Source organism: Pseudomonas sp. UTLPPB19802 (assembly GCF_059730225.1).
Genome location: NZ_AP048545.1, coordinates 6428137 through 6483540, shown reverse-complemented (window position 1 = coordinate 6483540; position 55404 = coordinate 6428137). Strand labels below are relative to the sequence as shown.

At 59.9% G+C, this 55404-nt stretch carries 57 protein-coding genes and 2 pseudogenes (1 of these 59 only partly in view); 27 read left to right on the top strand and 32 right to left on the bottom strand.

Annotation, left to right across the window (positions count from 1 at the left end; all coding sequences use genetic code 11):
- Positions 1–44: 44 nt before the first annotated feature.
- From AC6I6U_RS28405 to AC6I6U_RS28395, 3 genes are all read right to left on the bottom strand, one after another.
- Complete coding sequence (locus tag AC6I6U_RS28405; RefSeq protein ID WP_497879294.1) at positions 45–368, bottom strand: DUF7693 family protein; 324 nt, start codon at positions 366–368, stop codon at positions 45–47.
- 75 nt (positions 369–443) lie between these two features.
- Complete coding sequence (locus tag AC6I6U_RS28400) at positions 444–611, bottom strand: hypothetical protein (protein WP_497879293.1); 168 nt, start codon at positions 609–611, stop codon at positions 444–446.
- Positions 612–995, bottom strand: coding sequence for a hypothetical protein (locus tag AC6I6U_RS28395; protein WP_497879292.1), 384 nt, complete (start codon positions 993–995; stop codon positions 612–614). It lies immediately after the preceding gene.
- Between the two features lie 427 nt (positions 996–1422).
- On the opposite strand from AC6I6U_RS28395, the gene AC6I6U_RS28390 reads away from it, so the two are divergent.
- A complete protein-coding gene (locus AC6I6U_RS28390; RefSeq protein ID WP_497879291.1) occupies positions 1423–1641 on the top strand; it encodes a hypothetical protein in 219 nt (72 codons plus the stop codon).
- 585 nt (positions 1642–2226) lie between these two features.
- On the opposite strand, the gene AC6I6U_RS28385 is transcribed toward AC6I6U_RS28390, so the two are convergent.
- Both AC6I6U_RS28385 and AC6I6U_RS28380 read right to left on the bottom strand, forming a co-directional pair.
- Entirely contained in the window at positions 2227–3147 is a 921-nt protein-coding gene (locus AC6I6U_RS28385) for a hypothetical protein (protein ID WP_497879290.1), read from the bottom strand.
- A 159-nt stretch (positions 3148–3306) separates the two neighbouring features.
- Positions 3307–4017, bottom strand: coding sequence for a hypothetical protein (locus AC6I6U_RS28380; RefSeq protein ID WP_497879289.1), 711 nt, complete (start codon positions 4015–4017; stop codon positions 3307–3309).
- A 179-nt stretch (positions 4018–4196) separates the two neighbouring features.
- Between AC6I6U_RS28380 and AC6I6U_RS28375 the strand changes: the two genes are divergently transcribed.
- Positions 4197–4535, top strand: coding sequence for a hypothetical protein (locus AC6I6U_RS28375; protein WP_304546625.1), 339 nt, complete (start codon positions 4197–4199; stop codon positions 4533–4535).
- A gap of 290 nt (positions 4536–4825) precedes the next feature.
- Here the strand turns inward: AC6I6U_RS28375 and AC6I6U_RS28370 are convergent, their stop codons facing one another.
- The 7 genes and pseudogenes from AC6I6U_RS28370 to AC6I6U_RS28340 all read right to left on the bottom strand — a co-directional run.
- Complete coding sequence (locus AC6I6U_RS28370) at positions 4826–5338, bottom strand: hypothetical protein (protein ID WP_497879288.1); 513 nt, start codon at positions 5336–5338, stop codon at positions 4826–4828.
- 59 nt (positions 5339–5397) lie between these two features.
- Positions 5398–5598 carry a hypothetical protein gene (locus AC6I6U_RS28365; RefSeq protein WP_497879287.1) on the bottom strand — a complete coding sequence of 67 codons (201 nt, stop codon included), beginning with the start codon at positions 5596–5598 and terminating at the stop codon, positions 5398–5400.
- Between the two features lie 27 nt (positions 5599–5625).
- Positions 5626–6054, bottom strand: a complete 429-nt coding sequence (locus tag AC6I6U_RS28360) for a hypothetical protein (RefSeq protein ID WP_497879286.1) — start codon at positions 6052–6054, stop codon at positions 5626–5628.
- A 9-nt stretch (positions 6055–6063) separates the two neighbouring features.
- A complete protein-coding gene (locus AC6I6U_RS28355; RefSeq protein WP_497879285.1) occupies positions 6064–8112 on the bottom strand; it encodes a hypothetical protein in 2049 nt (682 codons plus the stop codon).
- Positions 8109–10001 carry a hypothetical protein gene (locus tag AC6I6U_RS28350; protein ID WP_497879284.1) on the bottom strand — a complete coding sequence of 631 codons (1893 nt, stop codon included), beginning with the start codon at positions 9999–10001 and terminating at the stop codon, positions 8109–8111. Before AC6I6U_RS28350 ends, AC6I6U_RS28355 begins: the two co-directional genes overlap by 4 nt.
- Before the next feature lies 1 nt (position 10002).
- The gene (locus AC6I6U_RS28345) at positions 10003–11349 is read right to left on the bottom strand and encodes a site-specific integrase (protein ID WP_497879283.1); all 1347 of its coding nucleotides are present in this window, start codon (positions 11347–11349) and stop codon (positions 10003–10005) included.
- Between the two features lie 1751 nt (positions 11350–13100).
- Positions 13101–13805 (bottom strand): annotated as a pseudogene (locus AC6I6U_RS28340) (mechanosensitive ion channel domain-containing protein); the annotation flags it as partial.
- A gap of 196 nt (positions 13806–14001) precedes the next feature.
- Between AC6I6U_RS28340 and AC6I6U_RS28335 the strand changes: the two are divergent.
- The 5 genes from AC6I6U_RS28335 to AC6I6U_RS28315 all read left to right on the top strand — a co-directional run bounded on the left by AC6I6U_RS28335 (position 14002) and on the right by AC6I6U_RS28315 (position 18838).
- Positions 14002–15342: a DEAD/DEAH box helicase gene (locus tag AC6I6U_RS28335; RefSeq protein ID WP_497879282.1), complete on the top strand. Its 1341-nt coding sequence runs from the start codon at positions 14002–14004 to the stop codon at positions 15340–15342.
- A gap of 212 nt (positions 15343–15554) precedes the next feature.
- The gene (locus AC6I6U_RS28330) at positions 15555–16679 is read left to right on the top strand and encodes a merozoite surface protein 3b (RefSeq protein WP_497879281.1); all 1125 of its coding nucleotides are present in this window, start codon (positions 15555–15557) and stop codon (positions 16677–16679) included.
- Between the two features lies 1 nt (position 16680).
- Positions 16681–17001 (top strand): DUF6384 family protein, encoded by a 321-nt coding sequence (locus AC6I6U_RS28325; protein WP_497879280.1) that lies wholly within the window; start codon positions 16681–16683, stop codon positions 16999–17001.
- Positions 17001–18284, top strand: a complete 1284-nt coding sequence (locus AC6I6U_RS28320) for a hypothetical protein (protein ID WP_497879279.1) — start codon at positions 17001–17003, stop codon at positions 18282–18284. Before AC6I6U_RS28325 ends, AC6I6U_RS28320 begins: the two co-directional genes overlap by 1 nt.
- A gap of 161 nt (positions 18285–18445) precedes the next feature.
- Entirely contained in the window at positions 18446–18838 is a 393-nt protein-coding gene (locus AC6I6U_RS28315; RefSeq protein ID WP_497879278.1) for a transcriptional regulator, read from the top strand.
- 63 nt (positions 18839–18901) lie between these two features.
- Here AC6I6U_RS28315 and AC6I6U_RS28310 read toward each other — a convergent pair whose 3' ends face one another.
- Positions 18902–19762 (bottom strand): DUF6279 family lipoprotein, encoded by an 861-nt coding sequence (locus tag AC6I6U_RS28310; protein ID WP_497879277.1) that lies wholly within the window; start codon positions 19760–19762, stop codon positions 18902–18904.
- Positions 19763–19911: 149 nt separating this feature from the next.
- Here AC6I6U_RS28310 and AC6I6U_RS28305 point away from each other — a divergent pair, with 149 nt between their 5' ends.
- The 4 genes and pseudogenes from AC6I6U_RS28305 to AC6I6U_RS28290 all read left to right on the top strand — a co-directional run bounded on the left by AC6I6U_RS28305 (position 19912) and on the right by AC6I6U_RS28290 (position 22654).
- Entirely contained in the window at positions 19912–20748 is an 837-nt protein-coding gene (locus tag AC6I6U_RS28305; RefSeq protein WP_497879276.1) for a CvfB family protein, read from the top strand.
- 284 nt (positions 20749–21032) lie between these two features.
- A pseudogene (locus tag AC6I6U_RS28300) lies at positions 21033–21797 on the top strand (PAS domain-containing protein); the annotation flags it as partial.
- Complete coding sequence (locus tag AC6I6U_RS28295; RefSeq protein WP_497883121.1) at positions 21771–22346, top strand: methyl-accepting chemotaxis protein; 576 nt, start codon at positions 21771–21773, stop codon at positions 22344–22346. The pseudogene AC6I6U_RS28300 and the gene AC6I6U_RS28295, both read left to right, overlap by 27 nt.
- A gap of 176 nt (positions 22347–22522) precedes the next feature.
- A complete protein-coding gene (locus tag AC6I6U_RS28290; RefSeq protein WP_497879275.1) occupies positions 22523–22654 on the top strand; it encodes a PA1414 family protein in 132 nt (43 codons plus the stop codon).
- A gap of 105 nt (positions 22655–22759) precedes the next feature.
- Here the strand turns inward: AC6I6U_RS28290 and AC6I6U_RS28285 are convergent, their stop codons facing one another.
- The 5 genes from AC6I6U_RS28285 to speB form a co-directional block, all read right to left on the bottom strand.
- Positions 22760–22999, bottom strand: a complete 240-nt coding sequence (locus AC6I6U_RS28285; protein ID WP_497879274.1) for a hypothetical protein — start codon at positions 22997–22999, stop codon at positions 22760–22762.
- Between the two features lie 248 nt (positions 23000–23247).
- On the bottom strand, positions 23248–24627 hold the full coding sequence (locus AC6I6U_RS28280; protein ID WP_497879273.1) for a sodium:solute symporter family protein: 1380 nt from the start codon (positions 24625–24627) through the stop codon (positions 23248–23250).
- 147 nt (positions 24628–24774) lie between these two features.
- Entirely contained in the window at positions 24775–26286 is a 1512-nt protein-coding gene (locus tag AC6I6U_RS28275; RefSeq protein WP_497879272.1) for a purine-cytosine permease family protein, read from the bottom strand.
- 54 nt (positions 26287–26340) lie between these two features.
- Complete coding sequence (locus AC6I6U_RS28270; protein WP_497879271.1) at positions 26341–26751, bottom strand: YybH family protein; 411 nt, start codon at positions 26749–26751, stop codon at positions 26341–26343.
- A 9-nt stretch (positions 26752–26760) separates the two neighbouring features.
- Positions 26761–27711, bottom strand: a complete 951-nt coding sequence (speB, locus tag AC6I6U_RS28265) for an agmatinase (RefSeq protein WP_497879270.1) — start codon at positions 27709–27711, stop codon at positions 26761–26763.
- Between the two features lie 361 nt (positions 27712–28072).
- Here speB and AC6I6U_RS28260 point away from each other — a divergent pair, with 361 nt between their 5' ends.
- Positions 28073–28966 carry a LysR family transcriptional regulator gene (locus tag AC6I6U_RS28260; RefSeq protein ID WP_497879269.1) on the top strand — a complete coding sequence of 298 codons (894 nt, stop codon included), beginning with the start codon at positions 28073–28075 and terminating at the stop codon, positions 28964–28966.
- A 14-nt stretch (positions 28967–28980) separates the two neighbouring features.
- Positions 28981–29580, top strand: coding sequence for a tRNA-uridine aminocarboxypropyltransferase (locus AC6I6U_RS28255; protein ID WP_497879268.1), 600 nt, complete (start codon positions 28981–28983; stop codon positions 29578–29580).
- Between the two features lie 12 nt (positions 29581–29592).
- Here AC6I6U_RS28255 and AC6I6U_RS28250 read toward each other — a convergent pair whose 3' ends face one another.
- Entirely contained in the window at positions 29593–29988 is a 396-nt protein-coding gene (locus AC6I6U_RS28250) for a YbaN family protein (RefSeq protein ID WP_497883120.1), read from the bottom strand.
- Between the two features lie 16 nt (positions 29989–30004).
- A complete protein-coding gene (locus AC6I6U_RS28245) occupies positions 30005–30592 on the bottom strand; it encodes a UPF0149 family protein (protein WP_497879267.1) in 588 nt (195 codons plus the stop codon).
- A gap of 347 nt (positions 30593–30939) precedes the next feature.
- Here AC6I6U_RS28245 and recQ point away from each other — a divergent pair, with 347 nt between their 5' ends.
- The 4 genes from recQ to AC6I6U_RS28225 all read left to right on the top strand — a co-directional run bounded on the left by recQ (position 30940) and on the right by AC6I6U_RS28225 (position 36278).
- Complete coding sequence (gene recQ, locus AC6I6U_RS28240; protein WP_497879266.1) at positions 30940–33069, top strand: DNA helicase RecQ; 2130 nt, start codon at positions 30940–30942, stop codon at positions 33067–33069.
- A gap of 152 nt (positions 33070–33221) precedes the next feature.
- The gene (locus tag AC6I6U_RS28235; protein WP_497879265.1) at positions 33222–33656 is read left to right on the top strand and encodes a MarR family transcriptional regulator; all 435 of its coding nucleotides are present in this window, start codon (positions 33222–33224) and stop codon (positions 33654–33656) included.
- A gap of 180 nt (positions 33657–33836) precedes the next feature.
- Complete coding sequence (locus AC6I6U_RS28230) at positions 33837–35978, top strand: motility hub landmark protein FimV (protein WP_497879264.1); 2142 nt, start codon at positions 33837–33839, stop codon at positions 35976–35978.
- A gap of 15 nt (positions 35979–35993) precedes the next feature.
- The gene (locus AC6I6U_RS28225) at positions 35994–36278 is read left to right on the top strand and encodes an Rdx family protein (RefSeq protein ID WP_497879263.1); all 285 of its coding nucleotides are present in this window, start codon (positions 35994–35996) and stop codon (positions 36276–36278) included.
- Between the two features lie 53 nt (positions 36279–36331).
- Here AC6I6U_RS28225 and AC6I6U_RS28220 read toward each other — a convergent pair whose 3' ends face one another.
- From AC6I6U_RS28220 to AC6I6U_RS28210, 3 genes are all read right to left on the bottom strand, one after another.
- Positions 36332–36628, bottom strand: coding sequence for a hypothetical protein (locus AC6I6U_RS28220; RefSeq protein ID WP_497879262.1), 297 nt, complete (start codon positions 36626–36628; stop codon positions 36332–36334).
- 146 nt (positions 36629–36774) lie between these two features.
- A complete protein-coding gene (locus tag AC6I6U_RS28215) occupies positions 36775–37665 on the bottom strand; it encodes a DMT family transporter (protein ID WP_497879261.1) in 891 nt (296 codons plus the stop codon).
- Between the two features lie 78 nt (positions 37666–37743).
- A complete protein-coding gene (locus AC6I6U_RS28210) occupies positions 37744–38502 on the bottom strand; it encodes an AraC family transcriptional regulator (protein ID WP_497879260.1) in 759 nt (252 codons plus the stop codon).
- A 131-nt stretch (positions 38503–38633) separates the two neighbouring features.
- Between AC6I6U_RS28210 and AC6I6U_RS28205 the strand changes: the two genes are divergently transcribed.
- Positions 38634–39455: a UDP-2,3-diacylglucosamine diphosphatase gene (locus AC6I6U_RS28205; protein ID WP_497879259.1), complete on the top strand. Its 822-nt coding sequence runs from the start codon at positions 38634–38636 to the stop codon at positions 39453–39455.
- Between the two features lie 36 nt (positions 39456–39491).
- On the opposite strand, the gene AC6I6U_RS28200 is transcribed toward AC6I6U_RS28205, so the two are convergent.
- Positions 39492–39803 carry an Mpo1-like protein gene (locus tag AC6I6U_RS28200; RefSeq protein WP_497879258.1) on the bottom strand — a complete coding sequence of 104 codons (312 nt, stop codon included), beginning with the start codon at positions 39801–39803 and terminating at the stop codon, positions 39492–39494.
- Between the two features lie 161 nt (positions 39804–39964).
- Between AC6I6U_RS28200 and AC6I6U_RS28195 the strand changes: the two genes are divergently transcribed.
- On the top strand, positions 39965–41026 hold the full coding sequence (locus tag AC6I6U_RS28195) for an AraC family transcriptional regulator (protein WP_497879257.1): 1062 nt from the start codon (positions 39965–39967) through the stop codon (positions 41024–41026).
- On the opposite strand, the gene AC6I6U_RS28190 is transcribed toward AC6I6U_RS28195, so the two are convergent.
- A complete protein-coding gene (locus tag AC6I6U_RS28190; protein ID WP_497879256.1) occupies positions 40983–42437 on the bottom strand; it encodes a TrkH family potassium uptake protein in 1455 nt (484 codons plus the stop codon). The two genes, AC6I6U_RS28195 and AC6I6U_RS28190, sit on opposite strands and share 44 nt — an antisense overlap.
- Positions 42438–42556: 119 nt before the next feature.
- Here AC6I6U_RS28190 and AC6I6U_RS28185 point away from each other — a divergent pair, with 119 nt between their 5' ends.
- Positions 42557–43117 carry a nitroreductase family protein gene (locus AC6I6U_RS28185; RefSeq protein ID WP_497879255.1) on the top strand — a complete coding sequence of 187 codons (561 nt, stop codon included), beginning with the start codon at positions 42557–42559 and terminating at the stop codon, positions 43115–43117.
- A 10-nt stretch (positions 43118–43127) separates the two neighbouring features.
- Here AC6I6U_RS28185 and AC6I6U_RS28180 read toward each other — a convergent pair whose 3' ends face one another.
- The 6 genes from AC6I6U_RS28180 to AC6I6U_RS28155 form a co-directional block, all read right to left on the bottom strand.
- Positions 43128–44462 carry a sensor histidine kinase gene (locus AC6I6U_RS28180; RefSeq protein ID WP_497879254.1) on the bottom strand — a complete coding sequence of 445 codons (1335 nt, stop codon included), beginning with the start codon at positions 44460–44462 and terminating at the stop codon, positions 43128–43130.
- A 77-nt stretch (positions 44463–44539) separates the two neighbouring features.
- Positions 44540–44974, bottom strand: coding sequence for an LTXXQ domain protein (locus tag AC6I6U_RS28175; protein WP_497879253.1), 435 nt, complete (start codon positions 44972–44974; stop codon positions 44540–44542).
- Positions 44975–45235: 261 nt separating this feature from the next.
- Positions 45236–45913 carry a response regulator transcription factor gene (locus AC6I6U_RS28170; protein WP_497879252.1) on the bottom strand — a complete coding sequence of 226 codons (678 nt, stop codon included), beginning with the start codon at positions 45911–45913 and terminating at the stop codon, positions 45236–45238.
- 34 nt (positions 45914–45947) lie between these two features.
- Positions 45948–46355, bottom strand: coding sequence for an SH3 domain-containing protein (locus AC6I6U_RS28165; RefSeq protein ID WP_497879251.1), 408 nt, complete (start codon positions 46353–46355; stop codon positions 45948–45950).
- Positions 46356–46464: 109 nt separating this feature from the next.
- Positions 46465–46764: a YciI family protein gene (locus AC6I6U_RS28160; protein WP_497879250.1), complete on the bottom strand. Its 300-nt coding sequence runs from the start codon at positions 46762–46764 to the stop codon at positions 46465–46467.
- A gap of 1 nt (position 46765) precedes the next feature.
- Positions 46766–47362, bottom strand: a complete 597-nt coding sequence (locus AC6I6U_RS28155; RefSeq protein WP_497879249.1) for a septation protein A — start codon at positions 47360–47362, stop codon at positions 46766–46768.
- A gap of 84 nt (positions 47363–47446) precedes the next feature.
- On the opposite strand from AC6I6U_RS28155, the gene AC6I6U_RS28150 reads away from it, so the two are divergent.
- From AC6I6U_RS28150 to arfB, 7 genes are all read left to right on the top strand, one after another.
- Positions 47447–48313, top strand: a complete 867-nt coding sequence (locus AC6I6U_RS28150; RefSeq protein ID WP_497879248.1) for a PHP domain-containing protein — start codon at positions 47447–47449, stop codon at positions 48311–48313.
- Positions 48314–48326: 13 nt separating this feature from the next.
- Complete coding sequence (locus AC6I6U_RS28145; RefSeq protein ID WP_497879247.1) at positions 48327–48956, top strand: L-threonylcarbamoyladenylate synthase; 630 nt, start codon at positions 48327–48329, stop codon at positions 48954–48956.
- Positions 48957–49775 (top strand): segregation and condensation protein A, encoded by an 819-nt coding sequence (locus AC6I6U_RS28140; protein ID WP_497879246.1) that lies wholly within the window; start codon positions 48957–48959, stop codon positions 49773–49775. It abuts the gene before it with no gap.
- A 12-nt stretch (positions 49776–49787) separates the two neighbouring features.
- A complete protein-coding gene (gene scpB, locus AC6I6U_RS28135; protein WP_497879245.1) occupies positions 49788–50843 on the top strand; it encodes an SMC-Scp complex subunit ScpB in 1056 nt (351 codons plus the stop codon).
- 166 nt (positions 50844–51009) lie between these two features.
- Positions 51010–52230, top strand: coding sequence for a 23S rRNA pseudouridine(2605) synthase RluB (gene rluB, locus AC6I6U_RS28130; RefSeq protein ID WP_497879244.1), 1221 nt, complete (start codon positions 51010–51012; stop codon positions 52228–52230).
- 608 nt (positions 52231–52838) lie between these two features.
- On the top strand, positions 52839–54260 hold the full coding sequence (locus AC6I6U_RS28125; protein ID WP_497879243.1) for an amino acid permease: 1422 nt from the start codon (positions 52839–52841) through the stop codon (positions 54258–54260).
- Between the two features lie 87 nt (positions 54261–54347).
- The gene (arfB, locus tag AC6I6U_RS28120) at positions 54348–54761 is read left to right on the top strand and encodes an alternative ribosome rescue aminoacyl-tRNA hydrolase ArfB (RefSeq protein WP_497879242.1); all 414 of its coding nucleotides are present in this window, start codon (positions 54348–54350) and stop codon (positions 54759–54761) included.
- A 195-nt stretch (positions 54762–54956) separates the two neighbouring features.
- Here arfB and AC6I6U_RS28115 read toward each other — a convergent pair whose 3' ends face one another.
- Positions 54957–55404: the 3' end of an MFS transporter gene (locus AC6I6U_RS28115; protein WP_497879241.1), read on the bottom strand. The gene runs 758 nt beyond the window's last position; only the last 448 of its 1206 coding nucleotides appear in the window; the start codon falls outside the window, past its right edge — the gene reads right to left on this strand; its stop codon occupies positions 54957–54959.

Sequence of the window (55404 nt, the reverse complement as noted above, 5' to 3'; positions counted from 1 at the left end):
ATCCTTCCGTGGAAAGCGGCTGCTCGCGCACGGCATGGCCACTCTCAAAGCGATCTCAGCAGGCCCTGAAGCGTTCCGTGCTCCCAGGTGCTGAGCAGGGCAATCGGATCTGTCCCGTATCGATCACCAGGGTCGAAACACCAAACCCGCCCATCCGGGCTTTCGCAGCGCTCGCAGTAGTCCAGCTCATCACAGTCATTGAAAACGGTGATGCGCCAACCTTCGATGTCGATCACGAAAAGGCCGACGAACATCTCGTCCCATCTCTGGAGCCCGGTCTTTCGCATCTGGCTTCGACCGAACACCGCCTCTCGCAGAACCTGAGAAACCTCACGTGCCGTGAGTGAGTTCACACTGCCCTCGCTCATGTCTCTCGTCCTCGATCACAGCTCTGGGCCGTGGTGCGCTTGGTAAAGTTGTTTTACAGAGGAGTACAAATGTTCTCATGCCCTGTGATTTTCAGGGTTAGGGTTGTTCCATTGCTCAGGTGCGTCCATCAGCAGGTAGGGTTTTCCATGCCTGGTGATGATGAATGAGTTCCCTTTGATTGCGAGCGCGGCGAGACGTCGAAAGCGTCTCCGCGCTTGGCTGAGACTGATGATGGTGGGCACTTAGCTTTCTCCTGCCTGGGTGCTGCCATCGTGCATAGGGCAGAGCGTACTCACCCACACGCCGCCGATTTGTTTGCCAGGCGCGCCACACCGCTCGCAGGTCTTCAGCGATATCTGTTCGGCAAGGGCAACAGCACCCATGCAGTAGCTATCGCCACCGTCATAGAAGAAATGCAGCTCGCCAAACTTCGACTTCACCTGTGCCACCACTACCTGCGAAACGTCGGGGTGCCGATCCAGGTGGGCTTGAAGCGTGTCGCATAGCGTAAACAGAAGGTCACGCCATCCACGGCTGCAGTAGATGTCATCCACAGATGGGTCAGAGAACAGCAGCGGATAGCGTTCTCTGAACTCTGCGAGGGTGATCTCGGGCGGTGTGTCCATATTCTTGGTGTGCTGAGTGGGAACTTTGAGGGGCCGAAAGATTGCAACTGGTGAGTAACCTTAATGAAGGCTATCAAGCGTTTATGTCGCTGTCGAGGGAACTTCAGGGTATGCAGTTAGCATACCCTTAGTTGCGCTAGACAATATTGGTGGGGGTGTTGATAATTGTGAGGTTTAACATTTTTTCGATATCCCTAGGCATAGAAAATGCCGTACTGAAGATTGTGTAGAGACCAGATCTCGATGGCATTGGCTGGAGAGTGAGAGAGTCAGTGACTTGGCGTGAGGGCTTCGTCGGCAAGCGGAGCGCGCAGGCGCGAGGATGGAAGCCCGCAGGGCCGAGACGCCGCCACCAAGGCGAGCGGCTCGGTTTACGACAGCCGACCCGCCAGGGCGCGCCCGACCTCGACTAATTCTTGGAGAACCCATGAGCAGAGACGCCAATGACACCGTGTACTGCAGCATTCAAATGCCGATGAGCCAGGGCCGAGAACTCCTGGAGCTGATTGCAAAGCTCCGTGCTTCGGGTGAGCACCCATCGCTCGAACCGGTCTTCCAAGAAGCCCAGGGTGAACTGGAGATGTCAATTGAGTTTGTCGAGCGGATGCTTGCCGGCGAGGGTGGGCTCGGTGGCAAGCCCGAGTAGGGATCCACGGGATGGCCAGTCATGACGACCTGCACCTTCGCGAAACCGCACGGCGGAAAGCCCTATGGGCGCTCGCAGACCTCGCACCTGGTGATCCTCGAGCCACTGACGCCCTAGTCATACTCGATGACATCGAACTACACGAACAACGCAGCCCCATCCCAACGGTACCGTCCACCGAAAGGCCAGACGGAACCTTGATGGTGCGTGATATGGACATCCCTCAGCCGTGGAGAGAGCGATTCCACTGTGCTAGTCGTGGCTCAACAAGGTTCATCGACGGCGCCTACTACCGAGACTGGGAGAAATTTGTGCGCGAGTGGGAAAAGGAAATGGCCCATGTAGAGCGGCACAGACGCATATGACGCAATTAGTCTTTGAGGGGGATAGGCTGCGTAATGTCAGACATATCCCTAACCAAAAAAGAGGCAATCAAGCAAGGATCCGGAGGCGCCGGTATGAATGGCTATCAAGCAGGGACGCATCAGGTGGCGGCTTTTTCGCGACGTTCGGCTTTTAAGGCCAGCTGGGGTTACCTGCTGCGAAACAAAGGATTACCCCCGAGATCATGAAAATCTATACAGCTCATTCAGGGGGGCGCTGTCCTCTTTTGCTACCAAATGTGAGATCCAATAGAGTTTGAGCATTCCTATGAGTGTAGCTCGTGGGGGGAAGATCCTTGATGTTAACTTCGAAAAGGCGACCATCCATGAGCCAGTCCATGAAGCCCAGTAGGTCAGGAGTGTAGTCAAGTAAGTGTAGTTGCTTCGAGTTGGAAGCTTTAGTTGAGGTTATTGTGAATTCGGCTCCGGCGAAGTAGTTGTCTGGGAAAATAAAGAAGTAGTAGCAACCAAGTTTAAAGTGGATAGTGGGGACTCGTTGTATTGATAATCTTATATTGTATCTTTCATCTTTGAGTGGGTGGGCTTTTAATCCCTGTTTGATTGAGTATCTTAGAGCATCCTCGTTTATTTGGTCTTCAGGAATGCTTTTGGTTAGGTGTTCAATAGGGAGCGCGTAAACCGAGTGTTCGCAGCTTTTTATTTTTCCATTTAAGTAGTCTCGCATCAACTTTTCTGAAAGAGAGTAGGTTGACTCGAAAGCCTGTTGTTGAGGTTGAGTGCTTTTAAGGCGCTCAGAGAACACGATCAAGCGCCATGCGATAGAGATTGCGAAATTGTAAACGTCGTCTTGAATAGGGTTAGGCGATTTTTTTCGATAGTATTTCTTGAAAATGTTGTCCGTGAAGTATTTTTCTAGCGTAGAGAATTTAGCCTCACAGGTGTTACACATCATCCTAAAGGCGGGGGTGTCGAATACCGTTTGGTCATTGTTGAAGTAAAAGCTTTTGAATTTGCTTGCTTCTTTCAGCCAGCGCATTACGAATTTGGGGATAACATGTCCAAGTTTTTCTAGTTCGCCTGTCTGGCAAAGCAGGCACGAAGTAGGCATTCTTTCAATTTGAAAAAGGTCTTCATATGCCCGTTGATTGGTGAGGTCGTTCAAGCAAATTTTCCTTATGGCTTGTGTGATCTGAAGCTGAAGTTGGGTCAGGGAAGTTCGGGTGTCCATTCTTCTGAGGTTTAAGATATCACCTGGCAGTCACTGCCGAAATGTGCTCTGATTCTTTGGAGTTGATCGGGCAATTGCTTTGGCTGAGTTGGCTCACTGAGCTGCCAGGTGATGCATCGGAATAAACTCCAGAATTTCATCACTCGCCGACACGCCTAGGGCGATATCTACATGCCTACCTTCAACCAGTGCAATGTCGCACGCGCTTGAGACAGATGTGCTGATGTCTGCAGCCTCACTCATCAGCGTGAGCATGCACGAAACCACCGACTGCCTGACTTGGTTGATTGGAACTGACTCAAGGGTTAGCGTAACCACAGCCTGGAGCTTGGCCTGTAATGCCTCTGCTTGCTCCGGAGCTAAACCTCCAGGGAAACACATCACTCTCCCCTCGGTTAGGTCGCATAGGGATTCGGAGCTGTGATGCTGGTGGAAGTAGACGAAACGAGTAACTGGTTGATCATTCACCAGAGTTGGGTAGGTGAACATCCATGACGTCTCGGCGAGGTCGGCTGCTAAGCGAGGGCTATCCGCATGAGCCCGTGTAAACGCGGCGCGGATTTGAAGGATCAGACCTAATACCTCATCAGGACTGCCGAAGCCGTGTTCTCCAACAAGTGATTTCACAGGATCAAGCATCGCCAACGTGCCGGCGCCCGTGATGATGCCAATCTCTGTTCTGACGATCTTCTCTTCATTGTCACCACAAGGGATTCTTAGGCCCTGCTCGGTGATCTGAGTGACACGTTTGTCAGCCGCGATGATGACCTCATCGCCTAGATGCGCGACCAGAATGCAGGTCATGAATTCCCTCTCCTTGGCATGGTGGCACCAGTCGCAACTGGGCACTGGATAGCCGCAGAACACGAACGTGCGCAGGCATGATAGCTCGAAGCCATTGAAAAGCCACCACCTGGCCCCCAGTAAAGGAACGCACTCTACCTCAGGGTTAGCCAAATCAAGCAATGAAAGGAAGCTGGAAAATGATCAGAGTATTGCTGTCCCTGGATCTTAACGATGCTTCACACAAGCAACGTGATGACCTTTATGAGATTTTGAAAGGGAAAAATTGGCAGAAGACAAAGCATGTCGACACCGTATGGACGCTCACCTATTCAGATTATGATCATGGCTCGGCAGCGAATTTCAAAACGATCAGAGACTACTTGGCAAATACTTTCCATAGTGCAGCGCAAAAGCTGAAGCTAAACGAAATCTATTACGTGGCGCAACTTGGGAATGATAGCGTTATAGCTCGGCAAGTTAAAAAGGTTGATGGGGCGTACAAGGTTCTGCACGTCGAAACGTATGATGCGAAGTAACCAGTGATGTCCGGTGACGTAAGTCACCGGCTTTCCCATATCCAAAGTTCAGATCTGCACGCTAAAGCATAACGTAGGTTTTTGGAGATTAGGTAGGCGCGAGAACTTGGTACTTCAAGATTTAACGATAATTTCCTCGACACCTCGTAAAGCGCTCAACGAGCAAGCGGAGCGCGCAGACCATGGATGGTCGGAGGCGCGAGGATGGCAGCCCGTAGGGACGAGACCGGGCTTCAGCCTGGGCTCGGTTCACGCCAGCCGGCCCAGCGGGCGCGCCCGAGTCTTTCGCCTCAAATCGCTCGTTCGTGAGATTCAATCGCCGCCTCAAGGCTAGGATGCCACTCCAGAGGCAGTTCGCTGGCCACACCCATCAACCTGCGAGCAACCCGGCGCTGTTCGTCCTGTTGTGGCGAATCCTCAGCAGAGAAGTAGCGAGCTGATGCCACGCAATACCCACGACCATCAAGCGCCTGCAGGCAGACATACCGCATAGCAGCTTGATCGCTCAGACGTCGCCATGAGATGACCTTTAAAAATGACCCGGCTTTGAGGCCCGAGGTATTCATACAAGGCTCATCACGATGCTTTGGATCATCCAAGTGACTGAGCTCCTGGCGACGAGCAATGACGTAATCGATGACCGCCTCAGGATCCATCGAAAGGCCACCCCGGTCAGTCACATAGTAGTTTTCCAGTTTGTTGACGGCCTCGATGAATGCTCGCTCTCGTTTTCGCTCCCACTCGGATCGCTTATCTGGAAATAGCCAGCTGTAAATTCGATCAAATAGCGCTGTTAGTCTCACGGCCAGGACTCTGTTAGTCAGGGGCCAAAGACCCCTGGTTAGGAAAGTGGTGATAGCAGTTACTTTTTCAAGAGGGCGTTCTTGCAGGGCAGGCACTCAGGCAGCTCCGGAAAGAACTCTTTGCGTATCCTAGAGTCGCGGCCACATCCACCTATCGTGGCTTTTAAATAATATTCAGTCATTTTCTGCGTGTCGTGGGAAAAGTGTCGTTTCTTCAAGATATCTACAGGCGTGATAATGAGTGTCTTGAGGTCTTTCATGTTGTTTCTCCATTAATAGGGCAGGGTTTAGTGGCTCACAGGCGAGCCGTTCGGCACGAAATCAACAACGTTCGTGTACTTCTTCCAGCGTTGCTCATAATCATCAACCTGTTCCAGAAGGAACAGTTCGCGGGCCAGGGCCGCTTTCCACAGGCCCTCAACACGTTCGACTTCACTACGGAGATGAGCGATACGCGCTTTGAGTTCGCCGACCTGACCGTTCTTTTTGGCACTCTTCTCCTTCTGAACGGCGGCGTATTGTTCGATGTCAGCGATCAGACGCTTATAGATATCTCGATCCTTCCTGATAAGGCTCTGATCCTTACCTGCTTCGAGAGCGACGGTTCGGAGAGAAATCTTGGTGTCCTTTTTCACTCGCACCGGATTGTTGTTAGCCAGACGGAGTAGGGCGTCGAAGAGTTCTTGCAGGCCTACGCCTTTGATATTGCTATTCATAGGTATAAGTTAGTTCAGGTGGCTAAGGATGGTTTCGTAGTCCTGGATGTTGCGTTGCTCCATCCGGTATTCGAACGATTTCGGATCCAGATCCATGAGATCGATCTGGGCAAGCTCAATGACCGATTTCACATTGCTCACCTTGAGCACTGAGCTTGCGCACCCGAAACAGTTCGTGAAATTGCCATGGGCTCGTTCGTTGCAAGGTTTACTACTGGCGCATCCGCCCAGGGGAGTACGCTGGTAGGAAATCAGGCCATTCTTAGCCTTTTTCATTGTCTCCTCGGCGGTCTGCCGGTAGATAATCCTGTCAGGATCATTCGCTTTGCTCATGGTTGATACACGCTCGCCATGGCCACCATGCAGCTTTTCGGTCGAATACAGAACATCGTTGAGGTACGAGATCCACTGAGCGTCATTCGCGGCGTTTTGGAGTTCTTTATCAAGCTCAGGGCTTCGTAGCTTCATGTTGTACCCACCCGCAGAGCAGCCACGTTGATAATAAATACTCATGGACTCGGTCAGGTGGGTAAGAAGCCTTTTGAGTTCAGGAATATCCAGTACCTGGCTTTGAGCACCAAAGACGGCCATAGTCCTACGGAATTGGTGGGATGCAATTTTCCATGGTTTACCTACTTTGTATTTCGGATCCGAGCGCCAATCTGCGAGCGGGTCAATAGCTTCCAGTTCAAGGATGTCAGATTCTTCAATAATAATCGGAGTCAGGTATTTCTCTTGCCGGGTAAAATCTCTGATGATGACTGTATCGCCAGGATCGTTCTTACTGAACGGCAAGAAGCTTGGAGTCAGAAGCAGGCAGTCACCGCCATTCGTACCTGCAGGTACATAAGGCGCAATGATCGACTTAATGGCCTGAAGGCACTTAATAGGCTCGTGGATTAGCTCATTGGCAATCCAAGCCGTATCTTTTGCCGTTCCTGTAAGTTTGGTTGAAATGCCCATCAGGTACACACCTTTTGAGTTCCAGCCCTCAGCTTCCTGAATGCACTCGTCCTCAAGAAGCTTTGCTTCGTGATCTCTTACGAGCGTATAGATATGCACCAAGCATTTCGCGCTGTGTTGAGCCAGTGCGAGTTGCCGTGCCAGGCTAGGAGCTTGCCGGATGTTGTATTTTTCACAGAAATCATCAAGATTGTGATCGCTAACGGCTTGTGAAAAATCCGGTCGCTTGATTTCGTCTGCAGGCCGATGGCCGGGCTCCATCTCAAGCCTGTAAACCTTACTAGAGCCTCGGCCATATAGAGGATCCTCCGCCAATTTATGCGAAAGCGCTTTGATCATGTCGCCATGGTTGATGAAATCAAGAACGACATTGTTATAGTGATGGTAGCGGGCATGAAGAATTCGGCTTGGAATAACAGGGGTTTGTTTTTCACTGTTATACCTCTCGCTTTGTCGCTTGCGCAGAACTTGGAAAAAAAGCTTGTGCGGATTCAACTTGAGCGCATTGCAGGTCAGCTTAAGGTAGTCGGCAATCATTGTTCCGAGGCTAGACGCATTGTTGCCTGTGATACCATCTGCGAAATCCATATGTTTAGGCGAAGAAATCAGCTCTTGGATTGTGATGTTCTTTTCGTCAGCACGTTTAGTAAGGAAGTTAAGCGCGTTAAAGGCCATGTTAATCGTTGAGACCCTTAACGCCGTTCCTCGACGACTAGGCGAGAAGATATTCGTCGCCAGAATAATTTGTGAGGTTAGGATGTTGGCAGCGTTAAATTTGCCGCCTGTCCTGTAACGTTCAAAATTGAATGAAGTCGAATCTGTTGGCACAAGTCCAAGCTGCGGGAAATCCCAATACATGTCTTCCAGCAGGATTGCCAGTCCGGTACGACTGTGGCTGATAATGCAGATGCTACTCAAGTTGTCCAAATTCATTCCGACATAAGCCACACTGACAGTTGGCTTGCGCTGCTCATCATGCTGGAGAATTCCGGAACCAGGACGAATACCAACACGTTCTGCAAGGCTGTCGGTGTCGTCGACAAGGCTGTCAATGTCGTGAGAGTAGGTCTTGGTGCTGCTTGAGGTCTTGTTCATGGAATTACCTTTAATCGGACGAGTCGTTCTAGGTGTCGCTGCCAGTAGTCGGTCAAAGTGTTCTTTTCATAGACTTCGGCCCGCAGTTCCTTGAGGGTTTCGCTGAGCGATGGATTGACGGTCAGCATTTCATTTAAAAGCCCTTGGATCTGGTCTAAAGTCGGCCCATGGATCAAATTAAAGTGATCAAGGCTAGCGCTTGAGTGAATCATTTCTTTGGTTACAAATTCTAAGCTGAGCAGTTTCCAGGCGTCCTCGCGGTTCGCGTGAACCTTGTGGTGAACGCAATTCAAACAACCGACTTCGCTCTTGCAGTCCGGTGCGGCAGTGATACTCGAGCTCTCACTTTTCAGTGGCGAACCTTCACTCATGCAACCACCAACTGGCGTAGCACATGGGTGTGGGTTTCCAAAGAACTCGTTGACTACCGCATGGAATTTTCCAATCTGATCGACGGCACTTTGCTCGTTGGCCTTTAAGTAACTGGCCCTTTGCGTCTGCTCACTGTGCCCAAGCAGAATTCGAGAAGCTTCGTGGCCATGGTTTTTTGCCACATAATTGTCCTTGTAGTTTCTGAAGCTTTGATAGCTTAGGCACGGGACATCTGGGTCGATCAATCTACTAATGCGGTTGTGGAGTCGCCTAAGAATATTTGTGTCGAGAATTCTGTAGTTCGACAGGGTGTTGCCATCAAACCCTATAAAAAGATATGAGTGGTTAGACCCTTGGCACAGGTGATCCCTAAGGGTTATGTATTTACGAAAGTGCTTAATAAAGCTAGCCTTAACTCGAACAATGACTTCCTTGTTGTTGGCTCGAAACTTGATAGATCTGACCCCAATCTCTTCCGTGTTGGCGATTTCGAAGTCTGGATCCCAAGGGATTTCGCGCAGGGGTGATTCATTGATGGCTGTTGCTGCGACGAACATGGAAACAAAGCTATCGTGAGCAATCCTCGCAAGTGATGCTCGGTACTTGGCGTCCCTGGAGGAATTGGCGAGTTTGAGTCTGGATTCATATTGTTCTTTCGCACGGTAGTAGTATGTAAAATGTTTTGAGTTGGAGCGGCTTCGAAAATCTTGAAATGTTCTCAGACGGGCCTGGCTGTAGTCAAAGTAAACAGACCCAGCAGTCTTCTCGCCACCTTTAGCAAGTATTTTGTCGGTTATGAGCGGATACTGATCGTCCGGTAATATCCATGCGTAGCCATCTTTTACCTTCAGTTTGCATGGCATAACTTCATCTTTGATCAAGAAGTCCGTCAGTCCAGTGAAGAGTGGTTCACATGTCTGCAGGTGGTATTTGACCGCGTCTCGACTAGGCGGCTCTATTACCTTCTTGGCTTTGCCCTCAGGGCGTACAATCAAAGGTAGCCGTGAGAAGAGGAAACTTTCATCCGGAAACATTTTCTCACCGCATGTCCTGCATACAGTTTGCATTCGCCTGCGCGTGACGTATGCCCTGTTGTCGGTGTTTAGATGCTCACTGAACGCAAGCAATGCTTTATGGTATGATTCTGAATCATCGAGAAAATCCTCGAATCCGTTTGCTTCGCACCATTTGACCATGAGCACCCAGTCCGCAACTGCGGAGTAACCTGAGCTAAGAGCTGCCGTGGTGAGGCTCATAGTCATGATGTGACTCGCCAGGTTTTTCACTCTCGCTAGCCGTTTCGGGAGGTGAGTCCTTACATTGACCTCCCTCCTTGCTCTTGCGCCAGAACGCTCGCCAAAGCAGATAGCCCCAAAGTCAAAGGCGTGACGATGGTTGAATCGCACGAGAATCGATTCGATTGGGTTTCTTGCCAGTTCATCATGAACCTCAGTAAGAAGCTGGGCATGGTTGACCTGGACGTCCAGGCGAATTTCGCAATAAGGCCTGTAGTCCATTTTAGTTCTCCACTAGGCTCATGATGTGCTTCTGATAATCACTGTCTGCCTCATGCACCATTTCATTAACCCGCCGGTAGTCCAAATAACTCATGGTGGTTTTGCGGTTTGAGTGGTTCAGGCGCTTAGCAACGTAGTCGATCAGTTCGAGATAGCCGATTTTGCCTTGGGCGAGGAGGTGCCTGCGTTCATCTACCAAATTCATGCCGAATGAAGCCCTTAGATCGTGAAAGCTGAATGTAAAGTTGTGACCCTCTGCCGTTAGCAGAGGTGTAATTGTGTCTTTGATAAATTTTCGTACTGCTGAACCTTTCTCACGGCTCTTGTACTTGTCTTTATCGAGGTGGCTCACATAAAGTGGCTTTCCAGTTTTGCTCAGAAAAACATACTGCTCAGATTCATCTCTTTCCAATGCTTGGGCTTTGCGGCTCTGGTAGCGGTCAGATTGAAGGTAGGTGAAAAGCCGATGATGCACCCAGCCTGGAACTTGGATGCTCTGGTTCTTTCCATACTTTGTGTCTACCAGATAATCCTCACCAGCGCTGATCGGATACGTGCCAGTATCATCTGCAGAGGCCTCAATCACATCGCCGACTCGGAGTGTCAGTGCCGTTTGTATCCTCATGCCGGAAAAGAGCGCCAGGATAAACAGGAGTAGCATTTCAATGTTACTCACGAGGAGAAGTGCTTTGATCACCGCGTCTTGCTCAAATTTATGGAGGGGGCGAAGCTTTCCGCCGTCATAAATGAAATCGCTTGACTCATCATTGTTTTTGGGAAAGGTTAAGTCGGTGGTGACGACCTCTCGTGTTCTTGTGAATCCGTGTCTGTCAAGCCGTGATACATGAATTATTTTCTCTTTCCACGGCGGCTTCGCAGGTATGAAGTTTCGATACTTCATTCGCCATCGGTAGTATCGAACTACGGCACGTATCTTATTGTTGACACCGCCTGTGCGTTTCTCGCTTCGTGCAACAGCTAACTTGTAATGTGCCTTGAATCGATAGGTCGGCCTTTCGAATTCTCTGCCCCTAAAATCTAGGTGGTCAAGATCGTGGTCGAGCATTACATTCATGAACTCGGTTAGATGGGCAGCCTCAGCACCTAAGGTTTCCGTCGAGAGCTTGGGGTACTGCTTAGCCCGCGAGAAGAGATAGAGGTTGCCATCTACCCAGGGCGTTCCATCAGGTTGAAGAATGATCTTCATGCCTGGAATGTAGTCTTCGTCTTGGTACGCCACCGGGTAAACCACTGGAGGTTCTGTAGGAACAGATACCATCGCTTCTATGGGGAGTTTGTCGCTTTTGGTGAAAGGGGTGAGTCCTCTCAATTCTACAGTTGTGTACATGTTGCTCTTGCAAGTCGGACTTCAGGGTAAGAGTCAGAATCAGTGTTTCGACCCCGTTTCAGTGGGCGGGCAGAATATCGAGTGTCAAAAGTTTTGCAAGCGGTGGTTTTGTCGAATGCTCGAGGGTGAATTTTTAATTAGTTATATATTGTCATGGGTGTTTTTTTGTGTTTGGTTATATGTTTAAGTGGTTTATAGGGCGCGGCTTGGCTGGAAGGCGCGTACTTGATGGGTTTGGTTTTTTTATTTGTCGTGAATTGACGTTTCAGCGTGTTGATTGTTTATATGGCTCGAGTTTTGTGCGACTTGGCGCTCCTTTTATATATGTCAATTAACCCTGTATTGAGCCTGCAAAGAAATCCTGGTCGTTCAAGTGCTCTTTCGAAGCAGCGTGCTAGACGGGGTTTTGCATTTTTGGGTTGCTTGAAAATAATTTCCGTGAATTGACCAGGCGGCCTTTTCTGGATTTGTTTGTGATGAATTGACATGGCTTTTTATGTTGGAGAAACGAAAAAGACGGACGGTCGTGAATAGTCGGCTACTGGACAATATTTGATCAGTGTTTTAGGCCGCTCGGTGGGTTTGGCACCGCCCAAGAGTGCTCAGGGGCTACCTGGTCGAGGGTGTCGACACCTGCTGGAACTGCTCTTTAGGTAGAAGCTGTGGCCTAGGGGCTGGGAGAAGGGTTGAGGCCTCTCGTGATGGACGGGCATGTAGCTATCCCTATAAACGGTTGGACTGTTGGGCTACTTGAACCCTCAGGCTCTGGGTGTATCGATGTGTGGAGCTCAGACCCCCTGGCTCTGCACATGGATAAAACCCACTGCACGGCGCGCTGAGCGCTCACTGGTAAAAGCGAAGGCCGCAGAGGGGGGGAAATGCCATAGGAGGCTTGCGATGCGCTTCCAGAAAAGGGGAGCCCGACCTGGCCATTGTCGACGTGCATGATGACCCAGAGGTGACGGCGGAAGAGTGTTTGGGACTAGGGTTGATTGAGGCTACGTGGGCGCCTTCTGGTGTTGCGGCGCGCTGGGCTTCATGTAGCGCTCTGCACCTTGAGTACGGCATCTGCCTTGGCAGGGCCAGGTGTTAGTAAAGAGATCTTGGCGCGAGGTGTGCGGTCGCAGACATTCATTGGTCTGGCTGAGCGGCTGCCCACCTCGCGCTCGTGTCGATCAATAAGTGGACGTACATGGCACCCGTGAAGATGGAGCCGGCGATCAAATGACCGTGAGCTGGACGCACTTGGCGGAACTCAATAACTAGGTGGATGGATAAGCGAAGCGAGCGCCGAGAATCACCTGACCTTGGCCGCTGGAAGTGACCAGCCGATACGTCACTGCAGATGATGAGGTTGAATGTGTGCAGGCACCGGGCATACGTCACCCACTCGCTCTCACCAGTCCCCGTCAGTCATCACCAAGGTGTGTTGAGCGGAGGGTTGGATAGATGTGTTCGTGGGGTCTCGCGTGCTCAGGAATGGACGACCTGCGATGGGATCACCACGCCCGCTGCAATGTCCCCACCCACGGTTGTTGCTGTCCAGAGAATCACTTTGGTTTCTCTCTCATCTTGCTTAGGAAGAGAGCTGGAGCGAGGCCGGTTCTGAAGGAAGGGGGAGTGCCGCGCTGCAAGGCTTGAGGAAGGAGGGGAGGGCTCAGGCCGCCTCGCCTGCATTCCTTATGAGGAGGCTTTTTGCTGTCGGTATTGCCAGGAGCTCACGATACGTCGAAGTAGCCTTCACCTCACGCGTAGTTCTGCACCTTGACCGTGTGCAGGGTGATGTCCACCACGTCGCCATCGGCGCCGACCTGGGGCATCTCGATCCAGTCGCCGACCCGCAGCATGTCGTTGCTGGTCAGTTGCACGCTGGCGACGAACGACAGCAGGGTGTCCTTGTAGACCAGCAGGATCACCGCCGACATGGCACCCAGGCCGGACAGCAGCAACAGCGGCGAACGGTCGATCAGGGTGGCGACGATGACGATCGCGCCGAGTACGAACAGCACCATCTTCGCCAGTTGCACATAGCCCTTGATCGAGCGGGTGCGGGCGTGTTCGGTGCGCGCGTAGATGTCCAGCAGGGCGTTGAGCAGGGCGCTCAGCACCAGCATCTGGAACAGGATGGTCACCGCCAGCGCCAGGTTGCCGAGGAACAGCAGGCCGGTCTTGCCCAGGTTCGGCACCAGGTAGAGGCCGAACTGGATCACCAGCGATGGGGTCATCTGCGCCAGGCGGTGGAACACCTTGTTCTGGCGCAGGTCGTTGAGCCAGTGCATCGCCGGTTGCCGCCCGAGTAGCCGGGTGGCGTGCAGGATCAGGTAGCGCGCGACTCGTCCGAGCAGCAAGGCGACGATCAGCAGCAGCGCCAGGGCCAGCCCGGTGTGCAGCAGCGGATGTTGGTCGAGGGCGCCCCAGAGGTCCTGGGCGCCGATCCAGAGCTTTTTGATATCCATGGGGGATGAAGATTCTTCTGCAGGAAATGGCCGAGAGGGATTAGAGCATTTAAGCGGGTGAAGATGACCGTTGAAGACACGCCTGTTCACAAAAACGTCACTGTTTATCGGCGTTTTTGCAAAGAAACTCGGCCTCGGCGCCGGAAACCGTTAACCTATGCAGCTGATATTTTGCATTTCTTCGAGGTCAGCCCCCGTGTTTTCCCAATTCGCCCTGCACGAACGCCTGCTCAAAGCCGTGGCCGAGCTTAAATTTGTCGAGCCCACCCCGGTGCAGGCAGCGGCCATTCCGCTCGCGCTCGAAGGGCGTGACCTGCGGGTGACGGCGCAGACCGGCAGCGGCAAGACCGCGGCGTTCGTCCTGCCGATCCTCAATCGCCTGATCGGCCCGGCGAAGATCCGCGTCAGCATCAAGACCCTGATCCTGCTGCCAACCCGCGAGCTGGCCCAGCAGACCCTGAAGGAAGTCGAGCGTTTCTCGCAGTTCACCTTCATCAAGTCCGGCCTGATCACCGGCGGTGAAGACTTCAAGGTGCAGGCGGCGATGCTGCGCAAGGTGCCGGATATCCTGATCGGTACGCCGGGACGGATGATCGAGCAATTGAACGCCGGCAACCTGGATCTGAAGGATGTCGAGGTGCTGGTGCTCGATGAGGCCGACCGCATGCTCGACATGGGCTTTGCCGAAGACGTGCAGCGCCTGGTCGACGAGTGCCCGAATCGCCAGCAGACCATGCTGTTCTCCGCCACCACCGGCGGCTCCGGCCTGCGCGAGATGATCGCCAAGGTGCTGAACAACCCCGAGCATCTGCAGCTCAACGCCGTCAGCCAGATGAACGAGACCACTCGTCAGCAGATCATCACCGCCGACCACGACCAGCACAAGGAGCAGATCGTCAACTGGCTGCTGGCCAACGAGACCTACCAGAAGGCCATCGTGTTCACCAACACCCGGGCCATGGCCGACCGTATCTACGGGCGCCTGGTTGCCCAGGAATACAAGGCCTTCGTGCTGCACGGCGAGAAGGACCAGAAGGACCGCAAACTGGCCATCGACCGCCTCAAGCAGGGCGCGGTGAAGATCCTCGTCGCCACCGACGTTGCCGCCCGTGGCCTGGACGTGGATGGCCTGGACCTGGTGATCAACTTCGACATGCCGCGCAGCGGCGACGAGTACGTGCACCGCATCGGTCGTACCGGCCGGGCCGGCAACGACGGCCTGGCTATCTCGCTGATCTGCCATGGCGACTGGAACCTGATGTCGAGCATCGAGCGCTACCTCAAGCAGCGTTTCGAGCGTCGCGTCATCAAGGAGGTCAAGGGTACCTACGGTGGGCCGAAGAAGGTCAAGGCTTCGGGCAAGGCCGTTGGCGCGAAGAAGAAAAAGACCGATGGCAAGAGTGACAAGAAAAAGTCGCTGGCCAAGACGCCGACCAAGCGCAAGAGCGCCAACCGGCCGAAGAGCGATGCTCCGACGCTGGTCAGCCAGGACGGCCTGGCGCCGCTCAAGCGGCGCAAGCCCTCGACCGACGAGTAACTGCCGGCCGGCTGGCTGAAACTGTTGTACTCCCACCAATGCCCCGACCTGTCGGGGCATTGGCGTTTCCAGGGGTTGCCTGCGAGGGTAGTAGCATTTTGCTAAAAGATCGGCACGGGGAGTGGCGCAGGGGTTATCACGCTCTGTAGTATTTCCCGCCTACGTCAGCAGGATGATGGAGCCCTGGAAGGCTCCATATAGGGAATAGGCTCATGAATTACCTCGAACGCTCCATGTCCGCCTTGCGCTCCGTCGGCATCACTTTCCCTGACCAGAATGCCCCGGTGCTGGCGCTGCTGGACCAGGTGGCGGTGTATGACAGCACGCGTGTCACCAACATCGCCGCCACCCTGCAACAGTCCACGGTGTTCAACGCCGCGGTACGCGACAAGTTGCAAGGCATGGACATCAGCACCCGCTACGCCGACATCGCCAGCAGTTTCGACTCGATCCAGAACGATGCACGGCAGATGCTCGAGTGGATGGCCGACGGCAAGCTGCAGTTCTCCGAACGCATCCAGCTGGCCTGGCTGAACATGCGCCGTGGCTCGATCCCGGATCGTTTCGAGAAAATCCGCACCACCTATCTCGATGTGGCGAAGTCGGCCAATGAGCAGATCCAGCTGGAAACCCTGATCCTCGATTCCTACCAGGACTACCGCCTGGCAATGAAGACCGCCGAGGTCGATGCCAGTGAAGTGCAAAAGATCGCCCAGGGCAAGCTGGACGCCCGGCGCCAGGCACTGACCGAGGCCACTGCGGCCCTGGAAGGTGAGCTGGAAGCACCGGAGCGTTCCAAGCGCGAGTTGGCGCGGGACGTTGCCCTGCGTGACCTGCAGGACGAGGACAAGCGCTTCCAGATCATCACCGACATCGCCGACCAACTGAAGGCCGGCTACAACGCCGCCGAGCTGGTGTTTGCCCGCCTGAGCCAGTACCACTCGGTCAAGGAGCGGCTGTACCAGCGTGCGGTGAGTTTCTTTGCCACCAACGAGATCGTCTTCACCGGCCTGGCGGCGGGCTTTACCGCGTCCGGCGGGCTGGCCGAGGTGACCAATACCCTCAATGCGATGAATGACGGCATCAACACCAGCCTCGAAGTCCAGGCCAAGATCGGTGGCGACCAGCTCAACGCCGCGCTCAAGGCCGGCTACGGCACCACGCTGAAGGTCAGCTCGGTCAGGGCCCTGGCCGATGCCGTGGTGGAGTTCCAGGCCAGCAGCCTGGTTTTGATCCAGGAGCTGCGCAAGGAATCTTTGGCGGCGTCCGCCGAGATCGAGTCGATCACCGAAGAGAGCAAGCGCCGCTTCACCGCCCTGCTGCAGAAAGGAGTCTGAGGTGAGCAACGTTCCTCTCTCCGAAATGATGGGCGCCATGGCCGTGGTCGATGAGTTGCGCTACAGCAAGGCCGAGATCCGCAAGTATCTCGACCTGCCGTTGCAGCGCCAGCAGATTGCCGAGCGGATTCGCGAGTACTACCGGGCCCGCAATGTGGAAGTCGACGACGCCGTGGTCGACGAGGGTGTGCACAACTTTTTCATCAATCGCCTGACCTATCAGCAGCCATCGATCGGGCGGTTGTCCCGGCGCCTGGCACAGGCCTATATCGACCTGGGGCGCCGGCTGCGGCTGGTGCCCGTGGCACACCAGGAGGGCTGATGAACGCGAGCAGCATACTGGCATCGCTGAACGAGAACTCCCGGCGATACGAATACGAACTGCGCAAGTTCCAGCTTGAGCTGTCCAATGCCCACGAGCAGGAGCTGCGTCTGCAGCAGGAGATCGGCAGGATCTTCCCGCAGTTGGCCGGCCATCAGTTGTCTGGTGGCGCGACGCTATCCGTCGAGGTGCAGAGCCTGCTCGACCAGCGAACCCAGGACGAGGCCGCGTTGCGTCAGCGACTTTTGCAGACCGAGCAGGGCATTGCCGCACAGGCCCAGGCCCTCGCCAGGGTGGTCGAGGAGCTTGATGATGCGGCCGCCGCGCTTGAGCGCAAGCTGGAGCAGGACCCGCGTTACCAGCAGCAGGTTCTGCTGCACGAGCAGGCGGTGGCGCAGTGCGCCGACGCGGCGCGTTCCTACAAGGAACTGCGCGCCGAGTGCAGTCGCAAGCTGCCGGCCTTCCAGGTCGATCCGTTCTATCTCTACCTCAAGGCTCGGGGTTTCGGTACCGAAGGCTATTCCACCTGGGCCCTGTGGCGTACCCTCGACCGCTGGTTGGCCAAGCTGTGCAATTTCACCGAGAACCATGCTTCGGAGCGCACGCTGCTGGCCATGCAGGAGGCCAACGAGGCCGCCAGCTGGCAGCGTGATACCCACCGTGGCGTGCAGGAGGCCGAACTGGCCCGCCTGCAGCAGGAGATTCTGGCGACGGGCGACCTGTCGATCTTGCAGAAGAACCGCCAGCAGGCACAGCAGGACCTCGATGCGGGCAAGGCCGGGGCCAATGTCCTGCATGAACGCCTCGACCAGTTCGTCAACCGCCAGGACCAATATTTCGCCAAGGCCTCGAGCTTGCTGGCCACGCAACTGGCGGAAATGAGCAACGTCACATTGGAGCGTCTGGCCGGGCAGACAACTGGTGTCGAGGATGATCGACTGGTGCTGCATCTGCGTGATTTGCGCACCGAGCTGGACGAATTGCGCGTGCGCATACCGTTGCTGGAAATGCGCTGCCGGGATGCCACCAGCGACTACGAACGGGCCAAGCAACTGGAGCGCGACATGCAGGCGGACGATCATGTCAGCGGCCGGTACAACTATTCCGAGGACATCGACCTGCAGAAGTTGATGGCTGGTTTCATGCAGGGTGGCATCTCGATGGATCAGGTGCAGCAGCAGGTGGAGCGGCATCGCAAGGCCGCCAAGGTGGTGTCCAGCGAGACGACCACTCGCAGTTTCAGCTTCAGTTTCAGCAGTTCATCCAGTCCCAAGCGCAAGTAGGGTCTGGTCGAGGTGATCGGCAGGGGGCAGCATGGGCTGCCCCCTGCCGTTTCCGCCCGACGGTCATCGCGCTGGGGCAATTGGGCTGAACGGCCACGCTGGGCGCCTGTCACTACAGATGAGGGAGACTTTTCCTATCCAGAGTGGGAGGTTGCATCAGGATGACGACTTATAACTGGGAACTGATTGAGCGTCTGCTCCATGAGGTGCAGAACAGCGCCGGACATAATTTCGCCCCGCGGGCGTATGCCGAGCAACATGCCACGGCCCAGGCTGCGGCGGGAGAGCTACCGGATAATCTCGATGCGCTCAAGGCGCTGGCGGCCGATTACGAACGGTTGCTGCTAAAGAACGGCTTCATCGCCCCTCGGCCGGAAGAGGAAGGCGGCAATGGCGAGAACTTCGTCCTCACGCCGCGAGGCTCCAGCCTGTTGAGCCTGATCGACAGCAGCATTCCTGGCAATGACCATCCGCGGCTGGTGCTGGATGACCAGCAGGATGCGCTGGACCCGCAGGTGTTCGATGAGGTGGCGTCGAAGGCGCAGATTGCCTGAGGCTTCAACGGATTGGTTGTCCGCGAACGTGGCCTTCGGGCCACGCACTCACCACTCATGGACTCAATTGTCCTTCAGGCACTTCAACTCGCTGAAATCTCGTCGCAGATCGGCAATCCGCTTCAGCAACAACTCTCGCTGGGTCGGGCTGCTTTCGGCCACCAGGTCGACGATCAGGCTGCGCGTTTCCCGTTCGGTCCGCTGGTAGGCCTGGCGATACTCGGCTGTCCACAGGCTGTCCTGATGCTGCAGTAGCTGGGCGATTCGCTGCTCGAACCCGGTGCTGTGACGCGCCGCTACCGCCTCGCTCAGTTGCGTCTGCCAATAGGCCCGGTTGGCGATCCACAGGCGGTTCTGCTCGCCGAGGGCGGTCGACCAGGCGATGACCCGTTGCTGTTGGCCAAGGCTCAACGGGCCGATCCAGGCCTTCAGGCGCTTGCTCATGCGTTCGCCGCGGTCGCGGATCTGTTCAGTCAGCGGTGGCGCGACATACTCGGTCTGGCGTTCGCGCTGCTCCTTGGCGAAGGCCTCGTCCATCTCCGCGACTTGCCGATCATCCAGCCCCTTGAGCAATTCGCTGACCGACGGGGTGATTTCCCGGGCAACCTGGGCGACTGCCGCCCTGGCTTCGGCAGTGCGCGCCTGCAGTTGGCTGTCGTTGACCTGGCCGTTCTCGACCATGCCCTGCACGCGGTCCAGCCACTGCAGGTAGTCGGGCAACTGCGTGGTGCAGTGCCATTGCAGGTGTTCCTTGAGACGTTCGTTGAGCCAGCCCTTTTGCTCGCGATGCATGTCGATGTAGTCGCCGAGAGTCCAGGGGATGATCACATCAAGATTGCGATAGGCCAGGCCGATGCGGGTGCAGGCGGCCAGTGCCAGGCTCAGGATCAGGCAACAGAACAATACGGCGCGGCGGCACGGCATGAGCGAATCCTTGCTGGAGGGGCGTTATCCCCATAGAACACCGGATGGCCTGGCGGTTCAATGCAAAGATGCCGGCCGTGGCCGGCATGGCTGAAACAAGCGCGGGCAGATTCGGGTAGAATGGCCGCCACGCAATGAGGGTATCGGAAATGGCTTTAGTCGGGCGCTACAACAGCTTGCAAGTGGTCAAGCACACTCACTTCGGTTTGTACCTGGATGGTGCGCAGGATGGCGAGATTCTTCTGCCCAATCGCTACATTCCCAAGGATGTCCCGAGCGAGGATGAGGACTGGCTGAACGTCTTCATCTATCTGGACAGCGACGACAAGCTGATCGCCACCACCGAGACCCCGAAAGTCCAGGTTGGCGAGTTCGCCAGTCTCAAGGTCAAGGAGGTCAACAGCATCGGCGTGTTCCTCGATTGGGGCCTGTCCAAGGACCTGCTGCTGCCGTATTCCGAGGAAAAGCGCCAGTTGAACGCCGGCGACTACTGCGTGGTGCATGTCTATCTCGACAAGCACACCCGTCGCATCACCGCCACCGCGCGCCTGGATCGTTACCTGGACAAGACCCCGGTCAATTACAAGGTCGGCCAGGAAGTCGACCTGCTGGTGGTCGAAACCACCGACATGGGCTACAAGGCGATCATCAACAACAAGCACTGGGGCCTGATCCACAAGAACGAGGTGTTCAAGTTCCTGCGGTCCGGCAAGCGCGAAAAGGGCTACATCAAGCAGATCCGTGCCGACGGCAAGATCAGCCTGAGCCTGCAGCCGGTCGGTGAGGAAGCTGCCGGTAGCCTGAACTCGAAGATTCTCGCCAAGCTGCGCGACAACAATGGGGTGCTGCCGGTCAGCGACAAGAGCGACCCGGCGCTGATCAGCGACCTGTTCGGGGTCAGCAAGGGCAACTTCAAGAAGGCCATCGGTGCGCTCTACAAGCAGGGCCAGATCGTCATTCACGCCGATCGCATCGAACTGAGCTGAACGCCCATCGTCAAGGTTCCGTCATCTTCGTCGGGGCCTTGACGTTACTGCGTAATACCACGGGCTCCACGCCGATAGACCCGCGTTCATTCTATTTCGGCAAGTTTTCCTGAACTCAGCTATGTTTTCGTTACTACGCCTGAACGCTTCGGAGGCGGTGACGGGGGACTGTCGGTTTTTCAAGCAATCTGCGGCGCCGGCGTCCAGGCGACGGATGGTCTCAGTGATTGCCTGGAAATACCGATAGCCTTGGAATAGCGAGGCAAAAAGGGATTCTTGCAGTCATGTTCAATTCTCATCTGAAGAAGATACTTGAGAGCAAAGAAGAAGAGCTTTTCGAGCTGAAGCAGTTGTTCCATGGCATGACGGCGGAAATGGTCTCGCTGGTGCTCGATCCGCAGTTTCGCATCATGGGCTTCAACCAGCGTTTTCTCGACCTGCTGGGCTACAAGGCCGAGCAGATGAAGGATCGCCCGTTGGATAACTTCGTTCCGGCCTACGTCAAGAACCTGCCTTGCTTCCACAATCTGCAGGCCGCGGTGGCCAAGGGCGTATCGGTCAGCGACAACTATCGGTTCCTGCGGGCCGATGGCACCCTGGCCTGGCTGCACGGCAGTTGGCAGCCGGTGAAAAACGAGAAGGGTGATCTGCTGCATATCCAGTGTTTCGCCCGCGATGTCACTCATACGGTCGAAACCATGAAGGAGAACGAGGCCTTCATCCAGGCGTTGCTGCGTTCGACGGCAGTGATCGAGTTCAGCCTCGGTGGTGAGGTCATTACCGCCAACGACCAGTTCCTGCGGGCCATGGGCTATTCGCTGGCACAGATCGTCGGCAAGCATCACCGCATGTTCTGTTCGAGCGAAGAAGCGAATTCCAGCGGGTACCAGGCCTTCTGGGCGCGGCTCAACCGCGGTGAGTATGTCGCCGACCGCTTCATGCGTCTCGACAGCCAGGGGCATGAGGTCTGGCTGGAAGCCACCTATAACCCGGTGCATGACGCCCAGGGCCAGTTGTACAAGGTGGTCAAGTTCGCCAACGTGGTGACCGACCAGGTGGTCCGGGAGAAGGAGGTCGGTGAGGCGGCGGTCATCGCCTATGGCATTTCGCAGCAGACCGACACGTCGGCGCAGCGCGGTGCCACGGTGGTCAAGGACACGGTGGCGACCATGCAGGAAATTTCCGAGGAGATGCAGTCGGCCTCGGAGGGCATCGAGGCGTTGGGCAAGCAGTCGATGTTGATCACCTCGATGGTCCAGACCATCGGCAGCATCGCGGCGCAGACCAACCTGCTGGCGCTCAACGCCGCGATCGAGGCGGCCCGGGCCGGTGAACAGGGGCGCGGATTCGCGGTGGTGGCCGACGAGGTCAGGCAACTGGCCGGCCGCACCAGCGCCGCCACCGAGGAAATTGTCACGGTAGTCCAGCAGAACCAGAAGCTGGTGGATGAGGCGGTACGGGATATGTCCACCAGTCGCGTCAAGGCGGAGCAGGGCCTGTCCCTGGCCAATCAGGCCGGGGAGGTGATTGTCGAGATCCAGGACGGTGCCAAACAGGTGGTGGGCGCGGTAGGTCGGTTTGCCAACCAGCTGAAATGAGCATCGAGCCCAGGCAAATAGCGGCCTGATCGACGTCCACGCGTCGGTTTGTAGCTTTTTGCCATGATTTAGCGCAACGAACGCCATGCAAAGGAAGCATTACCCAGCACTTGGAGCTATGATCTGTTCGAGGCGACCAAGAACCATGTCGCTCGCATTACCCTGAAGGGGGCTTTATGAAAGACAAACTGCAAACTTGGCTCCACGACCTCGGTGTCGCCCTCGGCCTGATCGAGCCTCCGCTGCAACCGGTGCCCATCCGCACCGACGACGACCGCCGTCGCCGGCAACAGCAGTCACGCCGCTAAGCGCTTTTTGGTGGTGTCGTCACCCGGACTGGGTGCGGTAATTTTCCGACGCGTTCAATTCGAGCTCTTCTCCATGAGAAGAGCTCTATTGTGTCGTGTGTCATCTCAGGCTACACGGGTTCTTGCGTAGATAAAGCGGCTCAGGTCGTCGAGGGTGTTGATTCCACGCAGGTCCCGCTTGACGTCCAGTTGCAGGTGGAACCGGGATGCCAAGTCCTTGAACAGGACGGCAATATCGAGGGAGTAGCTGTTTTCTTCAGCCAGGGCGGGGTCTTGCAGCCATTTCAGCGACAGTTGCTGTTCAATGGAATGGCAGATCTGTTGATGGATTTCGAGCCTGTTCATGATTGCCTCACAGGAAAGGATAGTGGTCGTGGATCCCCTTCCCAGGGCATTGCGATAGCTGTCATGAGCATGACACCAGCGATCCTTGTACCTTGGGACTAATCCCAAAGGCAGTCGCTAAGTGCCAGTACAGCATAGGTTGGCCCGAATGCATTCCACCATTGGTCGGAGACTTGCAAGGGGGGCGGCGAGAGGCAAAAAAAACGGGTGCGACAACCGACGTCGCACCCGCTGAAGTAAACGCAGTATCAGATGGCGCTGGCCACGGTCGCCGGGCGACGGGACATCAGGCTGATGACGATGAAGCTGACCAGGCCGACGGCGAGGCTGTAGTAGATCGGCGTGTTGGCATCCAGACCGTCCTTGAACATGAACACCAGCGCGGTGATGAAGCCCAGGGCCATGCTGCCGATGGCGCCGGCCGTGGTGGCGCGTTTCCAGTAGATGGCGCCGATCAGCGGGATCAGCATGCCGCCCACCAGCAGGTTGTAGGCCAGGGTCAGGGCGCTGATCACGTCGCTCACCACCAGGGCGATACCCAGTACCACGATACCGGTCAGGCAGGTGAACAGGCGGTTGAGCGCCAGGCTCGACTGCTTGCCGCCACGCAGCTTGGGCAGCAGATCTTCGGTCAGCACCGTGGAGGCGGCCAGCAGGCCGGCGCTGGCGGTGGACATCATGGCGGCCAGGGCCGCGGCAATCACCAGGCCGCGAATGCCGTCTGGCAGCGACAGTTTGACGATGGCGGCGAAGGCGTTATTGACGTTGTCCAGGTCCGGGATCAGCACGTGGGCAGCCATGCCGATCAGGGCGCAGGCCAGGCCGTAGGCGATGCAATAGATCCCGGCGACGCTGCCGGCGTACTTCGCGACCTTCTCGTCCTTGGCGGTGAACACCCGTTGCCAGATGTCCTGGCCGATCAGGATGCCGAAGAAGTAGATCATGAAGTAGGTGATGATGGTGTCCCAGCCGATGGTGGTGAAGTTGAAGCTTGCCGCCGGCAGCTTGCTCACCAGCTCATCCCAGCCGCCGACGCGGTACAGGCAGATCGGCAGCAGGATGAACATCAGGCCGACGGTCTTGATGATGAACTGGACGATGTCGGTCAGGGTCAGCGACCACATGCCGCCGATGGTCGAGTAGACCACCACTACGCCACCGCCGAGCAGTACCGAGACCCAGAACGGCAGGCCGAACAGCACTTGCAGCACGGTGCCGATGGCGAGGATCGAGGTCACTCCGATCATCAGCGCGTAGGCGAGCATGATCACCGCGCTGGCCTGACGGGCCATCGGGTTGTAGCGCTTTTCCAGCACCTGGGTGACGGTGAAAATCTTCAGCTTGAGCAGCGGTTTGGCGAGGAACAGGTTCAGCGCAATGATGCCCAGGCCCAGTGCCGCGCAGAGCCAGAAACCGGAAATGCCGTGGACATAGCCCAGGCGCACGGTACCGACGGTGGAGGCGCCGCCCAGCACCGTGGCAGCCATGGTACCCATGTACAGGGTCGGGCCGAGGTTGCGGCCGGCCACCAGGTAGTCTTCGTGGGTTTTGGCCTTGCGCATGCCGTAGTAGCCGAGCAGGAGCATGCCAGCGCAATAGATGAGTACAACCAATAAATCCAGGGCCATGACGGCGTGTCTCCGATTGTAGTTTTTATGATGGAACAGTGATGGGCCAACTGTTGTGCAACTGGCGTGCTGGCGATCGCTAACGGTCAGAGGATCTCTTCGTCGACTGACACACCGCTATCGCCAGCAAGCCGACTCCTACACAGGTCAGGCCGTCTGCTGTGCGGTCGGCTTTTTCGCCGGGCTCGCCCCTTTGCTGCGTGGATCATTCGGCCCATAGACCTCGGGCGATTCCGGGAACAGGCTCAGCAACGCCAGATACATCAGGGCTGACAGCCCCAGGGTGATCGGCAGGCTGATGTCGATCCCGTCGGCCAGGTTGCCCAGCGGGCCGACGAACTGCCCCGGCAGGTTGACAAAGCACAGGCCGACCAGCGCGCTGGGGATCCAGGCACCCAGGCCGCGCCAGTTCCAGCCGTGGTTGAACCAGTAGCGGCCACCGGTTTCGCCACGGGTGAAAACTTGCAGGTCATCCGGGCAGTAGTAGCCGCGACGCACCAGCAGGCCGATCAGCATGATCACCATCCAAGGGGTGGTGCAGGTGATGATCAGCACGGCGAAGGTCGACACGCTCTGCACCAGGTTCGCCGCGAAGCGTCCGATGAAGATGAAGGCGATCGACATGAGCCCGATCAGCAGGGTCGCCTTGACCCTCGACAGCAGCTTCGGGAACACGCTGGACATGTCCAGGCCGGTGCCATACAGCGAGGTGGTGCCGGTGGACATGCCGCCAATCACCGCGATCAGGCACACCGGCAGGAAGAACCAGCTCGGCGATACGGCCAGCAGGCCGCCGACATAGTTGTTCGCCGCGATGTAGTCCGGTGCCTTGATCGCGACGATGGTCGCGGTGGCAAGGCCGAACAGGAACGGGATCAGCGTGGCGAGCTGCGCCGCGACCACCGCCAGCAGGATCTGCACCTTCGGGGTTTCCCGCGGGATGTAGCGCGACCAGTCGCCGAGGAACGCACCGAAGGAGATCGGGTTGCTCATCGCCACCAGTGCCGAACCGATGAACGCCGCCCAGAACCCGGCCTGGCCCAGGGCCACGGTGCCGGCGAAATGGCTGTCGAACGCGGGTGCGAAGGCGAAAATGCCCAGCAGGAACAGCAGGCTGGCGGCCCATACGGCGATCCGGTTGACCCACAGCATGAAGCGAAAGCCATAGATGCACACCGTCAGCACCAGTACCGCGAACAGGCCGTAGGCCAGGCCCAGGGTCAAGTCGGTTTCCGGTACGTCGACCAGTCGCTTGGCCCCACCGATCAGCGCATCGCCCGAGCTCCATACCGAGAGCGAGAAGAATGCAATGGCGGTCAACAACGACAGGAACGAGCCGACGATCCGCCCGTGGACACCGAAGTGCGCACCTGAGGACACTGCGTTGTTGGTGCCGTTGATCGGCCCGAACAGGCCCATGGGCGCCAGGATCAGCGCACCGACCACCACGCCCAGGACAATTGCCCAGACTCCGGCCTGGAAGGACAGGCCGAACAGCACCGGGAAGCTGCCGAGCACGGCGGTGGCAAAGGTATTGGCGCCGCCGAAGATCAGGCGAAACAGGTCACCGGGCTGGGCGTCGCGTTCGTTGTCCGGGATCTGTTCGACCCCGTTTGTTTCAATGCTGCTAAGGCTTTTGTCGTTGTTGTTGTTATTCATGATCGCTCCGATCACTGCGGCGCCCCCGTCTTCTGCGGGGGCTGCCGATGTTGGCTAAGGGGAGGGCAGTCCTTGGGGTGTTGCTGACAAATGTTCATGGCAGGCCAGCCAGTGGCCCTGTTCTTGTTGTTTGCGAAACACGATGGTTTCGCGTTCCTGGCTAAAGAGTTGCTCCCCTTGCAGACGCAGCGTGGTGGCTACGTCGTGGATGAAAATCGCCACGTCGCCCTGCAGGCTGACGAAGGCGTTGCTTGAGGTGCACGAGAGCACTTCGAAGCCATCCTTGGCACGCCACTCATCCCACAACGCCTGGTAGGCGTCGCGCGACAGCAGCGGCTGTTCGAGCGTGTAGAAGACGAAACTGGCATCGGCGCTGAAGGCGCCGAAGTAGGCTTCGCGATCGTTGGCGGCAAAGGCGGCCACCAGTTCGGCGGCGGCCTGGAGAACCTGTTCACGGTCGTTCATGGTAACGCCTCAGCGGTGGGCTACGCCTGGGAGTACACAGAGCATTTCGTACAGCAGGTTGGCACCCAGCAGCGAGGTGTTGCCGGTGGTGTCGTAGGGGGGCGAGACTTCCACCAGGTCGCAACCGACCAGGTCGAGGCCTTGGCATCCACGGACGATTTCCAGGGCCTGGATCGTGGTCAGGCCGCCGATTTCCGGCGTACCGGTGCCCGGTGCCCAGGCCGGGTCGATGCCATCGATGTCGAAGCTCAGGTAGACCGGGCCATTGCCGACCTTTTCCCGGACTTCAGCCATCAGCGGCTCCAGAGACTTGTGCCAGCACTCTTCGGCCTGGACCACTCGGAAGCCCTGCTTGCGGCTCCAGTTGAAGTCTTCGGCGGTGTAGCCCTGGGCACGCAGGCCGATCTGCACCACGCGGTCGCAGTCCAGCAGGCCTTCTTCGACGGCGCGGCGGAAGGTGGTGCCGTGGGCGATTTTCTCGCCGAACATGTGATCGTTGACATCGGCGTGGGCGTCGATGTGCACCAGGCCGACCTTGCCGTGCTTCTTGTGGATGGCACGCAGGATCGGCAGGGTGATGGTGTGGTCGCCGCCCAAGGTCAGCGGGATGACGTTGTGTTCGAGGATCGCGTCGTAGGACTCCTCGATGATACGCACGGCTTCGAGCAGGTTGAAGGTGTTGATCGCCACGTCACCGATATCGGCAACCGACAGTGAGTCGAACGGCGCGGCGCCGGTGGCCATGTTGTACGGACGGATCATCACCGATTCGGCACGGATTTCCCGTGGGCCGAAGCGTGTCCCGGAGCGCAGCGAGGTGCCGATGTCCAGCGGTACACCGACGAATGCGGCATCGAGGCCGGCGGGCGACTGCAGGTGGGGGAGGCGCATCATGGTGGCGATGCCGCCGAAACGCGGCATTTCGTTACCGCCCAGTGGTTGGTGAAGAATCTTGTCCACGGGTAAGCCTCATCATTTGTTCTGGTTATCAGGGGACCGATTCTGCGAAAGACGCCGGACGGGAAAAATCGCTGCCGGCAAATACTTAGTTCAGATTTTTCTAAACTAATGGGGCTCCGGGCATTAGACTGCCCGTGCGCTGAAGGTCGCCTCTGTGGTGTGTAGCTGACGGTTTGGTGTCCAGTTGGGTTGTGTGGTGAGCGGGCTTGCCCGCGCTGGAGCGCAATCGCGGTGCACCAGTAGTATCTGGATCGCCGGCTTTACGGCTGCTTTGCAGCCGAGCGCGTGCAAGCCCACTCGCCACAATGCTGCGCACAGCCAAGGGACGGCGGACTCTCATTCTTATGCCAGCGGAGTACCCATGGCCAACGCTTTACCCGACCTGAAACTATTGCGCATCTTCGTCAGCGTGGTGCGTCACCAGGGTTTCGCCAACGCCCAGCAGGAGTTGAACCTGTCGACGTCGGCCATCAGCACCTACATGAGCCAGCTTGAGTCGAGCCTGGGATTGGTGTTGTGCCACCGTGGCCGTGGCGGTTTCAGCCTGACCAGCAAGGGCGAGCTTTTCCACCAGGAAACCCTGCGCCTGCTGGGCGAACTCGAAGGCTTCGAGCAGTACGCCGCCGCCCTCAAGGGTGAATTGCGCGGCACGCTGAACCTTGGCGTGATCGACTCCACCGTCAGCGAGCCGGCCTTGCCCCTGGCTGAGGTCATCGGTGCCTATAGCCAGGAGCATCCCGGGGTACACCTGCACCTGTCGGTACTGAGTCCCTACGAATTGCAACTGGGTGTCCAGGACAATCGCCTGGACCTGGCCATTGGTGCCTTTTCCACGCGCATGAGTGGGCTGGTCTACCAGCCGTTGTACCGCGAGCAGCACTGGCTGTACTGCAGTAATCGTCATCCGCTGTACAACGAGCGGCGGATTCCCGAGCAGGTCATCACCCAGCAGCGCATGGTCGGCCGTGGCTACTGGAGCCAGGCGGAACTGGCCCGGCACGGCTTCAAGCACAGTGCGGCGACCGTGGAGAGTATGGAGGCACAGTTGATTCTGGTGCTGTCCGGTGCCTACATCGGCTATCTGCCGGAGCACTACGCCCAGCCCTGGGCGGACAAGGGCGACCTGCGCGTGCTGCTGCCGGCGACCTTTGGCTACCAGGCCCCCTTTTCGATGATCCTGCGTCGTGGCCGTAGCCGCGAACCGTTGATCCAGACCTTTCGCGACCTGCTCAAAGCGCAGCTCAACCAGCCCTGACCGGAACCACCTTTATGTCCAGAGCCTGCTGCGAACGCTGCCTGCGTCCCCAGACCCACTGCCTTTGCACTCTGATCCCTCGACTCGATAGCCGCACTCGCGTGCTGGTGCTGCAGCATCCGAGCGAGGTCGGTCATGCCTTGAACACCGCTCGGCTGGCGACCCTCGGCCTGACCAATGCCGAATTGCGGGTGGGAGAGGTATTCGATGACCTGCCGACACTGCTCAACCAGCCCGGCTACCAGGCGCGGCTGCTATTCCCGGCGGATGATGCGCAAATGCTGCAGCCCTGCCGGGCGATGGCGGATGAGCAGCCGATGTTGCTGGTAGTCCCCGATGGCACTTGGCGCAAGGCGCGCAAGCTGCTGTACCTCAACCCGCTGCTGGCCAGTTTGCCGAGGGTGACTTTGGAACCGGGTGCGGTTTCGCGCTATCGCCTGCGCAAGGCGCCTGGGCCGGGTGCCTTGTCGACGGTGGAGGCGATTGCCCATGCCCTGGAAATTCTGGAGCAGCCGGCTTCGTTCGAAGCCTTGCTCAGGCCGTTCGAAGCATTGATCGAGGGGCAGATCCAGGCGATGGGCAGCGATACCTACCAGCGCAATCACGGTGATTGAGCTTCATGGGGATCAGCGCCGCGGCGCCAGGGTCTTTTGCCGCAGGATGTAGAGGGTGACCAGCACCGCGCTGGTCAGCATGAACAGGCGCGCCCAGAACAGCGGTACCAGGTAGCAGGAAAAACCGATGCTCAACCACATCAGGCCGATGGCGTAGACCTTGCCCTTGAGCGGGATGCCATTGCCTTCCAGATAATCGCGAATCCACGGACCCAGGCGCGGGTGCTCCACCAGCCAGTGGTAGAACCGTGGTGAGCTGCGGGCAAAACAGGCGGCAGCCAGGAGCAGGAACGGCGTGGTCGGCAGGACCGGCAGGAAGATTCCCATTACTCCCAGCGCCACGCTCAGCCAACCGATGGCCAACAGTGCGTAGCGCAGGAGCGGCGAGCGATTGCCCGTTGGGCGCATCGCCACAGGCCGAGACTCAGTGGTGACGAGGCTTGAGGATCGCCGGCTTCTCGTCGGGCGCATTGCAAAGCAGGTACAGGGCGGTCAGCGCTTCCGGGATCTGCACGATCATGTCGTCCATCAGGTTGGCGTCGGCGGCGATGTCGGAGAACTCCGGCTGCTCGTCGAACAGCCCCGAACCGACCATGATCGGCAGGAGCATTTCGCTGACTTCTTCCTCGGCGGTTTCGAACCAGGCTTCCTCGCGCAGGAACACCCCCTCCATGAAGCCGATGCACCAGCCGCGCAGTTCGGAGTCGTCCGGATCATCGCCCAGGTCGAGATCACACGGCAGCTCGAACTCCTCGTCGGAGGCCAACTGACGGGAAATGTGCGCCTTGAGCTGGATCAGCGTGGCTTCGATCTCTTCGCGCTGGGCGGCGTCCTTGTAGTGTGGCTCTTCGGCGAACAGGGCGTCGATCCATTCCCGATCGGGAACCACGTCGGAGCAGATCGACAGCGCAGTCAGGTAGCCGTGGGCGGCCACATAGTCCAGCGCTTCTTCGTGCAGCTCGTCGGCGTCGAGGAAGGCTTGCAGGCGGGTGAGTTGCTCAGCGAAGGACATGAGGGGGCTACCTTGGGAATAAACGATGCTGAATTCTAGGCGTTCTTGAGCTCGCAGGCCAGCAAACCGTCCCTTGTGGTGAGCAGGCTTGCCCGCGCCCGGCGGCAAGGCCGTCGTAAATCGTACCAGCCCCATTTACCTGGAGCGGCGTATTCCCGGCTTTCCGGGACGGTTAACCGACCGACATCGCCCTTAGCCGTCCGACGCTCGGGTATACTGCCGCGTTTTGTAATACCCCAATGCTGGTCGTAACGGCTGGAGAAATGCCCGCTTACGGTTTTTTCCGTCAAGACAGCGGCTTTTCGACCAGCCTTTGCAGGGGGATTTCGGTGATTTTTGGAGTGGCTATGCTCGAACAGGCTCAACGCGTCCTCAAGGACATCTTCGGTTACGACAGCTTTCGCGGTCGCCAGGGTGCCATTATTGAGCGCGTGGCCAGCGGCGGCGATGCCCTGGTGCTGATGCCGACCGGCGGCGGCAAGTCGCTGTGCTATCAGGTTCCGGCCTTGCTGCGCGATGGCCTGGCGGTGGTGGTATCGCCGTTGATCGCGCTGATGGACGACCAGGTCGCGACGCTGGAGGAACTCGGTGTCGCGGCGGCGGCGCTGAACTCGACGCTGAGCGCTGAGCAGCAGCGCGAACTGGCCGCGCGGATTCGTCGCGGTGAAGTGAAAATGCTCTACCTGGCGCCCGAACGCCTGGTCCAGCCGCGCATGCTGTCGTTCCTGCAGAATCTCGATATCGCCCTGTTCGCCATCGACGAGGCCCACTGCGTTTCGCAATGGGGCCACGACTTCCGCCCGGAATACCTGCAACTCGGCCAGTTGGCCGAGATGTTCCCGAATGTCCCGCGCATCGCCCTGACCGCTACTGCCGACAAGCGTACCCGCGAAGAGATCGTCAACCGACTGCACCTGGAAAACGCCGAGCGTTTCCTTTCCAGCTTCGACCGGCCGAACATCTTCTATCGCATCGTACCGAAAGAGCAGCCGCGCAAGCAGTTGCTGGCGTTCCTTTCGCAACGGCGTGCCGACTCCGGAATCGTCTACTGCCTGTCGCGCAAGAAGGTCGACGAAGTTGCCGCGCTGCTCTGCGAGCAGGGTTTCCCGGCCTTGTCGTATCACGCCGGGCTGCCCTCCGAAACCCGGGCGGACAACCAGAAGCGCTTCCTCAACGAGGAAGGCCTGATCATGGTCGCGACCATTGCGTTTGGCATGGGCATCGACAAGTCCAACGTGCGTTACGTTGCTCACCTCGATCTGCCCAAGTCCCTGGAGGCCTACTACCAGGAGACCGGTCGTGCCGGCCGTGATGGCTTGCCGGCTGATGCCTGGATGGCCTACGGCCTGCAGGACGTGGTGATGCTCAAGCAGATGTTGCAGAACTCCGAGGGCGACGAACGCCACAAGCGCCTGGAGCATCACAAGCTCGACGCCATGCTGGCGCTGTGCGAGGAAACCCGCTGCCGCCGCCAGACACTGCTGGCCTATTTCGATGAAGACATGCCGCAACCCTGCGGCCATTGCGACAACTGCGTCGATGGCGTGCAGACCTGGGACGCCACCGAGCCGGCTCGCCAGGCGCTGTCGGCAATCTACCGCACCGGCCAGCGCTATGGCGTCGGTCATCTGGTGGATGTGCTGCTGGGCAAGGAGAACGACAAGGTTCGTAGCTTCGGCCATCAGCACCTGGCGGTGTTCGGCGTGGGCAAGGCGCTCAGCGAGGGCGAGTGGCGCTCGCTGTTCCGCCAATTGGTGGCACGCGGCCTGGCCGATATCGACATCGAGGGCTACGGCGGCCTGCGCCTGAGTGACACTTGCCGGCCGCTGCTGCGTGGCGAAGTCAACCTGGAACTGCGCCGTGACCTCAAGCCGCAGGTCGCCGCCAAGAGCGTCTCCGCCAGCCCGGCCAGTCAACTGGTGCGCGGCGAGGAGCGCGAGCAGTGGGAAGCCTTGCGTGCGCTGCGGCGCAAGCTGGCCCAGGAACATGCTGTGCCGCCCTATGTCATCTTTCCCGACTCGACGCTGCTGGAGATGCTCCGCAGTCAACCCACGACCATGGCCGAGATGGCCAGGGTCAGTGGCGTCGGTGCACGCAAGCTGGAGCGTTATGGCGAGGCGTTCCTCGAGGTACTGGCAGGAGAGGCCGAGACGCCCAAGGCGGTCGCTGATATCCGCCACGAACTGATCAGCCTGGCGCGTGCCGGCATGACTCCGCTGCAGATCGCCGGCCAGTTGCAATGTTCGGAAAAGAACGTCTACACGCTGCTGGCCGAGGCCATTGGTCGCCAGGAGCTGTCGCTGGAGCAGGCCCTGGATCTGCCCGAGGATCTGATGGGGGAAATCCAGGACACCTTCCTCGATGGCGAGGGGGAGCTGCCCGCCGTGAGCGAGATCGCCGAACTGTTCGCCGGACGTGTGCCCGAAGGCGTCCTGTATTGTGTGCGGGCCGCCCTGCAAGCCGAATTCGAACTATGAGGAGAGGGAAATGGACGCTTCCCCGGCCTATCTCTGTTTTATTTGCGACAAGTCATGTTTGCACACAGCTCAAGTCTTGCCTCCAGCCGGGCTCCATGCTTAGCTGACTAATAATTAGTTTTGTCTATTTTAAGTCTGACCATGAGTTTTTTATGTCGTTAACCGATGAACACCGTTTTGGCATGCAACTGGCGCAAATGTCCCGCGGCTGGCGTGCCGAACTGGACCGCCGGCTGGCCGGCCTGGGCTTGTCCCAGGCCCGTTGGCTGGTGCTGCTGCACCTCGCGCGTTTTTCCGAGGCACCGACCCAGCGTGAGCTGGCGCAGAGCGTCGGAGTGGAAGGGCCAACCCTGGCGCGCCTGCTCGACAGCCTGGAAACCCAGGGGCTGGTGCAGCGTCACTCTGTCGTCGAGGACCGCCGGGCCAAGAAGATCGTGCTCTGTCCGTCGGCGCGGCCGTTGATCGATCAGATCGAAACCATTGCCACCGCGTTGCGCCATGAACTGTTCGAGGGCGTCGACGAGGAGGAACTGCGCATCAGCATGCGGGTTCACAGCCGGATATTGGCGAATCTGGAAAAATCCTGAGGCATTCCCGTACTGCCGGATTTGGAGAATCCCTGGCCGGCAGACTATAAGATTTACTGGTTCTGTGTATTGTGTTGGCATTTTCGCCCCGATCGCTGCGGGGTGATGCCGGGCCTTTAAGGGATACTCATGCTCGAGAGTTTGCAGTCCGCGTCGTGGTGTTCCACGGAAAAGTCCCAGGTGATCAGGAACCGTCGGCGCTGGATGGCCCTGGCGGTTCTGCCATTGCTGCATCCGGCGCTGGCTTCGGCCATGGGGCTGGGGGACATTACCCTGCATTCGGCGCTCAGCCAGCCGCTCAATGCGCAGATCGCCCTGGTCGATCCGGGCGATGTGAGCGAAGACCAGTTGTCGATCAGCCTGGCAACGGCTGAAGAGTTCACCCAGGCTGGCGTCGAACGGCCGTTCTTTCTCAATGACCTGCGTTTCACGCCGGTCCTGCAAGGCAATCGCAGCTTCATCCGGGTGCAGTCGAGCAAGCCGGTCAGCGAGCCTTTCCTGAATTTCCTGGTCCAGGTCAACCAGCCCAATGGTCGTCTGCTGCGCGAATACACCGTGCTGCTCGATCCGCCGGGAAGCGGCACCTATACCCCGCCAACGAGCAATGTCGTGCCGGAACAGCCGGCACCCGCTGTCGCCAGTGCGCCACCACCGGCGACCCAGGGCAAGCGCTACACCGTGGCCCAGGGCGACAGCCTCTGGAGTATCGCCAAGCGGCTGAACGAGGCGGGCAGCAAGGCCAGTGTCAACGAATTGTCCCAGGGGATCCGCGCCCTGAACCCTGGCAGCGATCGTCTGAGTGTTGGCCAGAGCCTATTGCTGCCGGATGTGGCCGTGGTGCCGGGCAGCACGGCGGCGGCTCCTGTGGCTGCGCCGAGCGAAGCAACGCAGAATGCCGAGCAGTTGGCGGCGGCGACCCTGGAAAACCAGCAATTGCAAAAGACCGTCGAGGAGCAGCAGGCTCGCCTGAAGAGCCAGGATGAGCAGATTGCTGTCGACCAGAAACAGCTGGGCGAACTGCAAGCGCAGTTGGCGCAGCTCAGGGCCAAGGCCGCGGCCCCCGTCGTTGCCCCTGTCCCGGTGAGCCCTCCGGCGGTTCCGGCACCGGTTGTTGCCGAGCAATCTGCCTGGCCGAACCTGCTGTTGCTGGCTGCGCTGGCGCTGTTGTTCCTGCTGCTGGCCGTAGCCCTGGTAATCCGCCGTCGACGTGGCGCGACTGCGGTGGCAGTCGAACCTGGGCCCGGCCCGCTGCTACAGGACCCGCCCATGGTCAGTCGCCCGGTTCCGGCCGCGGCCAGTGCCCCGGCGGAACGGATCGAACCGCTGGCCATGGCGGCACGCCGCGAGACCAGCGAAGTCCCCGATGCCCTGGAAGGCGTGAGTATCTACATCGCCTACGGTCGCTTCAAGGAAGCGGCGGGCATTCTGCGTGAGGCCATTCTCAAGGAGCCCCAGCGCACCGACTTGCGCCTGCGCCTGCTGGATGTGCTGGCCCAGCAGGGCGACAACGCCGGCTACACGGTCGAAGAGCAGAGCCTGCTGGACTCCGGTTTCAGCGAGTCGACCTTGCGTGACCTGCGCAGCAAGCATCCGAAATTGCAGGCAGCACAGGCTCCGGCCCCGCAGGCTGCGCCCGTCGCTCCAGTGGTGATCGCCCCGACGCCGGCCCCGCAACCCGCACCCGCGCCGACGCCAGCCAGCGTTGCCGCGACCGTGGCTGCCGCCGCAACGCTGGCTGCGCCAGTACTCGCCGCCGACTGGCTGGAAAAGGAGCCCAAGGCTGAGTCCGAGCCTGAGCCGACACCACTGGAAGACGAGTTCCAGCTCAACCTCGATGACCTGTCGATGGACTCCGACTGGGATCTGGTCAGCCCGTTCGACAACGCATTGCCACAACGGGACAAGGCCAGCGCAGAATCACCTGCCGTTTCAGGTGTCGATCAGGATTTCGCCAGTAACCTCAATGAACTGCCCCATGTGTTCGAGATGCCCGACGAGCAGTTTCTCAGCGATTTCGCCGAGCCTGAACCCGAGCGTCCGGTTGAAACCGAACTGAGCCTGCCGCTGGACGGCGATGCGTTGGACGACGACTTTCTTGACGGTTTCATGGACGACAGCCAACCGCTCGATATCGAGCCGCTGGAAGTGGACTTCGACAGCCTGGAGCGTGAACAGGCTTCAGCCAGCAAACTGGAACAGGCCCAGACCTTCATCAATGTCGGCGATCTGGATCATGCCAGCCAACTGCTGCACGAGCTGCTCAGGGAAGGGGACGAGCCACTCAAGCAGACGGCGCGTACCCTGCTTGCCAGCATTCGCTAGGGAGCCGAGCCAGTCATGAGCGCAACCAGGCCGGAAATCGTCATTACCTATTGCACCCAGTGCCAGTGGCTGCTGCGAGCCGCCTGGCTTGCCCAGGAACTGCTGAGTACGTTCTCCGACGACTTGGGCAAGGTGTCGCTGGAGCCCGCGACCGGCGGGGTGTTTCGCATCACCTGCAATGGCGTGCAGATCTGGGAGCGCAAGGCCGACGGCGGTTTCCCCGAAGCCAAGGTGCTCAAGCAGCGGGTACGCGACCAGATCGATCCCGAGCGCGACTTGGGCCATAACGAGGCCCGCTGATCGGTGAATCCGCCATTGCCGCCGGCTGGCGACAATGGCGCCACTCCATGGGCTCACTCGGTGCTGCTGAGCTTGGCCTTGATGAATCCGGCGATCAGGCTCAATACCGCACCACCGACCCCGCCACTGGCGATCCCGCTGACAATCGAGCCCAGGTCCAGGTCGCCGACCGCACCGCCCAGGCTGCCGTCGGTAATGGCAGAAAGCACCTGGCTTAACACCACCCCGCCGATACCGCCGGCCAGCGAATTGAACCAGGGACCCAGTGAGTATTTGCTGGTGGCGGCGCCGGCGATGTTACCGCCCACCGCGCCGCTGACCAGTTGAATCAGGAGACTGATGAATTCCATGGATGAACCCTCCACAGTTTGAGTTGGAGGGCAACTGGCATCGAGCTACTGCCTGGATCACTGCCGCCGTCGCCGAGCAGCCCTGCTATCCGGGAAACGACGGCTGGCTGTTGCGGATGCTGCAAGTATAGGACAGCCGCCGAAAATCATGGGGCGGTGGCCACTTCCAGGTTTTTGCGGCGAGGTGCACCACTCAGCAGGCTCGACAGGAAGATGGCGACGATGATCAGTGCGCCGCCGAGCAGCATGCGGGCACTCGGGTTTTCGCCGAACAGCAGCCAGGCGACGCTGATCCCGTAGACCGGCTCCATGGCGAAGACCACCGCGGCGGTACGCGCCTTGATCACCGCCAGGCTGGCAACGAACAGGCTGTGGGCCACCGCGGTGCAGAACACCCCGAGCAGGGCCAGCCAAAGCCAGTCCAGGGCGCGGACCTCGGCAAGGTTCGGTGCGGCCCAGGGCAGCAGGCAGGCGGCGACCACCAGGTTCTGCCACAGTGCCGCCTGGACGGGGTTGATCCGTCCGGAGCCGGCCCGATTGTTCAGCGACAGCAGCGAGAACAGTAGCCCGGACAGCACGGCCCAGAGCAAGCCGGTGGTGGCCTGGCTGGCGAGGTCGAATTCGGGGGTGACCAGCACCAGGCCGATGCTCACCAGCACCACCAGGAGGATTTCGTTGAGACGGATGCGTTCGCGGAAAATCACTCCTTCGAGGATCACGGTGAACGCCGGGAAACTGGCGAACCCCAGGGTGGCGACGGCAACACCGCCGACCTTCACCGCGAGGAAGAAACTGACCCAGTGCCCGGCCAGCAGCAGCCCGCTACCCAGCAGGCGACGCCAGTCCTGCGCCTGCAGGCGCTGCCAGCCATTGTTGCGGGCGAAGCCGGCGAACACCGCGAGGGCGATCACGGCAAAACCCGCGCGCCCGAAGACGATCATGGTGGGGGAGGCGGCGGCCAGTTTGCCGAACACGCCGGTCAGGCCGAACATCAGGGCGCCGATATGCAGTGCGCCGAGTGCGGAGCGGGGAGTCATGGTGATCCTTGGAAGCCGTTATGCACAGGCTGGCATTCTAGGGCGCTGCATGTCTTGCTGTCTGTCGCCGGACTCGCGTCAGTTGTCGCCAGGCTCGCGGCGCAGTGCGGTCGGTGAGGCGCCGTATTCGCGCAGCACGGCAGCGCAGAACGCGCTCTGGGAGCTATAACCGACGCGTTCGGCGATCTCGCCCACCGGCAGCGTGGACTCGCGCAGCAGGGCGAGGGCGAGACGCAGCCGTCGACTGCGGATGTAGTCCATTGGCGTTTGTCCGCACTCGGCCATGAACCGGGCATGCAACCGGGCGTTGGACAACCCGGCGATGCGTGCCAGATCGGCCACCTGCAGCGGGCGAGCGGCGTAACGGTCGATGTGCGCATCCAGGGCCGCCAGGGGCAAGCGCCGGTCGGCGATGACAGCCGCAGTCGGAGTGTTCAGGCTGGCCAGCAGCAGTACCGCGCCTTGCCGGGCGATCAACGGGTCGTGTACCGGGCTGGTAGCCAGCCAGTCGACCAGCCGCCCCTGGCTGGGATTCAGGGCCAGTGGGCCGGCACGGTCGATCAGGCGCCGGCTGGCGTCGGCATGCTCGCCCAGCGACTCGATGAGCCAATGCTCGTCCGGCACATCCAGCACCAGGCAGCGGCTGCGATCCGGGCTGCCGCAGGTGTGATGGGCATCGTAGGGGACCACGGCAACGCTCTGCTGCACCACCCGGCTGCCATGGCCTTCGATTTCGAAGTCGAGCCGACCGGACAACCCGAACACCAGTTGGGCATGGGCGTGACTGTGGACAATCAATTCTTCGCTGTACTGGCGCAGGGTCAGGAACGGGCCCATGGCGGTCTCCTCGGCAGACCCTCAGTCTACACCGCTTGGGGCGTTTCGGCGGCAGTCACAAGACTGTCGTGCAACTGTCATGGTCAGTTCACTGCCCCGGTGCAAGCTCAGGAAAAATCCGGAGAATGCCCATGACCCGTGCGGAGCTCGCCAAACCCAGTCGCAAGCAGCGTGTGCGAACCCTGTGGATTTCCGATGTGCACCTTGGCACCCGTGATTGCCAGGCCGAGCATCTGTCGCAGTTTCTCAAGGGGTATCATGCCGACCGCATCTATCTGGTGGGCGACATCATCGACGGCTGGAAGATGCGCGGCGGCATGTTCTGGCCCCAGGCGCACACCAACGTGATCCGCCGCCTGCTGACCATGAGCAAGCGTGGCACCGAAGTCATCTACATCACCGGCAACCATGACGAGTTCCTGCGCCGTTACTCGAAGCTGATCCTCGGCAATATCCAGTTGGTGGATGAGGCCGTGCATGTCACCGCTGACGGCCGCAAGCTGCTGGTGATCCATGGCGACCAGTTTGATGTCATCACCCGCTATCACCGCTGGCTGGCGTTTCTCGGTGACTCGGCCTACGAATTCACCCTGACCCTCAATCGCTGGTTGAACCACTGGCGGGCCCGCTACGGTTATGGCTACTGGTCGCTGTCGGCCTACCTCAAGCACAAGGTCAAGACCGCAGTCAGCTTCATCAGCGACTTCGAGGAGGCCATCGCCCACGAGTGCGTGAAGCGCGGGCTCGACGGCGTGGTTTGCGGGCATATTCACCATGCCGAGATTCGTCATGTCGGTGAAGTGGAGTACCTGAACTGCGGCGACTGGGTCGAATCCTGCACGGCGTTGATCGAGCACTGGGACGGCACCATCGAGTTGTATCGACTGGCCGAAGCCCAGGCGAGGGAGGCCCAGCTCAAGCTGGACCTGCAAAAGGTCACCCAGCCCGGCTGAGCCCTGCCGGTCCTCCCTGCACAACGCGACGGGCTGCTAGAACGGCACCCGGCCCAGCAGCATGTCGCGGTACATGACGAAGTCGCCCAGCAGGCTGTAGAAAGGATGCTGAAAGGTTGCCGGGCGATTCTTCTCGAAGAAAAAGTGCCCGACCCAGGCGAAGCCGTAGCCGGCCAACGGCAGGAACGGCAGCAACCCCCAGGCCGAACGCCCGATGATCAGGGCGAGAATGAAAATCACCAGGGTGGTCCCGACGAAATGCAGGCGGCGACAGGTGCTGTCGGCGTGTTCGTTCAGGTAATACGGGTAAAACTCGGCGAAACTGTTGAATTTCCTGACGCTTTCCATCGAGTACTCTCCGTACTTCTTATCGGCGGGCGTGGGTTGTTCCACGGATAGTCTATTCCAGTCTAGAGTGATTGGCGGTGACGGCCAGTGACAATGGGCGCCACTTTAGTATCCTTAGGCTATCAGTCGTTGTATCCGGCATATCATGTAAAGAACAGGCCATGAGTGAGAGAACCACTTCTGCAAGCTGGGCGATGGGGATTGTCAAGGCGTTGGAGTTGGACGGTCTGGATTGTCGCGCCCTTTTCCAGCAGTTGGGACTTGATTACGCCGCCTTGGACGATCCTGATGCACGTTTCCCCCAGGATTCGATGACCCGTCTCTGGCAACGGGCGGTGGAGCTTTCCGGCAACCCGGCGATCGGCCTGAACATGGGCAAGGTGGTGCGACCGGCGTCCTTCCATGTCGCCGGTTACGCGCTGATGTCCAGCCGAACCCTGGCCGAAGGTTTCATGCGCCTGGTGCGTTACCAGCGGATCATCGCCGAGAGCGCGGACTTGAGTTTTCGCCTGTTGCCCGAAGGCTATGCGTTGATTCTCACCGTGCACGGCGACCACCTGCCGCCGACCCGGCAAAGTGCCGAGGCGTCGCTGGCGTGCGCCCTGGCCTTGTGCGGTTGGCTGACCGGGCGGACATTGCAGCCGCGCCAGGTGCTGGTCCAGGGTTCGCGTCCCGAGGATATCGGTCCCTACAAACAGGCGTTCCGCGCGCCGCTGGTTTTCGATGCACCCTACGATGCGCTGATTTTCGAGAAGGCCGACATGGAAGCGCCGTTGCCGACGGCCAACGAAGCCATGGCATTGCTGCACGATCGTTTTGCCGGGGAATACCTGGCGCGTTTCTCCGAGAGCCGGGTGACCCACAAGGCCCGCCAGGTCCTGTGCCGACTGCTGCCCCAGGGGGAGCCCAAGCGCGAAACCGTGGCGCAGGCCCTGCACCTGTCCCAGAGGACCTTGCAGCGCCGCTTGCAGGAGGAGGGGACGAGTTTCCAGACCCTGCTGGACGACACCCGTCGCGAACTGGCCGAACAGTACCTGGCGCAGCCACGCATGGCCTTGCTGGAAATTGCCTACCTGCTGGGATTTGCCGATCCGAGCAATTTCTTCCGGGCATTCCGCCGCTGGTTCGAGGTGACGCCCGGCGAATACCGGGCACGCCTGCAGGGCACGGTGGTGCTGGTCAGTGACGCCAGAACGCCGGAATACACAGCACAAACACTGTAATGATCTCCAGTCGGCCGAGCAGCATGCCGACAGAGAGTATCCATTTGGCCGCATCGGGCAGGCTGGAGAAGTTGCCCGAGGGGCCGATCACCTCGCCAAGACCCGGCCCGACTCCGGACACGGTGCTGGCAGCACCCGTCAGCGCGGTCATCCAGTCCAGGCCGATCAGCGACAGGGCCAGGGCAATGGCGCAGATGGTGATGGCAAAAAAGAACGAGAACGTCAGGATCGAGCGGACGATTTCCTCGTCGAGCCGGTGACCATTGTATTTCTGCTTGATCACCGCCCGCGGGTGGATCAACTGGTTGAGGCTGGCCTTGAGCAGGATGTAGGCGACCTGGAAGCGGAAGATCTTGATCCCGCCGGCGGTCGACCCTGAACAGCCGCCGATGAAGCCCAGGTAGAAGAACAGCATCAGCGAAAAATTGCCCCACAGGCTGTAGTCGCCCAGGGCGAATCCGGTGGTGGTGACCACCGAGGTGACGTTCAGCGCCACGTGGCGCAGTGCCTCGAGCCAGTGCAGGTCGATGGTCCACCAGTACCAGGTGCCGAGCACCAGCCAGGTGATCAGCAGCAGTCCCAGCAACCCCTGTACCTGTTGATCCTTGATCAGCGCCTTGCGGTGCCCGCGCAGGGTCGCGACATAGAGGGTGAATGGCAGGCTGCCAAGAATCATCACCACCACTGCGACCCAGTGCACCGCGGGCTGGTGCCATTTGGCCAGAGACTGGTCGGAGGTTGAGAAACCACCGGTGGAAATCGCCGACATCGCATGGTTGACCGCGTCGAACAGGCTCATACCGGCCCACCAGAAGGCCAGGGTGCCGAGGATGGTGATGCCGACATAGGCGGTCACGATCAGGCGGGCCACCATGTGCGAGCGCGGCATGACCTTCTGCGAGCGGTCCGAGGATTCGGTCTGGAACAGGCGCATGCCACCGATGCGCAGCAGCGGCAGGATCGCCACCGCCATGCCGATGAAGCCGATGCCCCCCAGCCAGTGCAGCAGCGACCGCCAGATCAGGATGCCGGGAGACATGTCGTCCAGCCCGCTGAGCACCGTCGAACCGGTGGCGGTGATGCCCGACATGCTTTCGAAGAAGGCGTCGGCGACGCTGGTGTGCAGGGTCAGCAGGAACGGCAGGGCGGCGAAGATGCACACCACCACCCAGCTCGAGACAGTGAGTAGGTACATGTCCCGCGGACGCAGATGCACCTGCTCCGGGCGGCCGGGAATTACCAGGGCCAGGCCGGCGATAAAGGTGATGGTACTGGCCCAGAGGAACGACGGCATATCGCTGGTGCGGTCGAAAATCACCAGGGTGAGCATGGGGATGACCATGCTGATGGCGAGGGTGATCAGGAAGATGCCGATGATGAAACCGATGATGCGCAGGGTCGGCAACGCCATGAAATAAGCTCTGGGCAGGGAAAGGCGGTCATTCTACCTGCGGGCCTGGCCATGTAAACCGCCAGCGGCCGCGCGGATATGGCTAGAATAGCCGCACATTTTTCCTCAGGAGGTAGCCCATGGAGGCTCTCGACAATTTGCTCAACCGTGTTTCCGCGCCGCGCCTGCTGGACCCGGCACCGACCGCGGCCCAGCGCGAAGTGCTGTTCCAGGCGGCCATGCGTGCCCCGGACCACGGCCAGTTGCAGCCGTGGCGGTTCCTGACGGTGGAAGGTACGGCGCGCGAGCAACTGGGTCAGTTGCTGGCTGAAGCCGTGCAGGAAAAAGGCGGTGAGGTGACCCAGGCCGCGCTCGACAAGGCCCTTGCCATGCCTCTGCGGGCTCCCCTGGTGGTGGTCGTGGTCGCGCGCCTGCAGGAGCACTTCAAGGTGCCGAAGTCCGAGCAACTGCTGGCCGCCGGCTGTGCGGCCCATGGCATCCTGCTGGCGGCGCATGCCCAGGGCATCGGGGCGGTCTGGCGCACCGGCGAGCTGTCCTATTCGCGGCACGTGGCCAAGGGCCTGGGCCTGGGCGATGACGAGGAAGTGATCGCGTTCCTCTACCTAGGCACGCCGCAGAATGAACTGCGGGCGGCGCCGAAAGTGGATGTGGCACCGTTCGTCAGCGCCTGGTCGGCCTGAGGTTTGGTGGTCAAGCCGTAACCCCTGGCACCAGTGGCAAGTCCAGGGTGGCGATGAAGCCGCCCTGCGGATGATTGGCCAGGGTCAGGCTGCCACCATGGCGCTCCGCGGCCCGGCGGGCGATCGCCAGGCCAAGGCCATGCCCAGCGGCGGTCTGCCCCGGGGCACGGAAGAACGGCTCGCCCAGTTGTGCCAGGTGTTCGGCTTCGGCACCGGGGCCGTGGTCTCGGACGCTGATTTCGATCCGTCCGGCCTGGCGTCGTGCCAGGACTTCGATGGGCGGGCCTTCTGGGTTGAAGCGCTGGGCATTACGCAGCAGGTTATCCACAGCCCGTTCGATCATCGTTGGCCAGCCGCGCAGACTCAATTCCGGCTCTGCCTCCAGTTGCACGGTGTGCGACGGCTCACCGAGCATGGTTTCCCGTTGCAGGGTCGTCAGCATCTGATTGAGGTCGACCTGTTCGGCGCTGGCCTGGTCGGCGTCGACCCGTGCCAGGGCAAGAATCTCGCTGATCAGCGCTTCCAGTCGATCACACTCGCGGGTCAGGCGTGGCCACAGTCGCTCGCGCTCTTCGGCGGATGCGCGTTCGGCCAGGGCCAGGGCGATCTTCAGGCGTGCCAGCGGTGAGCGCAGTTCGTGGGACACGTCGCGGAGCAACTGCCGCTGGCTGCCGATCAGGCTTTGCAGGCGTGCGCCCATCAGGTTGAAGTCCTTGGCCAGCACGCCGAACTCATCGCGGCGCGACCCCAGCTTGGCCAGGCTGTTCTGCTGGTAGGCGGTCTGGCCCAGGTCATGCACCGCACCGCGCAGGCGGCTGAGCGGACGGGTGATCGACAGGGTCACCAGCAGGCTGAACAGGGTCAGCACCACCAGTGCGATGCCCAGCGCGCTAAGCGGCCAGAGCAGGCTGCCACGGTGCCAGGCATCCAGCTCCGGGTGGGGGATACGGTAGATCAGCAGGTAGGTGTCGCCGCTTTTCGGGCTGGTGTACTCGACGGTCAGGCGTCGCCATGGCAGGCGCCGGTCATCGTTGTTCTGCCGGGCCTCGAAGGCGGCTGCGCGGCGTGGGAAGGTGCCGCGCACGACCGGATCGCCGCTTTCATTGAGCACCTGGACATCGATGTGGTACTGCTTCTTGCGTTGTTCGAGGATGTCCTGGGCGGCTTCCTCGCCCTGGTCTTCATAAGCCTGGGTCCAGTCCTCGGCCAGGGTGGCCAGGCCCGGATGCCGGCTGAGAATCCAGGCGTCCTGGTTGAGCATGTGCCCGAGCAGAATCGACAACCCCGCGACAAGGGCAATGGCCAGCCAGAAGCTGGCCAGGATGCGCCAGAACAGTGATCGCACAGCAAGTCCTCAAATCGAATCCGGTTCAAACAGGGAAAGCCCGGCGGCGTTGGCCGTCGGGCTTGGTGCAGCGCAGATTATTGCGCTTTTTGCGCGTGCTGTGCTTTCCAGGCCTTGAATTCGGCCCATTCGGCGCGGCGTTCGGCGCGTTTTTTCTGGATCTCGTCGAAGGTCTTCTGCTGGTCAGGCTTGAGCAGGGCGCGAATTTCCCCATCGGTTTTCTGACGGGAGGCGTCCAGTTCGCTCTTGAAGGCTGCCTGGTCGGCTGGTGACAGCTTGGCCAGGTATTTCTCGGCGAGCATCTTGCGGTCGCGCATCTGTTCGCCCATCAGCTTGCCGATGGAGTGACGCTGCTCGCGGCTCAGGTCCAGCTGGCTGTAGGGGCCTTTCCAGTGGTGTTCGCCGCCGTGGGGACCACCTGGGCCACCCATCGGGCCACCGCCTTCGGGCATGGCCATGGCAACGGTTGGCAGGGCTGCAGCGAACATCAGGGCGATAAGGGTCTTGCGCATGGTGTTTCTCCTTGTCTCGATTCCGGTCAGTCCGGGTGAGTACAGATTAAGGAGATCAAGGTCAGTGGCGGTCAGCGGAGGGTAAAGCTTGGGTAAAGAAGTTTTGCCGGTAGACTGACATTGGGCGTGGATGGCTGCCGTTGGCGGTTCGCGGGCAAGCCCGGCTCCTACAGGTTCGCGAAGAATGCATTTCGAGTGCACGACACAAGGCTGTAGGAGCGTGGCTTGCCCGCGAACCGCCAACGGCGGCCATCCGCCGCATCAGGGCGCGTAGTAATAGCCGCGGCTGCGCAATGCCACGATCCGCGGCCGTCCGTCCGGGTGCGGGCCGATCTTCTTGCGCAGGTTGCTGACATGCATGTCCAGGCTGCGATCATAGAGGGTCAGCTTGCGCCCCAGGGCGATCTGCGCCAGTTCCTGCTTGTCCAGCGGTTCGCCCGGCTGTTGCAGCAGCGCTTCGAGCAGGCGGCTCTCGGAGACGGTGAGGGTGAAGTCCTGCTCGTCGATCGTGACCACGCCGCGTACCGGGCTGAAGCACAGGTCGCCCAGTTCCAGCTGGCTTGAGGTCGCCGTCGGGTGGCTACGGCGCAGCACGGCGCGCAGGCGCGCGGTCAGCTCCCGTGGATCGCACGGTTTGGCCAGGTAGTCGTCGGCGCCCAGTTCCAGGCCGAGAATCCGGTCCAGTGGCTCACCGCGAGCCGACAACATCACCACTGGCAGTTCCGGATGGTCGTTGCGCAGTTGCTTGAGCAGTTCCAGGCCACTGCCGTCGGGCAGCATTACATCCAGCACCACCGCCGCAGGCGCGCTGTCGGCCAGGGCCTTGCGGGCGCTGAGGCCGTCGTGGCAGGCACGTACCTGGAAGCCTTCCTGGCTCAGCCAACTGCCCAGCAGCTCACACAGCTCCTGGTCATCGTCAATCAGTAACAGGTCGCTCATGAAGTTCTCGATAACAGATCGCCGTAGGGCGCTCTCAATTCAACCATTGCCGACGCTGTCTGCGTCCGCCACTGGCGAAGATACCGCAGAGCAGGGCCAGGAGTGCAACTCCCGCGCCGGTAACAAACCATTGCTGCTGGTCGGTCAGCAGGCGGGTGGCCGGGTTGGCCAGCGCTTCCTTGAGTTGCAGCTTGAGGCGTTGGTTCTCCTGGCGCAAGCGGCTCAACTGGGCGCTTTCGCGTCCGGCATCGGCATTGGCCAGTTGCTTGCCCAGGTCATCCCGCAGCCGCTCGCTTTCCTTCAGGCGTTGCTGCAGATCGTTGATCTGGCTTGCGGCACTCAGCGACAGGGGGACGGCATTGCCGGCACCGTCTTCCTCGGCCAGTGCGCTGGCACCCAGCGACAAGGTGATCAACAGCAGGCACAACGGACCTTTACGCATCGGAAACTCCTGATTCCAATCGGTATTCAGGATGTTGTCGGCGGTTGGGCGGGAATAATGAGTAACGTCCTGCACGACACCCGGTCAGCGGGCGTCGTACAGGTTGATATCAAGGCAGGGTCTTGCGAAATGGCTTGACCACGACCTTGTCGTAGACGCCGGCGGCAACGAACGGATCGGCTTCGGCCCAGGCCTGGGCAGCGGTCAGGGAATCAAACTCGGCGACGATCAGGCTACCGGTGAAGCCCGCAGCACCCGGATCGTTGCTGTCGATGGCTGGGTGCGGGCCGGCGAGGATTACCCGGCCCTCTGCACTGAGCTGCTGCAGGCGCTCCAGATGGGCCGGGCGTGCCGCCAGGCGTTTTTCCAGGGAGTTTTCAACGTCTGTGGCAATGATCGCGTAGAGCATGTCAGTCCTCGGTTTTAGGCGTGGTCGAATCGGCGTCGTGCAGGTGGCGGGACAGGTAGATGCCCTGGCCCACCAGGAACAGCAGGGTCATGCCCAGGCTGCCGAATACCTTGAAGTCGACCCAGTACTGCTGGAAGGTGAAGGCGACGAACAGGTTGGCCGCACCGCAGAACACGAAGAACACGATCCAGGCCAGGTTGAGGCGCGTCCAGACCGGTTCCGGCAGGCTGAGGGCGTGGCCCATGATGCGCTTGATCAGCAGCCGGTCGCCAATGAAATGGCTGCCGGCGAAGGCCAGGGCGAACAGCCAGTTGACCACCGGGGCTTTCCACTTGAGGAAGGTTTCGCTATGGAAGGCCAGGGTCAGGCTGCCAAATACCAGGCAGGCGATCAGCGTCAGCCACTGGCTTTTTTCCAGCTTGCGCTGCTTGATGAACAGGGCGCCGTAGACCACCAGCGAGCTGACGATCAGCACTGCCGTGGCGCTGTAGATGCCGCCGAGCGTCACGCTTTGACCTGCGATGTCGATGAGGCGGGGCTCGATTTTATAGACGATGAAAAACAGGAACAGCGGGATGAAATCGATGAATTGTTTCACAGTGGCAGCCAGAAGCAGGATGTAGCGGCATAATAACAAACATACTTGCCAGCGAAAGCGCCACCCAGAGGTTATTCAGTTCCCGTGGAAATCGACCTGCACTGCCATAGCACGGCCTCCGACGGCGCCCTGGCGCCAGCGGCCCTGGTTGCCCGTGCGCACGAGAGAGGCGTGCGAGTCCTGGCCCTGACCGACCATGACACCCTCGAAGGCCTGGCCGAGGCCCGCGAAGCCGCGCAGGCCCTGGGCATGCAACTGGTCAACGGCGTCGAGCTGTCCTGCACCTGGGGCGGCGCGACCATCCATGTGCTGGGCTACGGTTTCGACGTGGACGCGGCGCCGCTGGTCGAGGCGGTTGCCCGGCTGCATGAGGGGCGTTGGTTGCGCTCCGAGGAAATCGCTCGCAAGCTGGCACTCAAGGGCATGCCCGGTGCGCTCGAGGGCGCGCGGGCGATCCAGCAGGAACTGGGCGACAGCGGCAATGCCCCGGCGCGCCCGCATTTCGCCGATTTCCTGGTACGCGCGGGGTTCGTCAAGGATCGCGCCGAAGCCTTTCGCAAGTGGCTCGGTGCCGGCAAGCTGGGCGACGTCAAGTTGCACTGGCCCTCCCTCGAGGACACCGTCGGCACCCTGCGGGCGGCTGGCGCCTGGGTCAGCCTGGCGCATCCCTGGCACTACGATTTCACCCGCAGCAAGCGCCGCAAGCTGATTGCCGACTATATTCAAGCGGGAGGCCAGGCAATCGAAGTGGTCAACGGGCACCAGCCGGCCGAGCAGGTCGGCAGCCTGGCGATCCTGGCCCGTGAGTTCGGGCTGCTGGTCAGTGCCGGCAGCGATTTCCATGGCCCTGGGGGCTGGTCCGAGATCGGTGAGTACCGCCCGGTTCCCGAGGACTTGCCACCACTCTGGCGTCGGTTCAAATATGACCAGCCATCTACTGCCCGCGCCTGAACAGGAAGACAACGTGAGTCAATTTTTCCAGATACATCCGGAAAACCCGCAAGCGCGCCTGATCAAGCAGGCAGTGGAAATCATCCGCAAGGGTGGGGTAGTGATCTATCCGACCGACTCGTCCTATGCCATCGGTTGCCAGATCGGCGACAAGAATGCGGTCGAGCGCGTACGGCGCCTGCGGCAACTGGACGACAAGCACAACTTCGCGCTGATCTGCGCCGACCTGTCGCAACTCGGGCTGTTCGCCAAGGTCGATACCGGCCTGTTCCGCCTGCTCAAGGCGCATACGCCGGGGCCGTACACCTTTATCCTCAACGCCACCCGGGAAGTCCCGCGGCTGTTGCTGCATCCGAAAAAACGCACCATCGGCCTGCGTATCCCCAGTCATCCGATCGCCCTGGCGCTGCTGGCCGAACTGGGCGAGCCGCTGATGAGCGTGAGCCTGATCATGCCGGACGAGAGCGAACCGATGGTCGATCCCTACGAGATTCGCCAGTTGCTGGAGCATCAGGTCGACCTGATCATCGATGGCGGTTTTGGCGGGCTCAAGGCTTCCACCGTGATCAACCTGGCCGACGGCGATCCGCAAGTGGTGCGCGTGGGTTGTGGTGATCCTGCGCCGTTCATGGTCGAGGCCTGAATGTCCGCCGTTGAAACTGTCGACAGCCAGGCCGGAGCCCAGCAGGAACTGCCATTCGCCATGGTCTATGGTCAGGCGGTCATGGAAATGCCTGTGGACCTGTACATCCCGCCGGATGCCCTGGAAGTCTTCCTCGAAGCCTTCGAAGGCCCGCTCGACCTGCTGCTGTACCTGATCCGCAAGCAGAACATCGACATCCTCGACATCCCGGTGGCGGAAATCACCCGCCAGTACATGGGCTATGTCGAGCTGATGCAGTCGGTGCGCCTGGAATTGGCCGCCGAATACCTGGTGATGGCGGCGATGCTCGCCGAGATCAAGTCGCGCATGCTCCTGCCGCGTTCGGCCGAGGTCGAGGAAGAGGAAGACGACCCGCGGGCCGAACTGATTCGCCGATTGCAGGAGTACGAACGCTTCAAGACCGCCGCCGAGGGCATCGATGGCCTGAGCCGGGTCGGCCGCGAAATCATCGTCCCGCAGTTGGACGCCCCCGAGGCCCGTGCGCGCAAGCTGCTGCCGGATGTCGCCCTGGAAGAGGTGCTGATGTCCATGGCCGAGGTATTGCGCCGTGGCGACATGTTCGAAAGCCACCAGGTCAGTCGTGAGCAACTGTCGACCCGCGAGCGCATGAGCGACGTGCTCGAACGCCTCAAGGGCGGCGGTTTCGTGCCGTTCGTCGAGCTGTTCACCGCCGAGGAGGGCAAGCTCGGCGTGGTCGTGACCTTCATGGCGATCCTCGAACTGGTCAAGGAATCCCTGGTCGAGCTGGTGCAGAATGAGCCCTTTGCGGCGATCCACGTGCGTGCCCGAGCCGAATAACGAGCTTAATCAATGAACCTGACTGAACCCCGCGAGCTGGCCCCGCTGCTTGAAGCCTTTCTGTTGGCTTCGGGAAAGCCGCAATCGATGGAACGCCTGTACGAGTTGTTCGAGGAGGGCGAGCGCCCGGAGCCGCCGGTCTTCAAGAAAGCCCTGGCGATCCTGGCCAAGTCCTGCGATGGTCGTGCCTTCGAACTCAAGGAAGTGGCGTCCGGCTATCGGCTGCAGATTCGCGAGAAGTTCGCCCCTTGGGTCGGCCGGCTCTGGGAGGAGCGCCCGCAACGTTACTCGCGGGCGATGCTGGAGACCCTGGCGCTGATTGCCTATCGCCAGCCGATCACCCGTGGCGAGATCGAGGATGTGCGGGGCGTAGCGGTCAACAGCCAGATCGTCAAGACCCTGCTGGAGCGGGAGTGGATCCGCGTCGTCGGTTATCGAGAGGTGCCGGGCAAGCCCGCGATGTTCGCCACCACCAAGGCCTTTCTCGACTACTTCAACCTGAAGAACCTCGATGACCTGCCGCCGCTGGCGGAGCTGCGCGAGCTGGAACCGGACCCGGTGCTCGAGTTCGACGACGCGCCGGTGCCCGAGGGACTGCAGGCGCTGGCCGATGCCAGTGTCGACCCGGATGCGGAGGACGAGCCGAAGAAGGAAGAGACCAGCTTCCATACCCTGTTGCTGGAGCTGGACTCCATGGAAGAGGGGATCAAGACCGATTTCGACGATCTGCTGCGCGATGGTGATGTTCCGCTGCCGATCGAATCATCCGGGGATGAGCCCGGGATGTTTGATCTGCCGGAGCTGGAGGAGGACACGGAGCCTGAGCTGGGCTCCGAGTTTGATACCGAGTCTGAATTCGAGCCTGAGCCGGAGTCTGACGAAGCCACGGACGAGTCGGAGGAAGACCTGGTGGGCGCTGCCGAAGCCCGCGAACGCCTGCTGGCGGCGGTCGCCGCGCTGGATGCCGCCGCCAAGCCCGAGCCCGTGCCTGAGTTGAGTGACGAAGAGGCCGAGGCCCTGGCGTTGGCCGAGGCCATCGAGAACGAACGGCGCCAGTGGGAAGATTGAGGCGAACAGGGCTTTCCACCTCCAGCCGACAGACAACTGCTACTCTCTGATGCGTAACGTCGAAGATCCGCGTATGATTCGCGGCCCTTCGACGAACCCATTCGTCCAGAACAGTATTTTATCTCTATCAGGCCAGGCCTGAATCGACACACCGGGAGGTGCCCAGATGAGTGACAACGATCTGCAAGACCAGGACAGCCAACCTATCCGCCCCGCAGGCGAAAAACTGCAGAAGGTCCTCGCCCGTATCGGCGTGGGCTCGCGCCGTGATGTGGAAAGCTGGATCAGCCAGGGCCGAATCAAGGTCAATGGCGCCGGGGCGACCCTCGGCCAGCGCGTCGACCTGCACGACGCCATTACCATCGATGGCAAGGTCATCAAGCGCGAAGAGGCGTCCGAGTCCGTTCGCCGGGTGATCATGTACAACAAGCCCGACGGCGAGATCTGCACCCGTGACGACCCGGAAGGCCGTCCGACCGTGTTCGACAAGCTGCCACGGCCGAAAGAAGGTCGCTGGATCAACATCGGTCGCCTCGACATCAACACCACCGGTCTGCTGATGTTCACCACCGATGGTGAGTTGGCCAACCGCCTGATGCACCCGTCCTACGAGATGGACCGCGAATATGCGGTGCGCGTGCGTGGCGAAGTCGACGACGAGATGATCGAACGCCTCAAGGCCGGGGTCATGCTCGAAGACGGCCCGGCCAAGTTCACCGACATCCAGCAGGCACCCGGTGGCGAAGGCTTCAACCATTGGTACCACTGCGTGGTGATGGAAGGTCGCAACCGCGAAGTTCGTCGCCTGTGGGAATCCCAGGGCCTGGTGGTCAGCCGCCTGAAGCGCGTGCGTTTCGGTCCGGTGTTCCTCAACTCCGACCTGCCGATGGGCCGCTGGCGCGAAATGAGCCAGTACGAAGTCGACATTCTCAGTGCCGAAGTCGGCCTGACGCCGGTGGCGATGCCGCAACTGAATGCCAAGAGCAAGGACAAGCTGGAGCGGATGCAGCGTAAATCCTCGCGGCCGATGGCCCGTAGCGAACGCGTGCGGACTCTGCGTCCTGCCCTCGGCGAGTCGGCAGGTGCCGAACGTCCTGCTCGCGAGCCGCATATCGAAGGCGAGCGCCCGTCGCGCAAGCCGGCCGGTCGTCAGGATGGCGAGCGCGCCCCGCGTTCCCCGCGTCCTGCCGGTGGCCGTGGCGAGTCGAGCCGCGGCACGCCAGTGGCAGATCGTCCGGCGGACAGCAAGCGTCCGGGCAAACCGGCGCCGAAGTCCAAGCGTCCCGGCATCGGCCTGGTGGACAATGGCGCGCCTTCGGGCAAGCGTCGCGGTGCACCGTCCGGTTCCGGCCAGCGTCCAGGTTTCGGGCGGCGCAAGCCTGAATAAGCGCCGGATGCCTTGAAAAAAAACGCCAATCCTCGGATTGGCGTTTTTTTTTGCAGAAATTTTTTGCTGCTCCATGTGGAAAATTTTCGTTACAGACTGTCATTAAATTTTTACGAATTATCCGGTTAAACCCCCTGGATTCATTGGCTGTAGCACCCTGTAAGGGATAATTGCCGAGTGTCGAGCTGGCCGTCGTTTTTGCCTCGATGGCCCCCCTTGCCCCATGTCAGCCATGGCTGTGTGATATCCCCCTACCTGCCGGTAGTGGTCTGGCGGTGTACAATGCGCGCCGTTTTAACTGTGACCCCACTGCGTAATCGCGCATTGTGCTGTCCGGTGGCTGCCTTGCGACGCCCCGAAGGCCAATACCCTCAAGGTTATCCGCCTTGTTCACTCCATCCTGTCACAAGCACGATGGGTTCGATTTCGTCACAGATAAAAACAAACAGGTGACGCATGACTGGTAACAATCCTCGTAATCGCTGCCCTCTGAATGCCTGGCGTCCACGCTGTGGCCTGGTGTTTGTCCCCAGGGCTTCGTCTATCGCTTATCGCTGATAACTCGACGCCCAACGAACATCATCAAACCTTGCGTGAGACCCTTTTCAATGAGTGGAACCCTTCCTCCTTCGGGCGAGCTTAAGCGCGGCCTGAAAAATCGTCATATCCAGCTGATCGCCCTGGGTGGTGCCATCGGTACCGGCCTGTTTCTCGGTTCGGCCGGAGTGCTGAAATCCGCCGGGCCGTCGATGATCCTCGGCTACGCGATCTGCGGCTTCATTGCCTTCATGATCATGCGCCAACTCGGCGAGATGATCGTCGAGGAGCCGGTCGCCGGCTCCTTCAGCCATTTCGCCCACAAGTACTGGGGCGGCTTCGCCGGTTTCCTGTCGGGCTGGAATTGCTGGATCCTGTACATCCTGGTGGGCATGTCGGAGCTGACTGCGGTCGGCAAGTACATCCACTACTGGTGGCCGGACGTCCCGACCTGGGTTTCGGCCGCAGCGTTCTTCGTGCTGATCAACCTGATCAACCTGGCCAACGTGAAGGTCTTCGGCGAGGCCGAGTTCTGGTTCGCAATCATCAAGGTCGCTGCGATCGTCGGCATGATCGCCCTGGGCAGCTACCTGCTGGTCAGCGGCCATGGCGGCCCACAGGCCTCGGTGAGCAACCTGTGGGAACACGGCGGGTTCTTCCCCAATGGCGTCAGTGGCCTGGTCATGGCCATGGCGATCATCATGTTCTCCTTCGGCGGACTGGAAATGCTCGGTTTTACCGCAGCTGAGGCCGACAAGCCGAAGACCGTGATCCCCAAGGCCATCAACCAGGTGATCTATCGCATCCTGATTTTCTACATCGGCGCGCTGGTCGTGCTGCTGTCGCTGACCCCTTGGGACAGCCTGCTCGCCACCCTCAACGCGTCCGGCGATGCCTACAGCGGCAGCCCGTTCGTCCAGGTGTTCTCGATGCTGGGCAGCAACACTGCGGCGCACATCCTCAACTTCGTGGTCCTGACTGCGGCGCTGTCGGTGTACAACAGCGGTACCTACTGCAACAGCCGCATGCTGTTGGGCATGGCCGAGCAGGGTGATGCACCGAAGGCGCTGGCCCGCATCGACAAGCGTGGCGTGCCGGTGCTGTCGATTCTCGCATCGGCGGTGGTGACATTCATCGCGGTGCTGATGAACTACCTGATACCGCAACATGCGCTGGAGCTGCTGATGTCGCTAGTGGTGGCGACCCTGGTGATCAACTGGGCGATGATCAGCTACTCGCACTTCAAGTTCCGCCAGCACATGAACCGCACCCGGCAGACGCCGCTGTTCAAGGCGCTGTGGTACCCGTACGGCAACTATGTCTGCCTGGCGTTCGTGGTGTTCATCCTTGGCATCATGCTGATGATCCCGGGCATCCAGGTCTCGGTGTACGCGATTCCGGTGTGGCTGGTGTTCATGTGGGGTTGCTATGGCATCAAGAACCGCCGCAGCGGCCAGCAGGGCTTGCCGACCGCCAGCTCCGCGCTGAAGTAACCGCCTGCTTGCAACGGACAAACCCGGCCCTGCGCCGGGTTTGTCATTTCGGTATCCTGAATATTCCCGAGGTCGGACGTTTTTCCCATGCTGGTCATTTCCAACACTGTGCAACTGCCGGACAACGAGATCGAATGGACGGCCATCCGTGCCCAGGGGGCGGGTGGGCAGAACGTCAACAAGGTCTCCAGCGCCGTGCACCTGCGCTTCGACATTCCGGCGTCATCGTTGCCGCCGTTCTACAAGGAGCGCCTGCTGGCCCTGAGTGACAGCCGCATCACCAGCGACGGGGTGGTCGTGATCAAGGCCCAGCAGTACCGGACCCAGGAGCAGAACCGTGCCGATGCCCTGTTGCGCCTGGTGGAATTGATCCAGGCAGCGACCAAGGTCGAGAAAAAGCGCCGGCCGACCAAGCCGACGCTGGGCTCGAAAAAGCGTCGCCTGGATGGCAAGTCACAGCGCGGGGCGATCAAGGCCGGTCGCGGCAAGGTCGATTACTGAATCTGAAAGGCCTGTGGCGAGCTGGCCTGTGGCGAGCGGGCTTGCCCGCGCTGGGGCGCGAAGCGGCCCTGAAACAGGCAACCCGGCTCTGCCTGATGTACCGAGATGAGGGGTTTTGGGGCTGCTTTACAGCCCAGAGCGGCGGTGCGGCGATCCGACAAGCCCGCTCGCCACAGGTCCGCTCGCCACAGGTATTCAGGCCTGGTCGCGCTGCTCCCGGCTCCTGGGCGCCTGGCGGTACAGGTAGACACTCAGGCACAGGCCGGAAACTGCCGCCAGCGCGGCGAACAGGAAGATCGAGGCGAAGCCGAAGCCGGCGGCAATCGCACCGACCAGTGGGCCGGTGATGCCCAGCGACAGGTCGATGAACAGCGAATAGGCGCCCACCGCCGCGCCACGGCTGGAGGCCGGCACCAGGTTGACCGCCTCCACGCCCAGTGCCGGGAACACCAGCGAGAAGCCGAATCCACTCAGCGCCGCGCCTGCCAGGGCCCAATGGGCGTCCGGGGCGACCCACAGCAGCAACAGCCCCAGGGTTTCCACCGACAGGCAGGCGATCGCCACGCGAAAGCCGCCGAGACGGTTGATCAGGTTGCCGAACAGCAGTCGGGCGCCGATGAAGCTCGCGCCAAACAGGCTCAGG

Excerpts from the sequence above, each read along its gene's own strand:
- AC6I6U_RS28405 (WP_497879294.1), bottom strand. The coding sequence starts at position 368 with ATGAGCGAGGGCAGTGTGAACTCACTCACGGCACGTGAGGTTTCTCAG.
- AC6I6U_RS28395 (WP_497879292.1), bottom strand. The coding sequence starts at position 995 with ATGGACACACCGCCCGAGATCACCCTCGCAGAGTTCAGAGAACGCTAT.
- AC6I6U_RS28390 (WP_497879291.1), top strand. The coding sequence starts at position 1,423 with ATGAGCAGAGACGCCAATGACACCGTGTACTGCAGCATTCAAATGCCG.
- AC6I6U_RS28380 (WP_497879289.1), bottom strand. The coding sequence starts at position 4,017 with ATGACCTGCATTCTGGTCGCGCATCTAGGCGATGAGGTCATCATCGCG.
- AC6I6U_RS28375 (WP_304546625.1), top strand. The coding sequence starts at position 4,197 with ATGATCAGAGTATTGCTGTCCCTGGATCTTAACGATGCTTCACACAAG.
- AC6I6U_RS28365 (WP_497879287.1), bottom strand. The coding sequence starts at position 5,598 with ATGAAAGACCTCAAGACACTCATTATCACGCCTGTAGATATCTTGAAG.
- AC6I6U_RS28360 (WP_497879286.1), bottom strand. The coding sequence starts at position 6,054 with ATGAATAGCAATATCAAAGGCGTAGGCCTGCAAGAACTCTTCGACGCC.
- AC6I6U_RS28355 (WP_497879285.1), bottom strand. The coding sequence starts at position 8,112 with ATGAACAAGACCTCAAGCAGCACCAAGACCTACTCTCACGACATTGAC.
- AC6I6U_RS28350 (WP_497879284.1), bottom strand. The coding sequence starts at position 10,001 with ATGGACTACAGGCCTTATTGCGAAATTCGCCTGGACGTCCAGGTCAAC.
- AC6I6U_RS28345 (WP_497879283.1), bottom strand. The coding sequence starts at position 11,349 with ATGTACACAACTGTAGAATTGAGAGGACTCACCCCTTTCACCAAAAGC.
- AC6I6U_RS28330 (WP_497879281.1), top strand. The coding sequence starts at position 15,555 with ATGAATTACCTCGAACGCTCCATGTCCGCCTTGCGCTCCGTCGGCATC.
- AC6I6U_RS28320 (WP_497879279.1), top strand. The coding sequence starts at position 17,001 with ATGAACGCGAGCAGCATACTGGCATCGCTGAACGAGAACTCCCGGCGA.
- AC6I6U_RS28315 (WP_497879278.1), top strand. The coding sequence starts at position 18,446 with ATGACGACTTATAACTGGGAACTGATTGAGCGTCTGCTCCATGAGGTG.
- AC6I6U_RS28310 (WP_497879277.1), bottom strand. The coding sequence starts at position 19,762 with ATGCCGTGCCGCCGCGCCGTATTGTTCTGTTGCCTGATCCTGAGCCTG.
- AC6I6U_RS28305 (WP_497879276.1), top strand. The coding sequence starts at position 19,912 with ATGGCTTTAGTCGGGCGCTACAACAGCTTGCAAGTGGTCAAGCACACT.
- AC6I6U_RS28290 (WP_497879275.1), top strand. The coding sequence starts at position 22,523 with ATGAAAGACAAACTGCAAACTTGGCTCCACGACCTCGGTGTCGCCCTC.
- AC6I6U_RS28285 (WP_497879274.1), bottom strand. The coding sequence starts at position 22,999 with ATGAACAGGCTCGAAATCCATCAACAGATCTGCCATTCCATTGAACAG.
- AC6I6U_RS28280 (WP_497879273.1), bottom strand. The coding sequence starts at position 24,627 with ATGGCCCTGGATTTATTGGTTGTACTCATCTATTGCGCTGGCATGCTC.
- AC6I6U_RS28275 (WP_497879272.1), bottom strand. The coding sequence starts at position 26,286 with ATGAATAACAACAACAACGACAAAAGCCTTAGCAGCATTGAAACAAAC.
- AC6I6U_RS28270 (WP_497879271.1), bottom strand. The coding sequence starts at position 26,751 with ATGAACGACCGTGAACAGGTTCTCCAGGCCGCCGCCGAACTGGTGGCC.
- AC6I6U_RS28260 (WP_497879269.1), top strand. The coding sequence starts at position 28,073 with ATGGCCAACGCTTTACCCGACCTGAAACTATTGCGCATCTTCGTCAGC.
- AC6I6U_RS28255 (WP_497879268.1), top strand. The coding sequence starts at position 28,981 with ATGTCCAGAGCCTGCTGCGAACGCTGCCTGCGTCCCCAGACCCACTGC.
- AC6I6U_RS28250 (WP_497883120.1), bottom strand. The coding sequence starts at position 29,988 with ATGCGCCCAACGGGCAATCGCTCGCCGCTCCTGCGCTACGCACTGTTG.
- AC6I6U_RS28245 (WP_497879267.1), bottom strand. The coding sequence starts at position 30,592 with ATGTCCTTCGCTGAGCAACTCACCCGCCTGCAAGCCTTCCTCGACGCC.
- recQ (WP_497879266.1), top strand. The coding sequence starts at position 30,940 with ATGCTCGAACAGGCTCAACGCGTCCTCAAGGACATCTTCGGTTACGAC.
- AC6I6U_RS28235 (WP_497879265.1), top strand. The coding sequence starts at position 33,222 with ATGTCGTTAACCGATGAACACCGTTTTGGCATGCAACTGGCGCAAATG.
- AC6I6U_RS28225 (WP_497879263.1), top strand. The coding sequence starts at position 35,994 with ATGAGCGCAACCAGGCCGGAAATCGTCATTACCTATTGCACCCAGTGC.
- AC6I6U_RS28220 (WP_497879262.1), bottom strand. The coding sequence starts at position 36,628 with ATGGAATTCATCAGTCTCCTGATTCAACTGGTCAGCGGCGCGGTGGGC.
- AC6I6U_RS28215 (WP_497879261.1), bottom strand. The coding sequence starts at position 37,665 with ATGACTCCCCGCTCCGCACTCGGCGCACTGCATATCGGCGCCCTGATG.
- AC6I6U_RS28210 (WP_497879260.1), bottom strand. The coding sequence starts at position 38,502 with ATGGGCCCGTTCCTGACCCTGCGCCAGTACAGCGAAGAATTGATTGTC.
- AC6I6U_RS28205 (WP_497879259.1), top strand. The coding sequence starts at position 38,634 with ATGACCCGTGCGGAGCTCGCCAAACCCAGTCGCAAGCAGCGTGTGCGA.
- AC6I6U_RS28200 (WP_497879258.1), bottom strand. The coding sequence starts at position 39,803 with ATGGAAAGCGTCAGGAAATTCAACAGTTTCGCCGAGTTTTACCCGTAT.
- AC6I6U_RS28195 (WP_497879257.1), top strand. The coding sequence starts at position 39,965 with ATGAGTGAGAGAACCACTTCTGCAAGCTGGGCGATGGGGATTGTCAAG.
- AC6I6U_RS28190 (WP_497879256.1), bottom strand. The coding sequence starts at position 42,437 with ATGGCGTTGCCGACCCTGCGCATCATCGGTTTCATCATCGGCATCTTC.
- AC6I6U_RS28185 (WP_497879255.1), top strand. The coding sequence starts at position 42,557 with ATGGAGGCTCTCGACAATTTGCTCAACCGTGTTTCCGCGCCGCGCCTG.
- AC6I6U_RS28175 (WP_497879253.1), bottom strand. The coding sequence starts at position 44,974 with ATGCGCAAGACCCTTATCGCCCTGATGTTCGCTGCAGCCCTGCCAACC.
- AC6I6U_RS28170 (WP_497879252.1), bottom strand. The coding sequence starts at position 45,913 with ATGAGCGACCTGTTACTGATTGACGATGACCAGGAGCTGTGTGAGCTG.
- AC6I6U_RS28165 (WP_497879251.1), bottom strand. The coding sequence starts at position 46,355 with ATGCGTAAAGGTCCGTTGTGCCTGCTGTTGATCACCTTGTCGCTGGGT.
- AC6I6U_RS28160 (WP_497879250.1), bottom strand. The coding sequence starts at position 46,764 with ATGCTCTACGCGATCATTGCCACAGACGTTGAAAACTCCCTGGAAAAA.
- AC6I6U_RS28140 (WP_497879246.1), top strand. The coding sequence starts at position 48,957 with ATGTCCGCCGTTGAAACTGTCGACAGCCAGGCCGGAGCCCAGCAGGAA.
- scpB (WP_497879245.1), top strand. The coding sequence starts at position 49,788 with ATGAACCTGACTGAACCCCGCGAGCTGGCCCCGCTGCTTGAAGCCTTT.
- rluB (WP_497879244.1), top strand. The coding sequence starts at position 51,010 with ATGAGTGACAACGATCTGCAAGACCAGGACAGCCAACCTATCCGCCCC.
- AC6I6U_RS28125 (WP_497879243.1), top strand. The coding sequence starts at position 52,839 with ATGAGTGGAACCCTTCCTCCTTCGGGCGAGCTTAAGCGCGGCCTGAAA.
- arfB (WP_497879242.1), top strand. The coding sequence starts at position 54,348 with ATGCTGGTCATTTCCAACACTGTGCAACTGCCGGACAACGAGATCGAA.